The sequence below is a fragment of the Sphingomonas palmae genome (assembly GCF_900109565.1).
GTDB lineage: Bacteria > Pseudomonadota > Alphaproteobacteria > Sphingomonadales > Sphingomonadaceae > Sphingomonas > Sphingomonas palmae.
The window spans coordinates 682192-737348 of record NZ_FNZZ01000001.1 but is presented as its reverse complement, the minus strand read 5'-3'; the positions used below and the strand labels follow the sequence as shown (position 1 = coordinate 737348).

Sequence of the window (55157 nt, the reverse complement as noted above, 5' to 3'; positions counted from 1 at the left end):
CGTCGCCAACCTGGTCAGGTCCGGAAGGAAGCAGCCACAACGATTTCGCCGCGGGTCGTTCCGGCTCTCACCGCGCAGCGTGCGCGTGCGCAGCCAAGCTGCGCCACGCCCGCAAGCGCGGCCGGCGATGCGAAGGCATCGTCCGACGACGCGGCTTCGCCGCGGCGCCGCCCGTCGCATCGAACGAGCTCATCCGCCTCCACGCAGCATTCGCTTCGACAAACGCGCCCCCGCGTCCTACATCGGTCGGCAATGTCCGACTCCTTCGACCTCGGCTCTCCACCCCAGCCGGCGGCATCCGCCAAGCCCGAGACGTACCGTGTCCTCGCGCGCAAGTACCGGCCGCAGACCTTCTCCGCGCTGATCGGGCAGGACGCGATGGTGACGACGCTCGCCAACGCGATCCGCCGCGGACGGCTGGCGCACGCGTTCCTGCTGACGGGCGTGCGCGGGGTGGGAAAGACCTCCACCGCGCGACTGATCGCGAAGGCGCTCAACTGCATCGGCCCGGACGGGCAGGGCGGACCGACGATCGACCCGTGCGGGGTATGCGAGCCGTGTCGCGCGATCGCGGAAGGGCGCCACATCGACGTGATCGAGATGGACGCGGCGAGCCACACCGGCATCGACGACGTGCGCGAGATCATCGAGGCGTCGCGCTACGCCGCGGTGTCGGCGCGGTTCAAGATCTACATCGTGGACGAGGTCCATATGCTGTCGAAGGCGGCATTCAACGGCCTGCTCAAGACGCTGGAGGAGCCGCCCGCGCACGTGAAGTTCCTGTTCGCCACGACCGAGGTGAACAAGGTGCCGATCACCGTGCTGTCGCGCTGCCAGCGCTTCGACCTGAGGCGTATCCCGGCCGAGAAGCTCGCCGACCATTTCGCGCGCGTGTCCGAGGCGGAAGGGGTCGAAGCCGAAGCTGAAGCGCTGGCGCTGATCGCGCGCGCCGCGGAAGGATCGGCGCGTGACGGTCTGTCGATCCTCGACCAGGCGATCGCGCACGCCGATCTGGAAGGCGGGGGCGTGCGCGCCGACGCGGTTCGCGAGATGCTGGGGCTGTCCGATCGCGGCGCGGTGCGTGATTTGCTCGCGTTGTTGCTCGAGGGGAATGCGCCCGACGCGCTCGTGGCGCTCCGGCGGCAATATGCGCTCGGCGTCGATCCGCAGACGGTGATGCGCGGGCTATTGGAGGCGGTGCACGGCATCACGCTGATCAAGGTCGGCGCGGCGGAGGACCCGGCCCAGCCGGTGGAGGAGCGCGCCGCCTATCGCGATTGGGCGGGGGCGATGTCGTTTCCGGTGCTGCACCGGCTGTGGCAGCTGCTGCTCAAGGGATATGAGGAAGTGAGCGGCGCGTCACTGCCGATCGAGACGGCGGAGATGGCGCTGCTGCGCGTGATCCATGCCGCCAGCCTGCCCGATCCGGGCGAGCTCGCGCGCCGTGGCCCCGATACGGGGGCATCCCGTCCTGCCGCTCCCGCTACTCCTGCCGTGCCGCCGACGCCGACACCGCCGGCCGATCGAACCCCGCGCGAGTTTGCCGACGCGCTCGACACCGTCGAACAGGCCGGGCAGATCGCGTTGGTCGCGCGGTTGCGCCACGCGGCGCGACTGGTCCGCTACGCGCCGCCCGAGATCGAGTTCAGCAACACCCGCCCGCTGCCGGCCGACCTGCTGGTCGAACTCGCGACCGCGTTGAAGGACGCGACCGGGCGGGTGTGGAAGGTCGCGATGGTCGACGCGCCGGGTGAACGATCGGTGCGCGAGGCGGAACTCGACGCGGTGCAGGCGCGTCACGATGCTGTTGCGCAGAGCGCGGCCGTACTGGCGGCGCTCGACGCTTTCCCCGGGGCGGAGCTTATCGATCCGCCCGCAGCCAAACGGAGTCTCTCGTGAAGGATTTGAACGACATTCTGGCAATGGCGCAGAACGTCCAGGCCGAATTGCAGAAGGCGCAGGACGGGCTCGACACGATCGAGGTCGACGGGACCGCGGGCGGCGGACTGGTCAAGGTCAAGGCGTCGGCAAAGGGCCGGATCATCGCGGTCTCGATCGACGAATCGCTGCTCCAGCCGAGCGAGAAGCAGATGGTAGAGGATCTGGTGGCTGCCGCGCTGAACGATGCGCGCGCGAAGGCTGATGCGGCGTCGTCGACCGAAATGTCGAAGATGACCAGCGGTCTGCAGCTGCCGCCGGGTTTCAAACTGCCGTTCTGATCGACTGAAATCGTCAGCGACACGCGGCGGGGTAGCGGAGACGCAGCCCCGCCGTTCGCCTGTCCGGCGTTCGTCACGCACGCGGAACAAGTGCTGTCCGGCTCGGTTTTCGCCATCACCAATCACAGGAGGATGGCATGGACGAAGATCGCATCACGCAGACCCCGCACACCACCGTGATCGAGCGTCGCGGATCGAGCAGCGGGCTGATCATCGGGATCATCGCGCTCGTCGTCATCTGCGTCGGGGCTTATTTCCTGTTTGTCGGAAGCAACAGCGAAGTGGCGAAGAACAACGCGATCACGTCGGCGGCGAAGAGCGTCGGGTCCACTGCCGACAAGGCCGGCGCGGCGATCGACAAGAATAGCTGAACCATAAAAAACGGGCGGTGAAGTGGTGCTCATGCCGCCGCCCCGATTACGCTCGTTGCCGCGCTGATGCCTCACTCACTTGAGGCAGGCATCTAACCCGTCGCGGCGTACCACGCCGATCCGTGCGGCGAGCGTGTTGCCGTGACGGCGAACGAACCCGCGTGGGTCGACCGCCTCGCGCTTCTTGGGTAGCGGTAGCACCGCGGCGATCCGTCCCGCCTCGGTCGGCGTCAGGCGCGCGGCCGAGTGGTTGAAGTAGCGGATCGATCCCGCCTCGACGCCGTAGGTGCCGATCCCTGTCTCGGCGAGGTTGAGGTAGACCTCCATGATCCGGCGCTTGCCCCAGATCAGCTCGATCAGCATGGTGAACCATGCCTCCAGCGCCTTGCGGAAATAGCCGCCGCCCTGCCACAGGAATGCATTCTTCGCGGTCTGCTGGCTGATCGTCGATCCACCCCTGATCCTGCCGCCTTGCGCATTGCGCGCCGCGGCCCCTGCGATCGCGCGCCAGTCGAACCCGTGGTGCAGGCAGAAACGCGAATCCTCGCCCGCGATCGCCGCCCGCGGCATGTCGGGATCGATGTCGACGAGCGGGATCCAGTCTTTCGTAATCGAGCGCCCCTGCAGAAGGTCGCCCGCCATCGTGAAGGTGAACGGCGGCGGGACGAGCGCGTAGATGCCGACCCACAGGACCGACACGACGACGAACCACAGGGCCGCCTTGAAAGCGAGGAGAAGCACGCGGGTCATGGTGGGACGGAACCTACGCGGTCGGGCGGGCGGGGTGAAGGGTGATCGCGCGGATGAGCGATGGTCATTCCGGCAAGCGTGCGCCTCAGCGCGCAGTCGTCAATGCGCGTATGGCTGCCGCCGCCGCGGCGAGGCCGGTGTCGCGCGCGCCATGCGCGGTGGAAAAATCGTGCGGCGAGCAGGCCTCGCCCGCGAAGAACAGGCGATCGTCGATCGGCTGCGACAGCATCGCGCGCTGGTCCGCCTTGCCGACGCGCGCGTGCGAGTAGCTGCCCTCGATCCACGCCTCGTGCCGCCAACGCGTCGCGGTGATCGGCGTAAAGCGCGTGCGCCAGTCGCTGCCGAGCAGCGCGACGAGTTCGTCGATCGCGAAGGCTGCGGCGTCGCCGTCTTCGAGCTGGTCGGCGCAATCGCCGCCGAAGAAGCTTTCGACCACCGGCCAGCCGAACGGCGACAGGCGGTGGCTCGCCGTGCAGGTGCGATAGGGGTTGCCGATCAGGTGCGCGTCGTGCGGCCAGGTCGCGCCGTCGACGGCCAGAAACGCCTTGTCGGCGACGCCGAGTGGTAGTGCTGCCGCGGCGTGGCGCTTGTCGGGCAGCGCGGGGGTGAACGACAGCCGCTCGTCGGCGAGCACCGTGGTCGGCACCGCGATGATCGCCGCACGCGCGGTGATCGTGCCGGCGTTGGTGGTGACGCGCAGGTGCGGCCCGGCGTGATCGACACGGCTCGCCGCTACGCCCGTGCGGATCGGCACGGTGCCGGCGTGGTGCGCGACGAGCGTGCCATATCCCTCGCGCACTGCCCAATTGTCCTCAGTCGCGGTATCTTCGTAGGCGAGCCAGTCGTGCAGCGACACGTCGGACAGGTTCGCGCCGTTGGCGTAGCCCGAGATCGCGTCGAGCATCGGGCACCAGCGATCGTCGGGCGCGACGAACGCCGACAACGGCTGGTCGGGATCGCTCGCCGCTGCCCGCGCGCGTGCTTCCCACGCGTCCCATGCGCGGCCGAACGCGCCCTGTTCCTCGGGTGGGTAGCCGAGGTCGCGCCACTGCTCGCCCCAGCGCGCGGTATCGGTGGCGATGGTGAAGCCAGCCCCGCGCGCGACATCGGTCCAGCTGTTGCGCCGCGCCGAGTGGAGCCAGCCGCAACCGAGATCGAGCGCGGCGTCGCCGTGATGCACGGTACGCGCGCGGCCACCGATCCGCTCTCGCGCATCGATCAGCAGCGTATCGACGCCCGCATCGTGCAGGCGCCGCGCGGCGGCGATCCCGGCCGCGCCCGCGCCAATGACGAGGACGTCGGGGCTCACTGGAAAGACGGCACCGGCTGCGGCTCATGGTCAGGCAGCAGCGAGACCTGCTTGCGCCTCGCCGCATCGCGGGCGGCGACGTATTTGGCGGCGCTCATCGTCAGCGCGAGAAAGCCGACCGCAATGGCGTCGAGCGCGAGCATGACCCACACGAGCGCGGGTGCGCGGCCGATCGCGCCGAGCCCGAGCGCGTAGTGGAGCGCCATCAGCGGGATAACACCTGCGAGCAGGTAGACGACCGCGCGCCAGAAGCTGCCCGCCATGACGACGCACGAGCGAAGCGGGCCGAGGCTGGTGTTGCCGAGCGGCCAGGCGACGAACCAGGCGGTCAGATAGATGCCGAGCACCGATTGCGCGACCGCGAGCGCCGCGGTGACGAACGATGCCGAGCGCGCGTCCAACCCCAACAGTGCACCGAGCGAAGGGCCGAACAGCATCAGATACTGGACACTGCCCACTAGCACGAACTGGATCGCGAACAGCCCGAGTGCGCGCGCGTCGAAGGCGAGCATCCGCCGTGTGTCACCGTCGAACGCGAGAAAGCGCACGAACCAATAGCCTGGCAGCAGCAGCGCCAGCGTCTTGGCGAAACCGAACGCCATCCGCACCGGATCGTTCGCCACCGCGCGCGCCACGTCGCGGCTGACGTACATGCCGGATTGAATTTCGGCGACGTGCTGCGCGAATTCGACCAGCACCGGCACCAGAAACAATAGCGGCGCCGCCCGCGCGAACCGGACGGCGCCGCCGTACATCTGCTTGATCGATGGCCACATGGTCAACTCCCCCGTTTGCGCAGGAGAAGACCGGTCGGCCGACGATCCGTCAAGCGGTCAGCAGTCGCTTCTCGCCCGCCAGTCGCATCATCGCGCGCTGCAACTTCTCGAACGCGCGCACCTCGATCTGCCGCACGCGTTCGCGGCTGACGCCGTAAACCTGGCTCAGTTCCTCCAACGTCTTGGGATCGTCGGTCAGGCGACGCTCGGTCAGGATGTGCTTCTCGCGGTCGTTCAAATCCTCCATCGCGTTGACCAGCATGTCGTGGCGCACGTCCGCTTCCTGCTGATCGGCGACGACCTTGTCCTGCAAGGGCGCGTCGTCCTGCAGCCAGTCTTGCCACTGACCTTCACCGTCCTCGCGCATGGAGACGTTTAGCGAGGTATCGCCGCCCATCGCCATGCGACGGTTCATGCTGACGACGTCGGCCTCGGTCACGCCGAGATCAGTCGCGATCTTCTGCACATTCTCTGGGCTGAGGTCGCCGTCCTCGAACGCATCGAGCCGCGCCTTCATGCGACGCAGGTTGAAGAACAGCTTCTTCTGCGCCGCGGTGGTGCCCATCTTCACGAGGCTCCACGAGCGCAGGATGTATTCCTGGATCGAGGCGCGAATCCACCACATCGCGTAGGTGGCGAGGCGGAAGCCGCGATCGGGCTCGAACTTCTTCACGCCCTGCATCAAACCGATGTTGCCTTCGGAGATCAGCTCGGACGTGGGCAGGCCGTAGCCGCGATAGCCCATCGCAATCTTCGCAACCAAACGCAGGTGGCTGGTGACGAGCTGCGCCGCCGCGTCGGTGTCGCCGTGCTCCTGGAACCGCTTGGCGAGCATGAACTCCTGCTCGGGTGCGAGGATCGGAAATTTCTTGATCTCGGACAGGTAGCGGTTGAGGCTCTGCTCGCCGCCGAGCGCCGGGATCGTCGCCGGGACGTTGCTGCCTTTTGCCATGATCCTTTGTGTCTCCCTTTCTCGCGGAGAACGCGCCTTCGCTGTCCCATTGCGGTGCAGCACGCGTGGTCCGATCCTATACGTCAAGCCGCCTGAACAGTTCCTGCATGTCGGCGGGCATCGGGCTGTCAAACGCCATCGTGGCGGTTGAAATCGGGTGAACGAACCCCAGTCGCGTCGCGTGCAGCGCCTGCCGACGAAAGTTCAGTGTGTCCAACACGCCCTTGTGAGCCTGTTTGGTTCGGCCATACACCGGATCACCCAGCAAGGAATGGCCGAGCGACGCCATATGGACGCGGACCTGGTGCGTGCGGCCGGTTTCCAGCCGACACTCGACCATCGCCGCCTCGCGTAGATTGTGGAGCGTGCGGTAGTGGGTGACTGCGCGCTTGGCGCCCGAATAGTTGGCGGCGACGATCGCGACCTTCTTGCGGTTCTGCGGGCTGCGCGCGAGCGGGGCGTCGACGCTTCCTGCCGCCGGCATGGGTCGCCCCGCGACGATCGCATAGTAGCGCCGGTCGATCGAGTGCGCGGCGAACTGCTTTGCCAGCCCCTCGTGCGCGCGGTCGGTCTTGGCCGCGACCATCAGTCCGGACGTGTCCTTGTCGATCCGGTGGACGATCCCCGGACGCGCGACGCCGCCGATCCCCGACAGGCTGCCGCCGCAGTGATGCAGCAGCGCGTTGACGAGCGTCCCGTCGAGATTGCCCGCGGCGGGGTGGACGACCAGCCCGGCAGGCTTGTCGACGACGATCAGATGCTCGTCCTCGAACGCGACGACCAGCGGGATGTCCTGCGCCTCGTTGTGCGCCGGGGCGGGGGCGGGCACGGCAACGCTGAACCGTTCACCGCCACGCGACTTGCGCGCCGGATCGCGCACCAGCGCATCGCCTTGCGACACCTGTCCGGCGTTGATCAACACCTTCAGCCGCTCCCGCGACAGAGTGGGGACCGCGTCCGCCAGCGCACGGTCGAGCCGCCAGCCATCCGCGGCCGGCGCGATCGTCGCTTCAATTATGGAAACCCCCCGGTCCATGCTGCATCCTAGATGGCGATGAAGGTGGAAATTTCAATTACGCTTAGACAACGAATTCTCGATCACGCGCGGTCGTCGCAGACGGAGGTATGCGGGCTGTTGCTGGGCAACCGAGAGCGAATCATCGCAGTCGAACGATGCGCGAACGTCAGCAGCGAGCCGGCGACGCGGTTCGAGCTCGACCCTGCCGCGCTGATCGCGGCGTGGCGCGCGGCCCGGTCAGGCGGGCCTCAGGTGATCGGCCATTACCACTCCCACCCGACCGGCAACCCACGACCTTCGCCGACCGACGCGGCGGAGGCGGCGCCCGACGGTGCGATCTGGATCATCGTCGGGGCTGGCGAGATGGCGGCGTGGCGCGCGGTGGAGTGCGGCGCGCTGCACGGGCGCTTCGATCCGGTCGAACTGATCGTCACGGCGGAATGAAGCCGCGTTAACCCTGCTTGCGCCGCTTTCGTGCAGCGGTCACAACGCCCGCATCAGTTCTGCGCATCCCGAGGATCATTCATGGCCATCAGTCCGGTCGATTTCGCCAGCCTGCTCTGCTCGCGGCTGTGCCACGACCTGCTCTCGCCGGTGGGCGCGCTCAACAACGGGCTGGAACTGCTCGCCGACGAGACCGACCCTGCCATGCGTGCGCGCTGCATGGAATTGCTCAACGAGAGTGCGCGTGTGTCGGCCAACAAGCTCAAGTTCTTCCGCCTCGCCTTCGGTGCTGCCGGCGGGTTCGGCGAGCGGGTCGACACGCGCGAGGCGCAGGTCGCGATCGAGGGATTGCTCGGCGACAACAAGCGGTTGACGCTCAACTGGGTGGTCGAGCGCGCCGACCTGACCAAATCCGCGATCAAGGTGCTATTGAACCTGTCGATGATCGCTGGCGATGCGCTACTGCGCGGTGGCCGGTTGACGATCGGGGCGGAGGACAGCGACGGCTTGACCGAGATCGTGCTCCACGCGGAGGGGCCGCGCGTCGTGCTCGATCCCGAACTGCGCGCCACACTGGTCGACGGTGCCGCCGACGAAGCGATCACCCCGCGCGCGGCTGCCGCTTACATGGTGCACGCGATCGCCGAGGAGGCGGGCGGCTCGGTCGTGGTCAGCGACGGCGATGACGGGTCGCTGATGTTCGGCGCGACGCTGCCGTCTTCGCGCTGAAGGATCGTGAGGATAGCGCCGGCTCCTAAGCCGCTCTTAACCTAATCGTGCCATGCCGGCGGCCGGGGACATCGAGGCCGCATGGACGATCTGCTGCAGGAATTCATTGCCGAGACGCGCGAGACGCTGGAAGCGCTCTCGGGCGAGATCGTCGGCTGGGAGCGCGACCCGAGCGATCAGGCGCGGCTGGGCGCGATCTTCCGCTTCGTCCACACGATCAAGGGAAGCTGCGGCTTCCTCGACCTGCCGCGCCTTGCCCGGTTGAGCCACGCGGCCGAGGACGTGCTGTCGGCGGTCCGCGCGGGCGACCGTCACCCGGATGCGGCGACCGTGTCGGCGATCCTCGCGATCGTCGACCGGATCGGCGAGATCGTCGAGGCGATCGACGCGGGACAACCGCTCGACGACGGCGACGAGGCGGCGTTGATCGCGCTGCTGGAGCCTGGGGCGCGGGCGGAGGTCGAACCGGTGATCGATGTCGAGGCGGAAGTTTCCCCTGCCGGAGCTTCGCTTCAGCCCAGCCACTCAGCGCGCGCGCCGAAACGGACTGTTCGGCTATCGATCGACCTGCTCGACCGGATGATGAGCGGCGTGTCCGACATGGTGCTGGCGCGCAACCAGGTCGCACGACAATTACGCGACGCGGGCGACCCGCAGCTCGAGGCGACGCTCGAGCGATTGTCGATGACGGTCGCGGAACTACGCGACACGGTGACGCGCACGCGGATGCAGCGGATCGATGCCCTGTTCCAGGCGCTGCCGCGTATGGTGCGCGACACGGCGGCGGCGGTTGGCAAGACGGTGTCGCTGGTGATCGAGGGCGGCGATGTCGAACTCGACCGCGAGATGATCGAGATGCTGCGCGATCCGCTCGCGCACATGGTCCGCAACGCGATCGACCACGGGATTGAGGCGCGAGCCGACCGTGTCTTCGCCGGCAAGCCTGTGTCGGGCACCCTGCGCGTCGCAGCACGGCAGGCGGGCAATCTGATCGTCATCGAGATCGCCGACGACGGGCGCGGCATCGACACGAACCGGCTGGTCGAGAAGTTCGTCCGCAACCAGCCGGCGCGCGCGGCCGAGATCGCAGGATGGAGCGAAACGCGCCGGCTCGAACTCATTTTCGAACCCGGCCTGTCGACGCGCGAGGAAGCCGGCGACATCTCGGGTCGCGGCGTCGGGATGGACGTCGTCAAGGCGAATGTCGAGCAGATCGGCGGGCGCATCTCGCTCAGGAACGAGCCCGGCCGCGGGCTCGTCGTGACGATCGAGGTGCCGCTGACGCTCGCGATCCTGAACGCAGTCATCGTCGAAGCGGCGGAGACGCGGTTCGCGCTGTCGCGGCAGGTGGTCGAGGAAATCGTCGCGGTCGACAAAAGCGCGTTGCGGATCGAGCGCTTCGGGGCGCACGCGATGGCGGTGGTACGCGGCCGTCGCATGCCGATGGTCGATCTGCCCGCGCTGCTGGGACTTGCCAGCCCCGAGACGGTCGCGCTGATAGCGATCCTGACGCTGCGCGAGGGCGTGTTCGCGCTCGGGCTCAGCGGCGTGGTCGAGACGCAGGAACTGGTGGTTAAACCCGCCGCGCCCGCGGTCATGTCGGCGGGCATCTATGCCGGGCAGATGCTGCCCGACGACGGCGTGCCGATCCTGCTACTCGACGCGGCGGGCATTGCTGCGCGGGCCGGCCTTCGGTTCGAGCGGCAGGAGGTCACGGTCGAGAGCGAGGCGGTCGTCGAGGCCCCGCGTGCGCTGCTGTTCCGCGACGCGGACCAGCGCCGCCGCATGATCGCGGCCGATGCGGTCGGACGGATCGAGCAGGTGCCGGCGGACGCGATCGCGCCGGCGGGTGACCGCTGGTGGGTGACGCGTGAGGGTGCGGCGGTGCCGCTGTGGAGCGCGCGTGTCGCCGACCCGGCGCAGGTCAGGACGATCCTTCGGCTGCAACTGGATGGCCGCGAGATCGGCTACCCGATCGCCGAGGCAATCGAGATCGTCGATCTGCCAGCCGAGGTCGTCAGCGAGCCTGGCGGAGCGACGTTGGTGATGCTGGGTGACGAGCCGGTCGAGCTGGTCGATCCGCTCGCGCTCTTCGACCCGGAAACGACGAGCGGTGCACGGCCGTTGTGCCTGCTGCACGGCAGTGAGAGTGGCTGGATGGAGGCGTTCCTGCGCCCCACGATCGAGGCGGCCGGCTACCGCGTCGTGCGCGAGGCACGGCCGGGTACGGCCGTCGCCGTCGCACTGGCGATGGAGGAGGAGGCGAGCAGCGCACCGGGACACGTCATTCGCCTGAGCCGCCACGCCGGCACTGGTCTGTACCGCGGCGATCGTGCGGCACTGGTGGCAGCCCTGCAGGAGTATCGCGCATGAGCGAAACCAGATTGCACCTCGTCGCGCATGTCGCGGGACGGGGCGTGCTGTTCGACGCGACGCAGGTCGATTCGGTCGTCGATCTGCCCGAGATCGTGCCGACACCCGGTGCGCCCGCAACGATCCGCGGACTGGCGGCGCTGCGCAGTCGTGTCGCGACCGTGATCGAGACGCGTCGGGTGCTCGGGCTCGCCGACGACCGCGAGGCCGGCAGGCGCGGCGTGGTGACGATGGTCGACGGCCACCTCTACGCTGTTGCAGTGGACACGCTGGAGGACGTCTCCACGCTGGCGATCGCGCCGACGCCCGCGGGCATGGCGCTGGACGGTGGCTGGTCGGCGGTACGCGGCATCGCCGACGGAGACGGCGAGACGCTGATGGTGCTGGACCTCAAGCGCCTGATCGAACTGGCCGGCGAACAGACGGCGGAGCCTGCCCGTTAACGCGACACTTACGCCTGTCTGCCAAGGTGTTAGCCGAACCACGATGCGAGTCGAGTAACAGCATGAAAACCTGCCTGATCGTCGACGATTCAAAGGTCATTCGCAAGGTCGCACGCCACATCCTGGAGACGCTCGACTTCGCGGTGGTCGAGGCCGCGGACGGTCGCGAGGCGCTGGGGCAGTGCCACGCGCACCAGCCCGACGTGGTGCTGCTCGACTGGAACATGCCGGTGATGAGCGGGATGGAGTTCCTGCGCGCGCTGGGCGACGAGACGCTGGCGAAACGGCCCAAGGTCGTGTTCTGCACCACCGAGAATGGCATGGCACACATTCGCGCCGCGATCGAAGCGGGCGCGGACGAATATGTCATGAAGCCGTTCGACCGCGAAACGCTGGAAAGCAAGCTGCAGATCGTCGGCGTCGCCTGAACCCCAATCCGGCTCGCGAGATGGCGTCGTCACCCTCTCTTGTACGCCCGGCGGCGCCTGCCGTGCCGAGGCCGCGGGTCATGATCGTCGACGATTCGGCGGTGGCGCGCGCGGCGCTGTCACGGACGATCGTGGAGAGTGGACGTTATAGCATGGTCGGAGCTTGCGCGAGCGCTTCGGCGGCGCTGGTGCGCTTACGGGAAACTTCCGTCGACCTGATCCTGCTCGACATCGAAATGCCGCGCACCAGCGGGCTGGCGGCATTGCCCGATCTGCTGCACGCGTCGCGCGGGGCTAAGGTATTGATCGTCTCGGGCTCGGCAACGGCGGGTGCGGCGCACGCGATCGAGGCGCTGGCGCTGGGTGCGGCCGACACGCTGGTGAAGCCCGCTGCCGCGATGGGGTCGCGGTTCGGCGACATGCTGCTCGCGAAACTGGACGACCTCACCGCCACGGAGAATGCGCCGATCCCGGCGTCGGGCGCGCTGCCGAGGCCCGCGTTTCCGTTCGACGTGGTCGCGATCGGCGCCTCGACCGGCGGCATCCACGCACTGACGAGCGTGCTGCGCGCCATCCCGCCTGCCATGCAGCGGCCGATCGTGGTGACGCAGCACCTGCCGAGCAGCTTCTCCACCTTCTTCGCCGCGCAGATTTCGGCCGTATCCGGCCGAGCATGTGCGGTCGCGCGCGAGTGTACGCGACTGGTGCCCGGCGAGGTCGTCGTCGCACCCGGTGACGCGCACGTCGTCGCCAAGTCGCTGGGCGACGGTACCGCGGCGCTCCGCCTGTCACGCGATGCCGCCGCGACCGGAAACCTGCCCGCGGTCGATCCGATGTTTGCGACGCTTGCCGGCGTCTACCGCGAGCGATTGCTGGCCGTGGTGTTGAGCGGGATGGGTCGCGACGGATTAGAGGGCGCAAGACAGGTGCGCGAAGCCGGCGGCACCGTGGTGGTGCAGGACCGCACTTCCTCGGTCGTCTGGGGCATGCCGGGCACGGTGGCCCGCGAGGGGCTGGCGCATGCCGTTCTTTCGCCGGAACAGATCGCCGCTTTCATCGCGGCGAACGGCCGATCATGAGCAGCGCCGTTCGTACACAGCCGCCGAGTGCCGGTGCGACGACCGTCCTGTCGGCGTTGCTCGAGGCGCGCACCGGGCAGCAGCTCGCCGCCAACCGGACGTGGCGGCTTGAGGCGGCGCTTGGGCCGCTGCTCGCCGAATTGGCGCTGCCGCACGCCGACGCGCTGGTCGCGCGATTGCTCGACGGGCAGGATCATCGCATCGGCGATCGGATCGTCGACGTGCTGCTCAATCACGAAACGTCGTTCTTCCGCGATGCCGGCGTGATCGAGAGCGCGGTGGAGGCGGTGCGCGCCGCCGTGCCGCTAGGGACGCGACCACGTATCTGGTGCGCGGCGTGCGCGACGGGTCAGGAGCCGCTGTCGCTCGCGATGCTGTTCGCCGAGGACGGCGGCACCGCGCCCGACATCCTCGCCACCGACGTGTCGGCGAGCGCGATCGCGCGTGCGCGGTCGGGCAGCTATTCGCAATTCGAGATCCAGCGTGGGCTGCCAATCCGCCGCATGATGCGCTGGTTCGAGAGTGATGGCGGCGATTGGATCGCGAACAAGGCTTTGCTGTCGGCCGTCAGCTATCGCCGGCACAATCTCGCGACCGATCCGGTGCCCGGGCGATACGACCTGATCCTGTGCCGCAACGTGCTGTTCTACCTGACGCCCGTGGTGCGGCAGATAGTGCTGGAGCGACTGGCGCAGGCGCTCAAACCTGGCGCATTGCTGCTGTTGGGCGCGGGCGAGACGGTGATCGGCCAGAGCGAGCTGCTGCGGCCGAGCACGGCGCATCGCGGTTTCTACGAGCGGGTGGCGACAGGCGCGGCGGGTCTCTAGCCCACGCTTCCCTCTGTTCGACACGCGCCCTATAGGCCGGCGTCGCAGCCACGGGGACAAGCGCGATGATGCAGGTGTGCGGGTGAAGGTCGTCGAGGCGCCATCGCCCAATTTCAACGCGCGCACGCTGCCGATCACGATGCTGGTACTCCATTACACCGGCATGGAAAGCGCCGAGGCGGCGGTTACGCGATTGCAGGACCCGGCAGCCGAGGTGTCGTGCCATTATCTGGTGCACGAGGACGGCCAGATACTGCGCATGGTCGCCGACGAGCATCGCGCCTGGCACGCGGGCAAGTCGCACTGGCGCGACATCGAGGACGTCAATTCCGCCTCGATCGGGATCGAGATCGTCAATCCAGGTCATGAGTGGGGCTATCGCGCCTTTCCCGAGGCGCAGATCGACGCGGTGATCCGGCTGGTTGCGCACCTGAAGGACAAATACGAGATCACGCGCGGCAACGTCGTCGGTCACTCCGACATCGCACCGACGCGCAAGCGCGATCCGGGCGAGCTGTTCCCGTGGGGGAAGCTCGCGCGGCTGCGGCTGGCGCTGCCGCGTCCAACGAAGAACCTCGCCGATCCGTTCTGGAGCGAGGCGGGCTTCTGCCTGGCGCTCGAACGGTTCGGCTACGACGTATCCGACCGCATGGCGGCGATCATGGCGTTTCAGCGGCGCTTTCGCCCCGAACTGATCGACGGCGAGATCGATGCCGAGTGCCGGATGATCCTGCTCGCGTTGCTGCTTCCCAAACCGCAGGGCGACGACTAGAGGCACAACCCGTCAGAGGGTCGGGCGGCCGCGTCGTGGAAACGTCGAGGAAAGTCCGGGCTCCGCGGAACAACGGTGGCGGGTAACGCCCGCCGGGGGCGACCCCAGGGAAAGTGCCACAGAGAGCAGACGGCCGCGCTTCGGCGCGGTCACGGTGAAAGGGTGCGGCAAGAGCGCACCGCGCGCCTGGTAACAGGGGCGGCACGGCAAACCCCACCGGGAGCAAGATCGAATAGGGGCGGCGCGGTACGTTCGCGTGCCAGGGTGTGTTCCCACCCGCTGCCCGGGTTGATTGCTGGAGCCCGCGTGCGAGCGCGGGCCGAGAGGAATGGTCGCCTATCCTTGCCCGCGAGGGTGGGGTGGACAGAACCCGGCTTACAGACCCTCTGACATCCACCTTCGCGGTTGCCCTCCGCGCCGCGCGGCCTATCTCGGACCCTTCATGGCGCGTCACACCACACGATCGAACGACTGGGGCTTTCCACGCTGGCGCGGCTACGGCAGCGGGCGCGAGGCGCAGACGGTGCGATTGTGCGACCGGCACGGTTGCGAGGAAGCGGGCAACTGCCCCGCACCCAAGAGCCCGAACAGCCCCGAGCGCTGGTATTTCTGCCAGACGCACGCGGGCGAGTACAATCGCGGCTGGAACTATTTCGAAGGATTGTCGGCCGAGGAGGCTGCCGAGCGCGAGGCGAACGAGCGCCGCGACGCGGGCGGCTTCGCGCAGTCGAAGCACCAGGCGTGGGCGGGACCGGGCGACGGCACGCGCTCGCGCGACGAGATGCGCGCGCTCGACGTGCTCGAACTGGAGGTCGACGCGTCGATGGACGAGGTCAAGCTCGCGTGGCGGCGGCTGGCGAAGTCGAACCACCCCGACGTGCGGCCGAACGATCCTGAGGCAGCGAAACGCTTCCAGGCGATCCAGGCAGCGTACGAGGTGCTGCGCAGCGCCGAGGACGCGCGCACGTGGAAGCCGAGCGAGGCGTGAAGGACGACGGGCTGGGACCGGCATGAAGGACCACGTCCGCGCGCACTGGTCGGGCGCGATCCTGGTGTGCGGCAAATGCTCGAAGAAGCTGGACGGCGGGTTCGGCGACAAAGGACGCACGTCGCTCGCCAAGGCGCTAAAACGCGAGCCGGGCTTCGGCAAGGGACGTAAGGCCGGCATCGGCGTGGTCGAGACCAAGTGCGTCGGCATCTGTCCGAAGCGCGGTGTGGTCGTGGTCGACACGCGCACGCCGGATCGCTGGCGGATCGTGGCCGAGGGAGCGGACGTGGCGCTGCTCGGCGACGAGTTGCACAGTAGCGGGCGCTAGTAACGACCACGATCAGGTTTTCTTCGCGCGCGGCGATTGCGGACGGGGCTGCCCTCGCACATGATCACGCCCGGGTGGGGAGATCGGAAAATGCGCGGACGGTTGCGAGTTTTGAAAGGGGCGATTCTGTTCGTCGGCGCGGCGATGGTCGGGGCCGCCGACGCGCCGCGCGATTGGTCCGCGACGCTGCGCACCGACGCGCAGGCCTTCCACGATCAGGTCGTCGAGGATCACCCCGGACCCTACAACCGGCTCGATCCCGGCTTTGTGGCGGCGAACGACCGCGCACTCGCGCTGACGCTGACACGCGCGCGGCAGGTGCGCGACTATCCGGGGTATCTGTGGGCGATGCGCGGTTATGTCGCGCACTTCGACGACGGCCATGTCGCGCTCGACATCAAGAAGCCGGAACCGATCGCGCTCGAATGGCCGGGGTTCCTGACCGGGTTCGACGGCGCGGGGCGGCAGGTGGTGCGGACCGTAGCCGAAGGCGCGGGATTGCCGCCGGTTGGCGCGATGCTGGTGGCGTGCGACGGCGTTCCCGCCGATGCGCTCGCCGCGCGCAACGTCGGCGCGTTCCGGGGGCGGTGGCAGCTCTCCAGCCAGCGCGCGACGCAAGGTGGACGGCTGTTCATCGACGCGCACAATCCGTTCGTCACGCGCCCGGCGCGCTGTACTTTTCGCAGCGCTGGCCGGCGGCAGGACGTGACGCTCGCGTGGCGGCCACTATCCGATGACGAGTTCGACACGCGCTTCGCCGCGACCGCGCCACGCGCGCGGCCCGCGATCGGCGCGCGCGTGCTGGCGGACGGCACGCGCTGGTATTCGATCAGCGATTTCGACGGCGATCCCGAGGGCGCGACCGCCAAGGCGCTGCGGCCGATGATCGCGGAGATGACGCGCGACCGTGCCGGGGTCGTGGCGGCGCCGCGGATCGTGCTCGACCTGCGCGGCAATGGCGGCGGCTCGTCCGAATGGTCGCAGCAGATCGCGCGCGTGATCTGGGGGCGGGCTGGGGTCGACAAGGCCGACGTCAACTCAGACGCGGTCGACTGGCGCGCGTCGGCGGGCAATCTAGCCGTGCTGCAGGAATACAAGGCGCAGTGGCAGGCCTCGCCCAACGGCTCACCCGAGGCGATCGCCTGGGCAGGCAAGATCGCGAACGGCATGGCGCGGGCGCGCGCGGCGGGCGAGCCGCTGTGGCGCGATGACAGCGACGAGACGACGGTCGAGCCGGTCAGCGATGCGGCCGTCGAGCCGCCCGCGGCACGCGTGTTCGTGCTGACCGACTGGGGCTGCGGATCGGCATGCCTCGACGCGGTCGACCTGTGGACCGCGCTCGGCGCAGTGCAGGTGGGGCAGGATACGTCAGCCGACACGCTCTACATGGACGTGCGCGAGAAGCCGCTGCCGAGCGGGATCGGTGAGGCGGTGATCCCGATGAAGGTCTATCGCGGGCGCAAACGGGGATCGAACCAGCCGGCGATCCCGCGCTATCGCTTCACCGGCGACATGCGCGACGACGCGGCGCTGGAAGGCTGGATCGCCGGCCTGCCGCGAAGCTGATCCCAAATGCTGTAATCGACCGCACGCGCTCAGGCGTAGCGCGCGGCGGTCTCGCGGATCAGCGCGATCATGTTGGGGATGCCCTGCGTCCGGTTGGAGCTGAGCTGTGCTTTCAAATTAAAGGGTGCGAGTTCGGCGTCAATGTCGGTCGCGAGGATCGCGGTGGGCGTGCGGTCCTGCACGGTCAGCAGCACCAGCGCGATGATCCCCTTGGTGATCGCGGCGTTGCTGTCGGCGAGGAAGTGGAGCGTGCCGTCGTCCTGCACGGTCGGGTAGACCCACACCGAGGCGGAGCAGCCGCGCACCAGTGTCGCCTCGGTCTTGAGTGCTGCCGGCATTTCCTCCAGCTCACGACCCAGTTCGACCAGCAGGCGGTAGCGGTCATCACCTTCGAGGAATTCGTACTCGTCGCGAATGTCGGCGAGGGCGGCAGGAGCGGCATCGGTCATGCGTCGGGCGCTATCGTGTGCGCGCGCGTGCGGCAACCGTTGCGCGAAGCGGCGGGGAGGGCACCCGCCGCGATCGTCACAGGTCGACGCCCGCCGCGATCGCCTCGAGCTTGCGGATACGTTCCTTGAGGTCCGCGATCTCGATCCGCGCGCCGGCGCTCGGACCGGCGGGCGTGGTGGCGAGGTGGTCCTGCGCCATCTGCTGGTGCTTGAGCTGGAGCCAGCCGCGCCAGCCGTTCAGCGCGGCGAGCGTGAGCATGGCGAGCCCCGCGAGCGCGGCGGCGGCCATCAAGAGGTAGAAGTTCGGATCGGACATGGTCTTCCGGTCTCCCGATTAAGCGTCAAGTGCGTCAGCGGTCGCGCAGCCGCGCGATCTCGCGGTCGAGGTCGAGGCTGTGGTGGTTCTCGGTGATCACGCGCTCGAGCACCTGGACGCGCTCCTTGAGCTGCCGGATCTCCTCCTGCGCGTGCGTGACCTCTTGCGGCGCGGCCTGCGAACCGCTCAGCATGTGGTGGTTGCGGTGGCGGGCGGTCTTCGCGATGGCCGTGATCATCACGATCATCACCACCATGAAAGCTACGGACCAAGGCATCGTGGTTCTTTCCTGAAAAGATTGGGTTCAGTTGAGCGCGGGCGGGGCGGCCGGAGTGCGCAGCTGCTCGATCTCGCGCGACAGGTCGTTGCCGCCGTCGGTTGCGATCCGTTCGAGCACGCGGACCCGCGCCTCCAGCCGTTCGGTCTGCGCGGCGTACTGCGCCGCCTTCTCCGCAGCCTGGGCATTGAGCGCTGTTGCCATCACTTCCTTGTGCTGCAGCCAGCGCTTGAACATCTCGCTGCCGATGCCGAGCACCACGATGCCGAGCATGATGAGCGCGAGGAGAAAAACGAGTGCGGAGTTCTGAGCGACGAAATCGGACACGGTCTGGTCCTCCTTCTAGCGATCGCGCAGCGCGTCGATCTCGCGCGCGGTGCGGGTGGCGGGGTCGGTGGCGATGCGTTCCAAGACCGCGATCCGCTCTTCCAGGCGGCTGACCTGCCCGGTCAAGCGCTCGTTATCGCTGGAAAGCAGCGCGATGTTGCGGTTGGCGCCTGCGTCACCCTTGTCGATGTTGCGACCCCAATCGTCGCTGATCGAGTAACCGTGCCAAGCGCGTATCCAGTTGTTGATGACCCATGCCGCCATCGACATCGCGATGATCGACAGGACGAACCACGGACCGTGCATTGTTCTTCTCCCCTTCGTGCTCGCAGTCGATCAGCGCAGGCTGTCGATCTCGTTGGCGAGCGTGCTGTTGCGGCTGGTGTAATGCAGCTCGATGTCGGCCAGCCGCCGGTCAAGTTCGCGGAATTTCGAGCGGACCTCGGCGGTCGAACGCGTCGGGTTGCTGCGCACGCCCTGCCAGAATTTCTGGTCGGCGCGGTCCTGATACAGGTTGATCGGCTTCGCTTCCGCCATCCAGGCGATCAGCGCGTAGGCGATCAACGTCCAGGGGAAGCCGCCGGCGAGCGTCAGCAGGATCATCGCGATACGGACCCATATCACCTCGATCCCGGTATAGTCGGCGATCCCCGAACACACGCCCTTCCACTTGGCATCCTGTTTATCGAGGTAGAATTTGGTGCGGCTGTCGGACATCAGTTCCTCCGCTCAAACGAGGGACGCTGTTGGCGGCTGGTGTCGAAGCGGGCGTCGCCGCCTTCGAGCCGATAGTCGGGCTGGTTGCGATAATCGGCCAGGCCGGGGCGAAAGTCGGGATTGTCGGCAGCGACGATCCGCTCGACCGTGTTGACCCGCTCCTCAAGCCGGCGCGCGAGATTGTACATCTCGTCGAGCAGCCGCTCGTCCTCGTCGGTGATCCGCGGCGCGGTCTTCCACTTCGTCACATAGTGGAAGATCAGCCACGGCAGTCCGATGAAGAGGATTGCGCAGACGAAGACGGGTGTCAGAATGTCTTCCATATCAGCGGTCCTTGTTCATGCGCGCCTTTAGCGCGGCGAGCTCGGCGTCGATCTTGTCGCTCGAGCGCAGTTCGTTGAATTCGTCTTCCAGCGTCTTGGGCGTCAGCCCCATCGCCTCGGCGCGGCCCTCGGCCTCGTCGGCGCGGCGTTCGAGCAGTTCGAAGCGGCTGAATGCCTCGTGCGTCTTGGGACCGTTCCACAGTTCGCGCAGGCGCGCCTTGGTGTTGGCACTCTCCAGCCGGGTCGCGATCGCATTCTGCTTGGTACGTGCCTCGCGCAGCTTCGACTGGAGCTTGGCGATGTCGTCCTCGCTTGCGCGGAGCGTGTCGTCGAGGAGCTTGACCTCGTCGCGCAGCTGCTGCGCCATGTCGCCTGCCTTGCGGCGCTCGACCAGCGCCGCCTTGGCCAAATCCTCGCGCTCCTTGCTGAGCGCCAGCTCGGCCTTCTCGGTCCAGCTATGTTCCAGTTCGGACAGGCGCTCGATGTGGCGGCGCATTTCCTTGCTGTCGGCGATGGTGCGCGCGGCGGAGGCGCGAACCTCGACCAGCGTGTCCTCCATCTCCGAGATGATCATCCGGATCATCTTCGCCGGGTCGTCCGCCTTCTCGAGCAGCTCGGCCATGTTGGCGGCGACGATGTCGCGGGTTCGGGAGAAAATGCCCATGTAGTTTGGACTCCTGGTGATACGCGCTTCTTACTCGGTTCCGGCGGGGGCGGAAACGGGCCTGCCGCCGGACCGGAGCGTCAGGCGACGCGAGAGATGGGGGCGGTGTGCCCGATCGCGGTAGCGGGGCCGACCGCGCCGAAGAGCATGGTGGCGCTGACGACGATGGTGCAGGCGACCGCGGCGAGCTTGCTGGTGATGCTGGTCATTGGTGTAACTCCCTGTGTGCGTTGTTGTCCCATGCTTTGCAGAGAGCGTGCCAAATCAGAAAACTGTTTCCCGTCAGGGGCTTGACGCAATCGAAGGCTATTGTGAGGATTTGGGGATTGCCAAGACTTGGCGAACTTTGCCAAGCATTGGTTCATGCGCAGGACCACGCAGGTGATCGGGCAATCGGGTGCCTTTCTCGACGCGCTCGAACGCGCCAGTCGCGCTGCCGCGCTCGACCGCCCGGTGCTGGTGATCGGTGAGCGCGGCACGGGCAAGGAACTGGTGGCGGAACGCCTCCACCATCTGTCGCCCAGGTGGAGCCAGTCGCTCGTCACGATGAATTGCGCCGCGCTGCCCGAGACGCTGATCGAGGCGGAGCTGTTCGGGCACGAGGCGGGCGCGTTTACCGGAGCGACCAAGGCACGCACCGGCAGGTTCGAGGAGGCGGACGCCGGGACATTGTTCCTCGACGAGCTCGGTACCTTGTCGATGGGCGCGCAGGAGCGATTGCTGCGGGCGGTCGAGTACGGCGAGGTGACGCGGATCGGATCGTCGCGCGCGATGACGGTCGATGTCAGGATCGTCGCGGCGACCAACGAGCATTTGCCCGACCGGGTGGAGGAGGGCACCTTTCGCGCCGACCTGCTCGACCGGCTGTCGTTCGAGGTCGTCACGCTGCCTCCCTTGCGTGCGCGACGCAGCGACATTCCGGTGCTCGCCGACCATTTCGGGCGGCGGATGGCGTCGGAGCTGGGGCATGATGAGTTTGCGGGGTTCGGCCCCAAGGCGACCGAGGCGCTGATGGATCACCGCTGGCCCGGCAACGTGCGCGAATTGCGCAACGTGGTCGAGCGTGCAGTCTATCGGTGGGAGGATGCGGGGCCGATCGACGTGATCGAGATCGATCCGTTCCACTCGCCGTACCGGCCCGCGACAGCGCGATCGGCGCCGCGTGGGGAGGTCGCGCCGGACACGAAGCCGCGCGACTTGCCCGACGAGGACGCGCCAGTCGTCGCGTGCGAGGAGGGGCCATCCGACTTCAAGTCGCGCGTCGCGCGATTCGAGCGCGAGCTGCTGGCGCGCACGCTCGCCGAGCATCGCTTCAACCAGCGCGCGACCGCGGAGGCGCTGGGGCTGAGCTACGATCAGCTGCGCCACGCGCTGCGCCGCCATGACCTGATCGGAGCGGTTGCGTAACGACCTAGCCGGAGCCATTTGACGGCGGTCGCGTTCTCGTCGCGAGCCCCATCAGGAGGATATATTCATGGCTTTCGAACTGCCGCCGCTGCCGTACGCTTATGACGCGCTGGAGCCGGTCATCTCCAAGGAGACGATGACGTTCCACCACGACAAGCATCACGCGGCCTACACCAACAAGCTGAACGAGGGCGTCGCGGCCGATCCGAAGCTGGAGGGCAAGTCGATCGAGGAAATCCTCGGCATGATCTCGCAGCAGCCGCCGCTCATCCGCAACAACGGCGGCGGCTACTGGAACCACGATTTCTTCTGGAAGATCATGGGGCCGAAGGGTTCGACGCAGCCGTCGGGCAAGCTCAAGGAGGCGATCGACGCCTATGGCGGGCTCGACAAGCTGAAGGAGGACTTCAACACCAAGGGCGCGGGCCAGTTCGGCTCGGGCTGGGCCTGGGTAATCGCGGACAAGGACGGCGCGCTCAAGGTCACGTCGACGCCGAACCAGGACAACCCGCTGATGGACGATGCCAAGGAGCCGGGCACGCCGATCCTCGGTAACGACGTGTGGGAGCACGCTTACTACCTGACCTACATGAACGATCGGCCGGGCTATCTGAAGGCGTGGTGGGACGTGGTGAACTGGGACGAGGCCGGACGCCGCTACGAGCAGGCGGCGGGCTGAACGCCTTGTTGATGTGAGAAAGGAGGGCGCGTCGGGTGACGCGCCCTTTTTCGTGTCAGCCCGCGCTTTCAGCCTTCTGGCGGCAGCGGCGGCTCCTGCCCGAGTTGCGCACCGTGGCGCAGCAGCATCGGCACGTTCGCGATCGCGAAGATCAGGGTGAGGGGGATTACGACCCACAATTTGTAGATCGCCCACAGGTCCCAGCCACGCGATTTGCCGTATAGCGCATAGGCGCCGCGCCAGACGGCCTCGTTCGCGACCGCCATCGCAGCGAAGAACAGAATCCAGTTGATCGTCAGCCGCCGCCAGCCCGCTTCGCTCAGGCCGGGATAGGTGCTGCCGAGCAGGTCGCGCAGCAGCGGCTTGTGCGCCAGCAATCCGCCGAGCAGCACGCCCGACAGCAGCGCGTAGACGATCGTCGGTTTCATCTGGATGAAGCGCGCGTCGCGAAAATACATCGTCAGCCCGCCGAAGACGAGCACCAGCCCACCCGAGATCAGCAGCAGCGGTGGCACGCGGCCTAGCTTTACCTTGGCGAGTACCAGCGCGGCGGCACTCGCGATCACGAAGGCGGCGGTCGCCAGGATCACGCGCGCCATCAGCAGCATCTCGACCTGCGCCATGCCGTCGAGCGCGCGGGTGAAATGCGACACGATCCCGCGCGCCGCGGTCGCGGGGACGAGGAAGTTGACCAGGAAGAACACGACCAGCGGACCGTAGTCGACCAGATGCTTGATGCCGCTGCTCGCCTCGGATGCCCGCGCAGGCGCCGATGTGGTGCTCACTTGCGCGGCCCCGTGTCGACGCCGGCGATGATGCGGCTGACCTCGTTGGCGTTGAACGGGCGCAGGTCGTCCATCTGCTCGCCGACGCCGATCGCGTGTATCGGCAGGCCGTAGCGCTCCGCCGCCGCGACCAGTACGCCGCCGCGCGCGGTGCCGTCGAGCTTGGTCATCACGAGGCCGGTGACCCCCGCGACCTCCTTGAACACCTCGATCTGGTTGAGCGCATTCTGCCCCGTGGTGGCGTCCAGCACGAGCAGCACGTCGTGCGGTGCGGCCGGGTTGAGGCGACCGAGCACGCGACGGATCTTGGCAAGTTCATCCATCAGCTCGCGCTTGTTCTGCAAGCGGCCCGCGGTGTCGACGATCAGCACGTCGGTGCCGATCTCGGTCGCTTTCTTGACCGCGTCCCATACGATGCCGGCGGCGTCGCCGCCTTCGGGGCCGGTGACGATCGGCACCCCGATCCGCTCGGCCCATGTGCGCAATTGCCCGATTGCGGCGGCGCGGAAGGTGTCGCCCGCCGCCAGCATGACCGCGTAATCCTGCTCCATGAACAGGTGCGCGAGCTTCGCGATCGTGGTCGTCTTGCCCGACCCATTGACGCCGATGACCAGGATCACCTGCGGGCGCGGGAATGCCTCGATCTCGATCGGCTTGGCGACCTCAGCCAGCACCTTCTCGACTTCCTCCGCGACGACGACACGAATGCCGAGTTCCTCCATGTTGCGCTCGAACGTGCCCTCGGCCAAGCGCGCGCGGACGCGGGTGGCGGTCTCGGGCCCCAGGTCGGAGGCGATCAGCGCTTCCTCGATCTCGTCGAGCGTGTCGTCGTCTAGCCGCGCGCCGCCCAGCCCCGCGAGGTTGCCGACGAGGCGGTCGGAGGTGCGGCGAAAACCGCCGAGCAGCTTGTCGTGCCAGCTGGTGCTCATTCAGGAGTCCCGATCAGGTGAGTAGAAGTCGCCGCGGTAACGCGGGCGTTGACGATGGTGCCGACCGGCGCGGCAGTGCTCAGGTGCAGGTCGGCGAAGGCAGGGGTATGTCCACGGTCGCCCGGCTGCTCGACGAGCACTGGCTGCACCGTGCCGACCTGCGTCGCGAGCCAGTCGGCGCGGCGTGCGGCACTCGCCTGGCGAAGCGCTGCGGCACGCGTGCGCGCGATCTCTGGCGCGACCTGCGGCATCCGGGCGGCCGGCGTGCGGTCGCGCGGGGAGTAGGGGAAGACGTGCGTGTGGGTGATGTCGGCGTCATCGATCATCGCGAGCGTGTTGGCGTGCGCAGGCTCGCTCTCGGTCGGGAAGCCCGCGATCAGGTCGGCGCCAATCGTGATCTCTGGTCGCGCGATCTTGAGCCTCTGCGCCAGCGTGATCGCCTGCGCGCGGCTGTGACGGCGACGCATCCGCTTGAGGATCAGGTCGTCGCCCGCCTGTAGCGAGAGATGCACGTGCGGCATGACGCGCGGCTCCTCGGTGAGCAGAGCGAAGAGGTGGTCGTCCACCTCCGCCGGGTCGAGCGAGGAGAGCCGCAGCCGCCCGAGCGCCGGCACCGCCGCTAGCAGTCGCTCGATCAGCACGGGAAGGCGCGCACCGTGATCGTCGTAGCTAGTCAGGTCGACCCCGCTCAGCACCACCTCGCGCTGTCCACGCTCGATCAGCTCAGCAACGTGTTCAACGACCGCGCCGATCGGGTCGGAGCGGCTGCTCCCGCGGCCCTGCGGGATAGCGCAGAAGGTGCAGGCATGGTCGCAGCCGTTCTGCACCCCGACGAAGCCGCGCGTGTGGCGGCGCGGCGGCGGCATGTTGGCGCGCGGTCCCCAGGTGGCGGGCAGCAGCTTGGCCGCATTGCCGACGACGCGGTCGACCTCGGGCATCGCCTCGAAGGCGGCGCGATCCATGTCGGAGGCGCAGCCGGTGACGATCAGCTCGACGCCGGGACGGTCACGACGCAGGCGGCGGATCGCGGCGCGCGTGTCCTTCACCGCCTGGTTGGTCACGCCGCAGCTGTTCACCACCGCCACGTCGCGGCCGTGCGCGGGCAGGAGCTGGCGGATTGCCTCGCTCTCGGCGATGTTGAGGCGGCAGCCCAGCGTGATGACGGGCCGGGGGAAAGCGGACATGCCGGGCGATCTAGGGGCCGGGGCGGATCAAGTCCACGGCAGGAGCGCGCCGGACGCGAAAAGGGCGCGAATGGCAGACACCACCCGCGCCCCTGGAAACGCTGCCGTATGGCGCGCGCCGATTACTCGGCCGCGACCGCCGCGGTACGGGTGTCGCGACGCTCGGCGATACGTGCCGACTTACCCGTGCGGCCGCGCAGGTAGTACAGCTTCGCACGACGCACCGCGCCCTTGCGCACGACCGTGATCGATTCGATATTCGGCGAGTAGAGCGGGAACACGCGCTCCACACCCTCGCCGAACGAGATCTTGCGAACGGTGAAGCTCGAGCCCATGCCCTTGTTCGAGCGCGCGATGCACACGCCCTCATAGTTCTGGACGCGGGTACGCTCGCCCTCGACCACGCGAACGCCGACGCGCAGCGAGTCGCCGGCGCGGAACTCGGGGATCTCGCGCTTGGCGACGAGCTTGGCGATCTGCTCGGCCTCGAGCGTCTGGATCAGGTTCATGTGTGTTCAACCTTCGTCTTCGTGCCGCGCGCCAGAGGGCGACTGGACCCGAGCGCCGGTGTGACGCTCCCACAGGTCCGGCCGCCGTAGCCGTGTGTCGACCTCCGCCCGATGCTTTCGCCAGGCAGCGATCCTCGCATGATCCCCCGATCGCAGCACTTCGGGGATCGTGCGCCCTTCCCAATCATATGGTCGGGTATAATGCGGATATTCGAGGAGGCCGCTCTCGAAGCTTTCCTCGTCTCCGCTGGAAGCCGCGCCCATTACGCCCGGAACGAGCCGGACGCAAGCGTCGAGCAGCACCATTGCTCCCATCTCTCCGCCCGAGAGCACGTAGTCGCCGATCGAGACCTGCTCGATCTCACGCGCGTCGAACAATCGTTCGTCGAACCCCTCGAAACGGCCGCACAGGAGAATCGTGCCGGGGCCGGCGGCAAGGCTGCGGACGCGTGCCTGGGTAAGGGGTGCGCCCCGCGGCGTCATGGCGAGGATCGGTCGGTCGTCGGCAACCGCGTCGAGGGCGCTCGCGACCACGTCGGCGCGCAGCACCATGCCCGCGCCGCCGCCCGCAGGTGTGTCGTCGACGGTGCGGTGGCGATCGGTCGCGCTGTCGCGGATGTTGACCGCCTCAAGTGACCACAGTCCGTTCGCGAGCGCGCGCCCGGCGAGCGCGTGGCTGAGCGGCCCGGGGAACATGTCGGGGTAGAGCGTCAGGACGGTGGCGTTAAAGGACACGGGCGAAGGGACTTCCGATCGGTGATCTTCGGTCCCTTGAGGATGCCGCGTCGCGGGTCAACCGCGAGGTTACGAGCGGGTGAGCGGGGCCTCGGAAGTCCTCAGTGTAGCGGCGTGCCTTCCGCCTCGGTGACGAAGGACAGCTCCTCGGCCGGTCCGACCTTCTGTTCGCCCGCAAAGATACGATCAATCCGCGCTTCGACGTCGCAGCGCTGCTCGCGCGAGCAATAGCGGCGGTTCTGCCCGATCAGTAGCTCGTCGGCGATCGCCTTCTTGACGTTCGACAGGCCTTCCTCGCTCAGCGCATTGGTCTTGCGCAGTTCGATGCACAGTTGGATCAGCCCGACCGCCGTCACTTGCGCGCGGAGACCAACGTTGGTGACGTCGTGATGAAGCTGTTTCTGCTTCTCGGAAGGCTGGCCCACGCATCGTCTCCTTCGATCAACGCCACATTGGTTCAGTGGCTTAAGCGAACTAAAGCATGAAAGCCGATCGGTGTTCAATGCGGCCGTTACGTCCCTTTGCGTGTTGTTGACACGCGCGACCTTGCCGGCAGGGCGGCATTGGGCTACAGGCGCGTCCACGTTCCACCGTGAACGCTTGAGCAACGCGTCCATCTGCGGCGCACGCTGGCCGGCGAGGTTTCGCCCGCCGGCGCTTTTGCGTTTGGCGGCAGACGGATTTAGTCGGGCGCGCTGCTGCGACCGGCGGAAGGGATTTGAATGTTCGAGAGCCTCAGCGATCGTCTTGGTGGAGTGTTCGACCGGCTGCGCGGCCGCGGCGCGCTGACCGAGGCCGACGTGCGCCAGGCGATGCGCGAGGTTCGCATCGCGCTGCTCGAGGCCGACGTGGCGCTGCCGGTCGCCCGCCAGTTTGTCGACAAGGCGACCGAGGCCGCGATCGGGCAGAACGTGCTCCGCTCGGTCACGCCGGGGCAGCAGGTCGTCAAGATCGTCAACGACGCGCTGGTCGAAATGCTGGGCGGCGATGATTCCGAGGGCGCCGAACTCGACCTGAACGTCGCGCCGCCCGCGGTCGTGATGATGGTCGGCCTGCAAGGTTCGGGCAAGACGACCACCACCGCCAAGATCGCGCGGCGGCTGTCGAAGGGTTCGATCACCGGGCGCCCGACCAAGAAGGTGCTGATGGCGTCATTGGACGTCAATCGCCCGAACGCGCAGGAGCAGCTGGCGACGCTCGGCACCCAGGTCGAGGTGGCAACGCTGCCGATCGTCGCCGGGCAGCAGCCGGTCGACATTGCGCGGCGTGCGCTCCAGGCGGCGAAGCTGCAGGGCTTCGACGTGCTGATGCTCGACACCGCGGGCCGCCTCCACGTCGATCAGGCGCTGATGGACGAGATGAAGGCGGTGGCCGAGGTCGCGACGCCGAACGAGATCCTGCTCGTCGTCGACTCGCTGACCGGTCAGGACGCGGTCAACGTCGCGCAGAACTTCTCCGACCAGGTGCCGCTGACGGGCGTGGTGCTGACCCGCATGGACGGCGACGCGCGCGGTGGCGCGGCGCTGTCGATGCGTGCGGTGACGGGCAAGCCGATCAAGTTCGCGGGCGTCGGCGAGAAGATGGACGCGCTGGAAGCGTTCCAGCCGAGCCGCGTCGCCGGCCGCATCCTGGGCATGGGCGACGTCGTCAGCCTGGTCGAGCGCGCCGCCGAGGCGATCCAGCAGGAAGACGCCGAGCGGATGACCGCGCGGCTCGCCAAGGGGCAGTTCGACATGAACGACCTGCGCGCGCAGCTGGCGCAGATGCGGCGTATGGGCGGGCTCGGCGCGCTCGCCGGCATGCTGCCCGGCATGAAGGGCGCGCAGAAGGCGATGGCGTCGGGCGCGGTCGACGAGAAGATCCTGTTGCGCATGGACGCGATGATCACGTCGATGACGGTCAAGGAGCGCGCCAAGCCCGAGCTGATCAACGCCAAACGCAAGATCCGCATCGCCAAGGGGTCGGGCACCAATGTTCAGGAGGTCAACAAGCTCCTGAAGATGCACCTCGAGATGCAGACCGCCATGAAGAAGATCAAGAAGATGGGCGGGATGAAGGGGCTGCTCGGCATGCTCGGCAAGGGCGGGCTGGGCGGGCTCGGCAACGCGCTGGGCGGTGCGGAGCTAGGCGACATGATGTCCAAGGCCGGCGGGCCGGGCGGAAGCCTGGCCGGCATGCCGGGGCTGCCGGGCCCCGGAGGCATCCCGGGCGGGCTGCCGGGAATGCCCGGCGGGTTGAAGTTCAAGAAGTAAGTTTCACGTGCCCGCCTAAGGCGGGCGATCCAAATTGAAGAAGGAAGAAGACTAACATGGCACTGAGCATTCGTCTGTCGCGTGGTGGCTCGAAGAAGCGTCCCTACTACCGCATCGTCGTCGCCGATGCGCGCAGCCCGCGTGACGGCAAGTTCATCGAGAAGATCGGCAACTACAACCCGCTGCTCGGCAAGGACGACGAGAAGCGCGTGATCCTCGATGCCGAGCGTGCGAAGCACTGGATCGGCGTCGGCGCGCAGCCGACCGACCGCGTCGCCCGCTTCCTCGACAAGGCCGGCGTGAAGGAGCGCGCTGCGCGCAACAACCCGACCAAGGGCAAGCCCGGCGAGAAGGCGACCGAGCGCGCTGAGGAGCGTGCCGAGAAGCTGAAGGCCGCTGAGGAAGCCGCCAACGCCCCCGCCGAGACGACCGAAGCCGAGACGGCGGAGGCCTGAACCCGCTTCGCCGGTCGGTGATCTGTACCGGCCGGCGCCCTGCGACGCCGGTCCCGATCGGGTCGGCACTCAATCGGTTACCGCGCGTTTTCCTCACATCATGAGAGGAGAACGCCGTGACCGACCCCAACCAGCCCCCGCGCGAGCATGACGACCAAGACGCCACGAACCAGGGGGCATCGTCCACCAAGCCCGTCGAAGGGGCCAACGACACCCCCGGCACAAGCGACGGCTCACCCGAGCCCGCGTGACCGGGTTGTAGCGGCGTCGCCAGTGTCGCCGGGGCAGGTCGTGCTCGCCGCGATCGCCGGCGCGCACGGCGTGGGCGGCGAGGTCAAGCTCAAGGTTTTCGCGGAGCAGCTGGAGGCGCACCGGTCGTTCAACGACGGTGCGCTGACGCTCCAGTCGCTGCGCAACGGCAACATCGCTCGTTTCAAGCAGATTGCCGACCGCAATGCGGCCGAGGCGATGCGTGGCACGGTGCTGACCGTGCCGCGCGAGGCGCTGCCCGCGCTGGATGAGGGCGAATATTACCACGCCGATCTGATCGGACTTGCCGCGGTATCGACCGATGGTGACGCGCTCGGTTACGTCGTCGCGGTCGAGAATTTCGGCGCAGGCGACGTGGTCGAGGTCGAACGCCCCTCGATCGACGGCCGGCCCGGCAAGCGCTTCATGGTGCCGATCAGCGCGGTGCCCGAGTGGAACGACGAGCGGCTGATGATCGAAGCCGCGTTCGTCGACTGAGTTCGCCCGTTACCGCCACAGCGGCTGCTGCTCGCTCAGCATGTTGCGGATCGTCGTTGCGGCAACGCCGGCCTCTCCCATCGCGTGGCTGATCTGATCCAGCCCCTTCACTACATCACCCGCGGCGAACAGGCCGGGGATGCTGGTACGCTGGTGGTCGTCGACCTCGAGGCAGCCGACATCGGTCGCGCGCGCACCCGCCTCGATCGCCAGGTGCGATCGGATGCGCGAGCCGAGCGCGGGATAGACGCTGTCGAACGCCATGCGACCGCGTGCGGTATCGAAGGCTAGCTGCTCCCGTTCGATCGCGTAGTTGCCACAGGGGCCGTTAACGCGCGCAATCCCGGCCTCGTCCAGTTTCGCGGCGCACGCGGGGTCGAGCGCGTGCTCGACCTCGGGCGCGATCAGCGTCACGTCGCGTGTGAAGCTGCGCAGGAACAGCGCCTCGCGCGCACCATGCTCACCGGTGCCGATCACGCCGACCTTCTTATCCGTCACCTCGTACCCGTCGCACACCGGGCAGTAGCGCAGCAGCCCGCGCTCCAGTGCCGGATCGTGCACCTCGGGCAGCAGGTGCGCCGGGCGATGATTGACCACGCCGGTCGCGAGCAGCACGGCGCGTGCGCGGAAGCCGCCTTGTGCCGTCTCGATCACGAAGCCGTCGTCGTCGCGGGCCAGCTTGTCGACGCGTACCGGCTGCCGATGCACGCCGTATTTCTCCGCCTGCTGGAGCATCAGCGCGAGCAGATCCTTGCCCGCGACTCCCTCGGGATAGCCGGCGTGGTTGCGCGTGCACGGGATCATCGCCGCGCGGCTCGAGCCTGAGTCGAACAGCCGCACCCGCAGGTGGTAGCGCGCGAGGTAGATCGCGGCGGTCAGCCCGGCGGGGCCGCCGCCGATGATGATGCAGTCGTCGGTCGTCATCGCGCGGGCAACACTGTGCAACGTTTCCGGTTCCGCGCGAGCGGCAATGCAGGCGGGTGGTCTATCGACGCTGCGCCCGCTAATCGAGGGCGCGACAAGCCGCAGCGGCGCGGTGTGGAGAGTGAGATGCGGGCATGGTTGAGCGCGGGTGTGGCAGCGGTGGCGATCACGTTGGCGAGTGGAGCCGGCGCAGTGACCGCTGATCGCACGGCGGCGCCTCGGACGAGCAAGGCCGAGGCGAGTGCGCCCGCGCTGACGCTCCGCCGCGTGTTCGGCAGCCCCGACCTCGCCGGTCCGCAGCCGCAATCGCTCAGACTGTCCCCGGACGGCACGCTGCTCACCTCCGTGCGCAACCGGGCCGACGAGCGGCAGCGCTACGACCTGTGGGCGCTCGACACGAAGACGGGCGCGGAGCGGATGCTGGTCGACAGCAAGAAGCTGGGCAGCGGCGCCGAACTGTCCGAAGCCGCCAAGATGCAGCGCGAGCGCGACCGTTCGCTGACCGGCAAGACCGGCGTGCTGCAATATGACTGGTCGCCCGACGGGCAGAGCCTGCTGGTGCCGATCGACGGCGAGCTGTTCCTGGCAGGCCGCGACGGGCAGGCGCGCAGGCTGGACGGAACCAAGGGCGCGCTCAACCCGACGATCAGCCCGCGCGGGCGCTTCATTGCGTTCGTGCGCGACCAGAATTTGCAGGTCGCGTCGCTCGGGCAGGGGGTAGCAAAGGCGGTCACGACCGGTGGCGGCGGCACCGTCCATTGGGGCGAGGCGGAGTTCGTCGCGCAGGAGGAAATGGATCGCCGCACGGGTTACTGGTGGTCGCCCGACGAGCGCTACATCGCAGTCGAGCGCTTCGACGACGCGCCCGTGCACGTCGCCACGCGCGCCTCGATCGGTGCGTCGGGCACCAGCATCTACCAGCAGCGTTACCCCGCGGCGGGTACGCCCAACGCGCTGGTCGAGCTGTACGTGATGAAGCCCGATGGTACGGGCCGCGTGAAGGTCGACCTCGGCACCGATCCCGACATCTATCTGGCGCGGGTCGACTGGACGCCTGACGGCGCCGCGCTCCTCGTCCAGCGCGAGAACCGCGCGCAGACCCGCCTCGACATGCTGCGCGTCGACCCGGCGACCGGCAAGTCGAGCGTCATGTTCACCGAGCAATCGGGTGCGAAGAGCTGGATCAACCTGACCGACGCCTATCGCGTCATGCGCGACGGCAGCGTGCTGTGGCGGTCGGAGCGCGACGGCTTCGGTCACCTGTGGTTGTGGCGCGCAGGGGCGTGGCAGCAGCTGACCAGCGGGACGTGGGTCGTCACCGGGCTGGTCGCGGTCGATGAGGGCGCGGGCAAGGCGTATTTCCTCGCCAACAAGGACGACGTGCTCGAACAGCAGCTCTACGCGTTCGACCTGAAAACCCGCGCGATCACGCGGCTAACCGAGCGCGGATGGTGGAACTCGGCCACCGCCGACGGCACGGGCACGCGCTTCATCGTGACCCGCTCCAACCCGCAGCAGCCGCCGCAGACGTACCTCGCCGACGCGAGCGGCAAGCGCGTCGCGTGGATCAACGAGAACCGCATCGCGGGTGACCATCCCTATGCGCCATTCATGGCGGCGCATCGCCCGACCGAGTTCGGCACTATTCCGGCGGCGGACGGTACGCCGCTCTACTGGCAGATGATCACGCCCAAGCTGGTAAAGGGACGCCGCTACCCGGTGTTCTTCCAGCATTATGGCGGGCCGCACAGCCAGCAGGTCATGCGCAACTGGAACGGCGCGATGGCGCAATATCTGGTCAGCCAGGGCTGGATCTTCTTCCAAGTCGACAACCGCGGCTCGATCAACCGCGGCAAGGCGTTCGAGGACACGATCTACCACGCGATGGGCACGGTCGAGGTCGAGGACCAGAAGGCGGGCGCTGATTACCTGAAGACGCTGCCGTTCGTTGATGCGGGCAAGATCGCGACCTACGGCTGGTCGTACGGCGGGTACATGTCGGTCAAGATGCTGGAAAAGACGCCGGGCGTCTATGCGGCCGCGGTTGCGGGCGCGCCGGTGACCGACTGGCAGCTGTACGATACGCACTACACGGAGCGCTACATGGGCGATCCGCGACAGGTGCCCGAGGCTTATGCCGCGTCAGGTGCGGTCGGCGACGCGTCGAAGATCAGCGATCCGTTGCTGCTGATCCACGGCATGGCGGACGACAACGTCTTTCTCGACAATTCGACCAAGCTCGCCGCCGAGTTGCAGAAGACCGCCACTCCGTTCGAGATGATGATGTATCCCGGCCAGACGCACCGCGTCGGCGGACCGGGCATCAGCGAGCATCTGTGGACGACGATCCTCGGCTTCCTCAATCGCGAGGTGAAGGACAAGCCGGCGAGCAGCACGAGCGCGGCGAAGTAAAGCTTCGTTGGCGTGGGATACCGCGCGCGGCTAAGGCCGCGGCGGATCGATAAGGGGTTGTATTGATGGGTTACCGGGTGGTGGTCGCGGGCGCGACCGGGAATGTCGGGCGCGAGATGGTCAACATCCTGGCCGAGCGGCAGTTTCCCGCCGACGAGATCGCGGTGCTGGCATCGTCGCGCAGTCAGGGCGACCAGATCGAGTACGGCGATACCGGCCGAATGCTCAAGATACAGAACATCGAGCATTTCGATCCCGCCGGCTGGGACATGGCGCTGTTCGCGATCGGCAGCGAGGCGACCAAGGTCTACGCGCCCAAATTCGCCGCCGCCGGCTGCACCGTGATCGACAATTCGTCGCTCTACCGGATGGACCCCGACGTGCCGCTGATCGTGCCGGAGGTGAACGCGGACGCGATCGACGGGTATCGCGCGAAGAACATCATCGCCAACCCGAACTGCTCCACCGCGCAGATGGTAGTGGCGCTGAAGCCGCTGCACGATGCCGCGACGATCAAGCGCGTCGTGGTTGCGACCTATCAATCGGTGTCGGGCGCGGGCAAGGCAGGGATGGACGAGTTGTTCGAGCAGAGCCGCAACATCTTCGTCGGCGATCCCGCCGAGCCGAAGAAGTTCACCAAGCAGATCGCGTTCAACGTCATTCCGCACATCGACAGCTTCCTCGACGACGGGTCGACCAAGGAAGAGTGGAAGATGGTCGTCGAGACCAAGAAGATCCTCGATCCCAAGATCAAGATCACCGCGACCTGCGTGCGCGTGCCCGTCTTCGTCGGCCATTCGGAGGCGCTCAACATCGAGTTCGAGGACGAGATCTCGGCCGAGGACGCGCAGCGCATCCTGCGCGAGGCGCCGGGGATCATGCTGATCGATAAGCGCGAGGACGAGGGCTACATCACCCCGATCGAGGCGGCGGGCGACGACGCCACCTACGTCAGCCGCGTGCGCGAGGACCCGACGGTCGAGAACGGCCTGTCCTTGTGGTGCGTCAGCGACAATCTGCGCAAGGGCGCCGCGCTGAACGCAGTGCAGATCGCCGAGCTGCTCGGGCGCCGTCACCTGAAGAAGGCGGACTGATCGCGATGGCGCGCAACGTGGCGGCGCTGGTCGTGCTCCTCGCCGCGTCCGCGTGCCAGCCGAACCCGCGCAACGAGATCGCGCAAATCGCTGACGTGGCAATGGCGGAGGTGGCGCGAACCGCCAATGCGCAGGTGTTCTCAGCGCCGCTCTGTGTCGACCGCATCATCCCCCCGTGGCAGCCCGCGCAACATGCGCGGCGCATCGATCCACCGGCACCACCAGGTTTCGCTGACCTGTATGCCCCTGACACCTTCCGCGGCGGCGGTGGCGTAAGGGGCGCAATCATCGGCGGAATTCCGGTGGCGTCGCGGGTCGAGTGCTTCACACTGTACGGCCCACTGATACGTGGGGACCGAGCGATGATCGAGGTGCAGTTTCCCGGCACCGGGCTAAACGTGTGGGAGCGACGAACCGGCGGCGTGTGGCGCGTGGTGACGACGACGACTAGCGTCTATCCGGACTGACGGGCACGATCGCGTGACGGTCACGAGAGGAGATGCGAGTGGGCGAGCGGATGTCGGGCGGATGCCAATGCGGGCGCGTCCGCTACGCGGCCGAGGTCGAGGACGACGACGCCTATCTGTGTCACTGCCGCATGTGCCAGCGCGCGACCGGCGGCGTCGCGGCGGCGTTCAAGCAGGTGCTGCGCGACGCGGTGACGTGGACGTGCGAGCCCGACCGCTTCGCCTCGTCGCCGATCGCGCGGCGTGGCTTCTGTTCGGCGTGCGGCGCCCCGCTGACGTTCGAGTACGTCGATCAGCCGGCTGACGGGAAACCTGCGAAGACCGACCTGACGATGGGCAGCTTCGACGATCCGTCGCGGTTTTGCCCCACCTCGCATTTCGGGTGGGAAAGCCACCAAGAAGCCTGGCTCGACACCGCAGGCTTGCCACGGCTGCGCAGCGACAAATATCAGCCGCTCGTCGCCAAGTGGGAGAAAGCGCGTGACGCGTAACGAGATCGAACCGCACTTCTTTCACAGCTTCGACGGCGCGCGGATTGCGTGGCGTGAGCTGGGAGAGGGCCGGCCGGTGGTGCTGATCCACGGCTATTTCTCCGACGCGAAAACCAATTGGCTTCGCTACGGTCACGCCGCGGCGGTGGCGGCGAACGGCTTTCGTGTCATCATGCCCGACCTGCGCGGGCACGGCGACAGCGCGAAGCCGCACGATGCGGGCAGCTACCCGCCCGACGCGCTGATGCGCGACGGTCTGGCGCTGATCGAGCACCTCAACCTGACCGACTACGACTTGGGCGGCTACTCGCTCGGTGCGCGCACGACCGTCAGGATGCTCGCGAACGGGGCCGCGCCCGCGCGCGTCGTCCTGTCGGGCATGGGGCTTGCGGGGATCGTCGCGACGGCGGGGCGGGGCGGGTACTTCCGCAACGTGCTGACCAACCTCGGCTCGTTCGAGCGCGGCAGCCGCGAATGGCTGACCGAGGCGTTCCTGAAGACGACCAAAGGTGATCCCGAGGCGCTACTGCGCGTGCTCGACACCTTCGTCGACACGCCGCCGGGCGTGCTCGAGCAGGTCACCCAGCCGGTGCTGGTCGTCGCTGGCGCGGAGGACGACGACAATGGCTCCGCGCAGGACCTGGCCGACGCGTTGCCGGCAGGTCGCTACGCAGAGGTTCCGGGCAATCACATGAGCGCGGTGACCAAGCCCGAACTTGGCGAGGCGATCGCGACATTCTTGGCACGATAGCCGCCCGCCCGATCAGGATCGCACGGGCGGGCTCGCGGTACCGTTCAGCGCGTCGCTCAGGAGGCCTTGGGCGTTCCTGCTTCGGGAATGGTGTTCTCGTCCGCGATCCCGGCCTCGAACGACTTCGACGCGTCGGTGCCGTCGGGCTGGTGCGCGCTGACGCTGGGCGTCGCGTCACCGGGTTGCTTCTCGCCGCCGGGCAGCAGTGCTGGCTGATAGTCCTTGGTCGACTTGGCGGACGAACTGCGCAGCGACAGCAACGCCGCCGTCGCCGCAGCACCGATCGCGGCGACACCACCCGCAATCGCCGCGGCACCCCATTTGCCGCCGACCTTGTCGGTCGCCTTGCTGACGGCGGTGCTGGTCTTCTTCGCGGTTGTTCTGGTGCGGCGAGCGGCGGTCTTCGCGACCTTGGTCGCGCGCTCCTCCGCCTGGATGACGGCGTCGCTTACCTCGTGCGCCGCTGTCGCGACGCGCGAGCGCGTAGCAGGCTTGGTGGCGGAGCGAGGAGCACTACGCTTGGTCGAGCGCGGCTTGGGCGCAGCCTTGGTCGCCGTTGTGGTAGTCGGCTTGGTGTCGACCTTGTCCGCCGCTGTCTTCGGCTTGGACGGTGTCTTCGCAGCCGCCGTCTTGCGCGCCGCGCGGCGACGGGGTGTGGCGGGAGTTGAGCCGCTCGCCGGCGGGGTCGGGGTGTCGCTCTCGTCGGCCATCGTCAGCTCCCAGCAGAAATGATTCCGCTTGCGTAACGCATGGCCGGACGTTGGTTTCCTGCGCAGACCCCGCCCCGGACTTACCGGAACGGAGGCTCGTTGAACGCGCGCAGCTTGCGGCTGTGAAGTCGGTCGCCCTCGCGGCGCAGCTCCTCGCACGTCTCGATGCCGATCCGCATATGCTCGCTGATCGCGCGTTCGTAGAAGCGGTTGGCCTGACCCGGCAGCTTCAACTCGCCGTGCAGCGGCTTGTCCGACACGCACAGCAGCGTGCCGTAGGGAACGCGGAAGCGGTAGCCCTGCGCCGCGATCGTCGCCGATTCCATGTCAATCGCGACCGCGCGGCTGAGCGAGAAGCGCAGCGCCGAGCGCGCGTAGCGCAGCTCCCAGTTGCGATCGTCGGTGGTCACGATCGTCCCGGTGCGCAGCCGCCGCTTCAATTCCTCACCCGACTGGCCCGAGATCGTCTCCGCCGCGCGCGCGAGTGCCTGCTGCACCTCGGCGATCGCGGGGACCGGAATTTCTGGCGGCAGCATGTCGTCGAGCACGTGATCGTCGCGCAGATACGCGTGCGCGAGGACGTAGTCGCCGATGCGCTGCGAAGGCCGCAGGCCGCCACAATGCCCGATCATCAGCCATGCCTCGGGCCGCATCACGGCCAGATGGTCGCAGATCGTCTTGGCGTTCGAGGGACCGACACCGATGTTGACCAGCGTGATGCCGGTGCGGTCGTCCGCCATCAGGTGGTACGCCGGCATCTGCAACCGCCGCCACGCGCTGTCGTCGAGCATCGCGGGGTCGTCGCCGGCGCGGAACATGACCCCGCCCGGACCCGACAGCGCAGTGAAGCGCGAATCGCCGCCGACCTGCGCCGCTGCCCAGCGGACGAACTCGTCGACGTAGCGGTGATAGTTGGTGAACAGCACGTAGCGCTGGACGTGCTCGGGCGGGGTGCCGGTATAATGCCGCAGCCGCGCGAGGCTGAAATCGGTGCGCAACCCGTCGAACAAGGCGAGCGGGCGCGTGCCGTCGAACGAGGCCCAGAGACCGTCTGCGATCTCGTCGCCGATGTACGCGAGCTCGGTCGTCGGGAACCAGCGCGCGAGTTCCGCCGCCGATACCTGGTCGAGGCTAAGGGCGCTGCCAGCGTCGAGAACGTAGGGGAAGGGGATTTCCTGCTTGCCGGGAACAGCGTCGACCTCGACCTCGTAATCCTCGATCAGGAAGGTCAGCTGCTCGACCAGGTAATCGCGGAACAGGTCGGGCTTGGTCACGCTGATACGATACTCGCCCGGTGTGACGAGGCGACCGAACGAGCGCGGCGGCGCGGTGCGCGACGGCGCGCCGTTGAAGCGGATGCGGATCTCAGGGTAAGCGAACGACCCGTCCTTGCGCCACGCCGGATCCGGTTCGGTCCGATCGGCGATATAGGCGGCGACCGCGGTCTTCAGCCGATCGACGGAGGTGGAGTAGAGGCGATCGAGTTCGCGTACGATGTCAACAGCAGCCATCACCAGCGATTATGCCTGCCGTGTTGCGCTTTCAAGTCCGTGCGCGGATGAAAGCGGGCGGCACCGATGTGCCGCCCGGCTGCGTGTCAGAGTTGACCGAGCATGTGGTCGGCGGAGCTGACGTTGAACTCGCCCGGCCCCTCGACGTTCAACTGCTCGACCACGCCGTCGTTGACGACCATCGAGTAGCGCTGGCTGCGCTTGCCCATGCCGAACTTGCTGCCGTCCATCGTCAGCCCCAGCGCCTCGGCGAAGTCGCCGTTGCCGTCCGCCAGCATCGTCACGCCGTCCGCATTCGACGATTTGGCCCACGCGCCCATGACGAAGGCGTCGTTGACCGAGGTGCAGGCGACCTCGTCGATGCCCTTCGCCTTCAGCTCGGCATCCTTCTCGACGAACCCGGGCAGATGCTTGGCCGAGCAGGTCGGCGTGAACGCACCCGGCACCGCGAACAGCGCGACGCGGCGGCCCTTGAAGTAATCGCCCGTGTCGACCGGCTCAGGTCCCTGCGCGGTCATCTTGGTGAGTGTCACCTGCGGCAGTTGCTCGCCGACGCTAATCGTCATGTTCGTGGTGCTCCTGTGGGATGGATTGCGCGCGCTGTCGCAAGCGCGGGCGCTTAACACAAGTCTTGGCGCTTCCCCGCGCGCGTGCCTAGATGACGCGCGATGGAAGAGACGCGCTACCTGACCGGGCAGTTCCTGCTCGCCATGCCGGGGATCGGCGATCCGCGGTTCGAGCATTCGGTGATTGCGATGTGCAGCCACGACGAGGAGGGCGCGCTGGGCATCGGCGTGGGCGCGACGATCAATGGCCTCGGGCTGCATGACGTTCTCGAGCAGCTGGAGATCGCGCCGGGCGTCGCGCCAGACGCGCCGGTGCATTTCGGTGGTCCCGTCGAGGCGCGGCGCGGCTTCGTGCTTCATTCGACCGACTGGGGCGGGCAGGACACGCTGTCGGTCGCCGGGCGCTGGTCGCTGTCGAGCACGCTCGACGTGCTGCGCGCGATCGCGGGCGGTACCGGGCCGTCCAGTTGGATCGTCGCGCTCGGCTATGCCGGTTGGGGCGCCGGGCAGCTCGACGAGGAGCTGACGCGGCACGGGTGGCTCAACGTCGTCGACGAGGATGCGATGTTGTTCGAGACGCCGGCAGAGGAGCGCTGGCGGCGCGGGTTCCGGGTCGCGGGGGTCGATCCGCGCATGCTGGGGTTTGAAGCGGGGCGGGCGTAGCTTCGTGGACGCGGGGTGACGCGGGGAGTTAATCCCCGCGTCGTCGGTCGGCGCTATGGCGCCGCCGGCCGGTCGCGTAGGTGAGTCTGGCCAAAGGCCGGCTCACCTGCGCGACATATAAAGATATCTTTATATTTGCCCCGGCGTGCTCGCGCCGCTACATGGCCGCGCATGTCGTCCGGTGCGCGTGTTCACCTTGGGCGGCCTCACACGACTGGAGAAACGCCGTGGCTACCGCCCCCGTTTTGGACAACAACGATTACGTCATCGCAGACATCGGCCTCGCCGATTTCGGTCGCAAGGAGATCGAGATCGCGGAAACCGAGATGCCGGGCCTGATGGCGCTGCGCGAGGAGTTCGGTGCGTCGAAGCCATTGAAGGGCGCGCGGATCACCGGCTCGCTCCACATGACGATCCAGACCGCGGTGCTGATCGAGACGCTGACCGCGCTCGGCGCCGACGTGCGCTGGGCGACGTGCAACATCTTCTCGACGCAGGATCACGCGGCGGCGGCGATCGCGGCGGCGGGCATCCCCGTGTTCGCGATCAAGGGCGAGAGCCTGGCTGACTACTGGGACTATGTCGGCTCGATCTTCGATTGGGATGACGGCAACGGGCAGACCGCCAACATCATCCTCGACGACGGCGGTGACGCGACGATGTTCGCGCTCTGGGGTGCAAAGCTCGAGCGCGGCGAGAGCTTCGGCGAGCCTGAGAACGCGGAGGAAGTCGAGTTCCAGCGCGCGCTGAAGGCGTTCATCGCCAAGAAGCCGGGCTACCTGACCGAGACGGTCAAGAACCTGAAGGGCGTGTCGGAAGAGACGACCACCGGCGTCCACCGCCTGTACGAGATCGCGAAGAAGGGCGAGCTGCCGTTCCCCGCGATCAACGTCAACGACTCGGTCACCAAGTCGAAGTTCGACAACCTGTACGGCTGCAAGGAATCGCTGGTCGACGCGATCCGTCGTGCGACCGACGTGATGCTGGCCGGCAAGGTCGCCTGCGTCGCGGGGTTCGGTGACGTGGGCAAGGGTTCGGCGCAGTCGCTTCGCAACGGCGGCGCGCGCGTGCTCGTGACCGAAATCGATCCGATCTGTGCTCTGCAAGCGGCGATGGAAGGCTTCGAGGTCGTGACGATGGACGAGGCGGTGAAGCGCGCCGACATCTTCTGCACCGCGACCGGCAACGCCGACGTCATCACCGCCGATCACATGAAGGCGATGAAGCCGATGTCGATCGTGTGCAACATCGGCCACTTCGACAGCGAGATCCAGATCGCGGCGCTCGACAATTACGAGTGGACCGAGGTCAAGCCGGGCACCGACCTGGTCAAGTTTCCGGATGGCAAGCAGATCATCATCCTGGCGAAGGGTCGCCTGGTGAACCTGGGCTGCGCGACCGGCCACCCGTCGTTCGTGATGTCCGCGTCGTTCACCAACCAGACGCTCGCGCAGATCGAGCTGTGGACGAAGGGCGAGAACTACAAGAACGAGGTCTACGTCCTGCCCAAGCACCTGGACGAGAAGGTCGCGGCGCTCCACCTCGAAAAGCTGGGTGTCCAGCTGTCGAAGCTGACCGCGAAGCAGGCCGGCTACATCGGCGTGCCGGTCGAAGGTCCGTTCAAGCCGGATCACTATCGCTACTGATTATCAGTCGATCGGCTGATGCAGGGAAGGGCGGGGCTTCGGCTCCGCCCTTATTCTTCTACCTATGTTGCGCCGCCTCAAAAGCGTTGCAAATTTACGACAGGAAATCTGTTTAATTAAGCAAAGCTGACCCAGTCATTGCGTCTCGTTCATGTTGTTGCAAAGGAAACGACATGTGCCGCCCGCGGCACGTCGAGACGCCCGAACCAACGGGTTCAGGGACTTAGGGGATCACGCTTGACTAACAAATTCCGCTTGAAGCTGCTGTCGACCTCGTTGCTGGTCACCGCCGCGCTCGGGTCCGCACCCGCCTTCGCACAGACGACCGTCGACCCACAGACCACGCCGGACGCGGCCAGCCCGTCGCCGGAGGCTGCCACCGCCTCGCCCGACACCTCGTCGACCGCCGTAGCCGATCCGACAACGACGCCCGACCAGGCGACCACCGCCGAACAGTCGCGCAGCGACGAGATCGTCGTGACCGGCTCGCGTATCGTCAGCCCGAACGTGGTCTCGACCAGCCCGATCACCTCGGTGTCGGCGACGCAGTTGCAGGCGACTGCGCGCGTCTCGGTTGGTGACACGCTGAACCAGTTGCCGCAGCTGCAGAGCACGTTCAGCCAGGCGAACTCGACGCGCTTCCTGGGAACCGCCGGCCTCAACCTGCTCGATCTGCGCGGTCTGGGGACGCAGCGTACGCTGGTGCTCGTCAACGGCCGCCGCCACGTCGGCTCGGACATCTTGAGCAATGGCGTGTCGGTCGACGTCAACACGATCCCGACCGACCTGATCGAGAACGTCGAGGTCGTCACCGGCGGCGAGTCGGCCGTTTACGGTTCGGACGCGATCGCGGGCGTGGTCAACTTCAAGCTCAAGCAGGATTTCGAGGGCCTGCAGGTCCGCGGGCAGGGTGGCGTCAGCCAGTATGGCGACGCGGGCTCCTATTTCGTCAGCGGCCTCGCCGGCAAGAACTTCGCCGATGGTCGCGGCAACCTGGCGGTCAGCGTCGAATATGCGCGCCAGAACAGCCTCTATGCCTCGCAGCGCGATTACCTGCGCCAGAACAACACTTTCGTCACGGTCGATACCGATCCGGCCGGGGTCGCCGCCGGTCAGACGCTGCCGAACTTCGACGGCAACCCTGACAACATCTTCTTCCGCGACGTGCGCTCGGGTACGATCGGTGCGGGCGGCCTCGTGACATTCAACAGTCCGAACGGTCTGTGCGGCGCTGACGCATCGGGCCGGCGTTTCTCGTGCAACTACCTGTTCCAGCCCGACGGCACGCTGATCCAGCAGACGGGTACGCGCGTCGGTGTCGGCACCAATGGTGCGTCACCCAGCGGCTCGGCCTTCATCGGCGGCAACGGCGACACCCGTCGTGAGGGCCAGCTGGTGCAGGTGCAGCCGCAGCTCGACCGCTTCTCGGCCAACCTGCTCGGGCACTTCGAAGTGTCGAACGCCTTCGTTCCGTTCATCGAGGCGAAGTACAGCCGCACGCAAGTCGTGGGTCAGGGCACCTCAGGTCCGGCGTTCTTCACCGGCGGCACGATCGACGGCCTGTTCGAGCAGCCGAGCCTCAGCAATCCGTACCTGACCGATCAGGCGCGTGCGACGATCACCAACGCGCTGATCGCGGGTGGTGCCGACCCGGCGACGATCAACGGTGACACGCGCTTCGTGCTGCGCAAGAACCTGGTCGATCTGGGCGTGCGTACCGAGGAGTCGCGTCGCGAGACTTACCGTATCGTCGGCGGCGTCCGCGGGGACTTCAACGGCGACTGGCATTACGAGGTATCGGCCAATTACGGTGAATTCCGCGAGCGTACGCGCGTTCTGGGCAACCTAAACGTCCAGCGCGCCAGCCTCGCGCTCGACGCGGTGCGCAATGCCGCCGGCCAGATCGTCTGCGGTTCGCAGATCGATGCGACGCGCGCAGGTTCCGACCTGGCGGGTAACGCCGCCAACCTCGCCGCCGACATCGCGGCATGCCAGCCGCTCAATCCGTTCGGGCAGGGCAACATCTCGCAGGCCGCGCGCAACTACCTGCTGCAGGACACGACGTCGGTCGGCAAGATCACGCAGACCGACGTGAACGCGTTCCTGAACGGCGACACCAGCGGCTTCTTCAACCTGCCGGGTGGGCCGATCTCGTTCGTGCTCGGTGGTGAGTATCGCCGTGAAACCAACGACTTCACGCCCGATCCGCTCGTCTCGGCCGGCTACACCTTCTACAACGCGCTGTCGGCCTTCAACCCGCCCGCGTTCGAGGTGAAAGAAGGCTATGCCGAGGTGCTGGTGCCGGTCCTCGCCGACCTGCCGTTCGCAGAGAAGCTGTCGTTCACCGCTGCCGGTCGCGTATCCGACTATAACAGCTCGGCCGGCACGGTCTGGACCTACAACGTCGGTGGCAGCTACTCGCCGATCCGCGACATCACGTTCCGCGCGAACTATGCGCGCGCGGTGCGTGCGCCGAACCTGAGCGAGCTTTACTCACCGCAGGGGCAGAACTTCGCGACCGTCAACGATCCGTGCTCGGCGAACTTCATCGGTACGGGCACGCAGTACCGCGCCGCAAACTGCGCTGCGGCCGGCATCCCGGCGGGCTACAACTACCTGTACCAGTCGTCGATCGAGATCCTGAGCGGCGGTAACCCCGACCTGAACGTCGAAAAGTCGGACTCCTACACCTACGGCGTGCTGCTGACGCCGACCGCGGTGCCGGGTCTGTCGCTGTCGGTCGATTACTACAACATCAAGGTCAACAACGTCATCACGGCGCCGTCGGCGCAGCAGATTCTGAACAGCTGCTACGACGCACCGACACTCAGCCAGAACTTCTGCGGTCTGTTCCAGCGCGTCGGCGCGGGGCAAACGGGACCGAACGGCGAGCAGGCGTATCGCGTGATTGAGGGTAGCCTGCAGCAGACGCTGCTGAACTACGCCAAGCTCCAGACGCGCGGCATCGACGTCAACCTGGCGTACAGCCACAACATCGGCGACGTTCGTCTGTCGTCGACGCTGGCCTACACGCACCAGCTGCAGAACGACGCGTTCATCGATCCGGCGCAGCCCGGGTTCGCCGATACGATCCTCGGCGAGGCGCCCTCGCCGAAGGACCGGGTGACCTGGAACATCAACAGCGACTTCGGTGCGGTGAACCTGAACTACCAGATCCGGTATCTGAGCAAGCAGTCGGTCGGCGCGATCGAGGATCTGACCACGTTCCAGGGCCGTGCGCCGCAGAACGCCGACGTGTACGACATCCCCTATTATCCGGATGTCCTCTACATGGACGCGCGTCTGGGCTTCGACATCCAGGGCGGGTCGCAGTTCTACTTCGGCATCGATAACCTGACCAACCGCGTTCCGCCGCTCGGCGCGACGGGCACGGGTGCCGGCTCGGGTATCTTCGAGCCGATCGGTCGTCGTTTCTACGCCGGCATCACTGCCCGCTTCTGATCAGTGTCGCGCGGGTCCGCCCGCGCGATGTCTGACGGCCCTCGGCCCCTCACCGACCACGCGGGTGGTTCGGTGAGGGGCCTTCTTTTTGCCGCTCGCGCGCTTCCGCTCCGGCGCATCGGGCGATAGGAATCATCCATGCGGGCGAGGCGATCAGTGCAGCGATGGTGAGCGAGGGTATCCTGATCCTCGCCGGTGTGCTGCTCGCGCTCGTGCTGGCGGGGTCGTGCTGGGCGTTGTATCGCGGTCTCGCGCTCAAACAGGAGGCGGCGGACGCAGTAATCGAGCGTGACCGGCTGGCGCGCAGGCTGGCGGACTCGCCGGCGCAGGTGCTGGTGATCGCGCCCGATGGCCGCATTGAGGTGCCGCAGCGGCTGGCCGAGTGGCTGGCGCTCGACAAAGGTGTCCGGTCGCTGGCGGAGCTGTCGAGTTCCGGCTGGGGGCTGACCGCGGAGGACGCAGGCGCGTTACAGCGCGACGTCGAGGCGACGCGGCGCGCGGCACGCACCTTTACCCGCGTGGTGCGAACGCGCGACGGGTCGCGTGCGCTGCGCGTGACCGGCGAGCGCCGCGGTGACGAGACGATGCTGTGGTTCGCCGACGTAAGCGCGAGCGAGCAACAGCTGGCGGGCTTGCGCGACGATGCGGTGGAATTGAACGAGGCGTTTGCGGCGCTAAGCGCGCTGATCGAGGCGGCGCCGCTTCCGATCTGGTACCGCGACGCCGACCTGCAGCTGGCGATGGTCAATTCGGCCTACGTCTCCGCGGTCGAGGCGCGCGACGCGGCCAGCGTCATGACTCGCGGGCTGGAATTGATCGAGGGGTCGGGGCAGGGCGGCCCGCGTGCGGGCGCGATGGCGGCGCGCGACAGCGGGCAGGCGCAGGCGCGGGTGCTGCCCGCCACGATCGGCGGCGCGCGCCGCGCGCTCCGGCTGCACGACGTGCCGCTGCCGGTGGGCGGGGTCGCGGGCTTCGCGATCGACATCGAGGAGCTGGAACAGGCCAACGCGCGCGAGAAGCGCTTCGCCGAGGCGCAGCGCGCGATGCTCGACCGGCTATCCGCGGGCGTGGTGCAGTTCGGCCGCGACCGCGCGCTGATCTTCTGCAACCAGCCGTTCCGCCGCATGTTCGCGATGCGGCGCGAGTGGTTGTCCGATCGGCCCGAATTCGACCGCGTGCTGGAGCGGATGCGCGAGGCCGGGCGGGTGCCCGAGGTGCGCGATTTTCCCGGCTGGAAGGCGGAGCGCCGCGGCTGGTTCCTCGCCACCGACGGCGCGGCGGAAGAGAATTGGCACCTGCCCGGCGGCACGCACCTGCGGGTCGTCGCCCAGCCGTTGCCCGATGGCGGGCTGCTGCTGATTTTCGAGGATCGGACCGAGCAGGTTCAGCTCGCCAGCGCGCGCGACACGCTGCTGCGGGTACGCACCGCAACGTTCGACAATCTGTTCGAGGCGCTGGGCGTGTTCGCCGCCGACGGCCGGCTGCAATTGTGGAACAATCGCTTCCGCGCGCTGTGGAATTTCGAAGAGGAGTTCTTGGCCGGCCACCCGCGCGTCGACGCGATCGCCGAGCGGCTGGCGCCGCAGCTCGCCAATCAGGCGCGCTCCGCCTTGGTACCCGAGCTGGTCCGCTACGCCACGGTCGAGCGCAAGCAGCGCGGTGGGCGCGTCGCTTTGGCGGACGGGCGACATTTCGAATTTGCCGCGGTGCCGCTGCCCGATGGCAACGCGCTGGTCACCATGCTCGACATCTCCGACAGTCGCCGCATCGAGCAGGCGCTGCGCGACCGCAACGAGGCGTTGGAGGCGGCCGACCGGGTCAAGACCGCATTCGTCGCCAACATGAGCTACGAATTGCGCACCCCGCTGACCTCGATCAGCGGATTCGCCGAGATGCTGCATGGCGGCTACGCGGGCAATCTGTCGGGAGAGGCGATCGCCTATGTCGACGCGATCCTCGATTCGGTCGAGCGGCTGGGCGTGCTGATCGACGATGTGCTCGACCTGACGCAGGCGGACAGCGCGACGCTGGAGCGTGAGGATGTCGACCTGGGCGCCGTGGTTCGCGCCGCCGCCGACGCGCTTACCGCCTCGGCACGTCGCCACCGCATCGAGTTCGTGGTCGAGGTGCAGCGTACCGCCGGGCGGATTCACGCCGATCGCCGGCGCATCCGCGAGGCGGTCGAGCATCTGCTGCGTCACGCGGTCGGCGCGACGCGAGCGGGCGGTCGCGTGCTGCTGCACGTCGACGGCAATTCGAAGCGCGCGCGCATCGTGGTGTCCGACGACGGCGCGGGCATGACCGCCGACGAGGCCGCGCGTGCCTTCGACCGCTTCGCCCAACCGGGCATCACGCCGGGGCAGGAGCGCGCGCTGGGGCTCGGCCTGCCGCTCGCCAAGCAGTTCGTCGAGGCGCACGGCGGCACGATCTCGTTGGTGAGCGAGCCGGGGCAGGGCTCGCTCGTCACGGTCGAGCTGCCGCGGCGATGAGCGGCGAAATCTACCTGCCCGATGCCGCGGCGACCGAGGCGCTCGGGCGCAGCCTCGCCTCCGTGCTGCGTGCGGGTGACGTCGTTTTATTGTCGGGTAGCCTGGGCATGGGCAAGACCAGCTTCGCGCGCGGCGTGCTGTCGGCACTCGGGCTCGCGGGTGAAGCGCCGAGCCCGACCTTCGCGATCATACAGCCCTACGCGCCGCCCGAGGTGCGCCTGCCGGTGGTGCACGCCGATCTGTACCGGATCGAGGACGCCTCCGAGCTCGAGGAACTTGGGCTCGACGACGCGCTGTACGACTCCGCGTTGTTGGTCGAGTGGCCCGAGCGGGTGCCGGCAAGCTACTGGCGCGATCCCTTGCGGCTCGCCTTTGCCAACGCACCGGCGGGCGGGCGCGCCTTGACTTGGGACGCGTCGGCGGCATGGAAACGGCGATGGCGACCGACATGACACCGCCGGCCTATGCCGGAGCCTTTCTCGACGCGGCCGGGTGGATCGGCGCGCGCGTTGAACCACTTGCCGGCGATGCCTCATTCCGCCGCTATTTCCGCGTCGAGGCGGGTGATCGCCGCGCGGTCCTGATGGATGCGCCGCCGCCCCACGAGGACCCGCGCCCGTTCATCAGCGTGGCCGGGTGGCTGAACGAACGTGGTTTCGCTGCGCCGGCGATCCACGCGGTCGATCTTACGCGCGGCCTCGTCCTGCTGGAGGATTTCGGCGACGCGCGGATGCGCGAAACCGTCGACAGCGACGCCGACGCGCTGGTGCCGCTCTATTCCGCCGCGGTCGACGTGCTGGTCGACCTCCACCGCCACCCCGCGGGTGCGTGGCGCCTGTACGACCTGACCGAGTTGCAGCGCGAAGCGGGGCTGCTCGTCGACTGGTACTGCCCGGCGATCGGACTCGCTGTTGATGCGGCGGGATACCGCGCGGCGTGGGACGAGGTGCTGCACCACGCGCTGACCGAAGCGCCGGTCACGGTCCTGCGCGACTATCACGCCGAAAATCTGATGCTGGTCGGTCCCGAGCGCTCGCTTGGCCTGCTCGACTTCCAGGACGCGCTCGCCGGCCACCCCGCCTACGACCTCGTCTCACTGCTGCAGGACGCGAGGCGCGATGTGGAGCCGTCGATCGAAGAGGCGATGCTGGCGCGCTACACCGCGGCGACAGGGGCAGGTTCGACGTTTCTGGACGCGTACCACGTGCTCGGCGCGCAGCGGAACGCGAAGATCATCGGCATCTTTACGCGGCTGTGGCAGCGCGACGGCAAGCCGCGCTACCCGGCGCTGTGCCCGCGTGTCTGGGCGTATCTGGAACACGACCTGAGTCACCCGGTGCTCGGCCCGATCGCGCGCTGGTTCGACGCGAACATTCCGCCCGAATTGCGCGGCGATCCGATGCTGGTCCGCGGGCAGCCGGCGTGACGCGCCCGCGCTACATCCGCCCGGTTCCCGACGCCGGCGTGCCGAAGACCGCGATGGTGATGGCGGCGGGACTGGGCAAGCGGATGCGCCCGCTGACCGCGCTGCGTCCCAAGCCGCTGATCGCGGTGGCGGGCAAGCCGCTGATCGATCATGTGTTCGACCGGCTGCGCGATGCGGGGGTCGAGCGCGCGGTGGTCAACGTCCATTATCTGGCCGACGCGCTGGAGGCGCACGTGACGCACCGCGTCCGTGGGATAGACGTGATCGTGTCGGATGAGCGCGCGCAATTGCTTGAAACCGGTGGTGGACTGGTCAAGGCGCGTCAGGCGCTGGGGGACGCGCCGTTCCTGGTCGTCAACAGCGACAATCTGTGGCTCGACGGGCCGACCGACGCGATCCGGCTGCTCGCCGCGCAGTGGGACGACGCGGCGATGGACGCGCTGCTGCTGCTGGTACCGTACGCGCGCGCGCACAACCACCGCGGGCAGGGTGACTTTCACCTCGATGCCTCGGGCAAGGTCACCGGTCGGCGTCGCGCCGGGCGGGTGGCGCCGTTCGTCTACACCGGCGTGCAGATCCTGTCGCCGCGCGTGATTGCCGACTGGCCCGAGGGACCGTTCTCGACCAACCTGTTCTGGGATCGCGCGATCGCGGCCGGGCGCGCGTTCGGCGTGGTGCACCAGGGTTTGTGGTTCGACGTCGGCACGCCGGGCGCGATCGCGCGGACCGAGGCGATCCTGTCGGATGGCTGAGGAGCGCGGGCTCCACCTTTACACTATCCCGGCGCACCGCGCGATTGCCGACGCGGCGGTCGCGGGGCTGCTGAGGCGGTTCGGTAGCGATCGGCTGACGCTGGCGCGCGGGCTGGTGCTGGTACCAAACAATCGCGCCGGTGTGGCGATGACGCGCGCGTTCGTGCGCGCGAGCGGCGGCGCGCTGCTGCTGCCGCGGATCGTCAGTCTGGCGGGCGACGATCTGGGCGAAGCGCTGGGCGCGGCGCTCGATCCCGCCGGCGTCACGCCGTTGCTGCCGCCCGCGATCGACCCACTCCAGCGTCGCATGGTGCTCGCGCGCATGGTCGAGGAGGAGCGCGCGCGTGCCGGTCACCCGGTCGACGCGGCGGAGGCGGTGCGGCTGGCGGGCGACCTCGCGCGCACGCTCGACCAATTGATCGTCGAGGAAATAGACCCGGTGCGACTGGCCGAGATCGATCCGGGCGAGGGGCTGACCGAGCATTGGCAGCGCGCGCTGGAAATGTTCCGCATCGTGCTCGACCGCTGGCCGGCCGAGCGCGAGCGCTTGGGGCGGATCGAGGCGGGCGTGCGGCGCATCGCGCTGCTCGACGCGCAGGCGGCGCGGTGGCGCGCTGCGCCGCCCACCGGGTTCGTCTGCGCGGTCGGCATCACCGATCCCGCACCCGCGATCGCACGGCTGCTGCGCGTGGTGGCGGGCTTGCCGCAGGGGATGGTCGCGTTCGCCAACCTCGACACGCGAATGCCGCAGGAGGAGTGGGATGCGCTCGGTCCGCACGACCCCAATCCCGTGACCGGCCTGCGCCGCCGCTCGATCGAGGTGCACCCGCAATTTCACCTCAAGCTGATCCTCGACCGCATGGGCGTCGGGCGCGGCGAGGTGCGCACCTGGGTCGGCGGCAGCGACCACGACGCGAGCGCCGTGCGCGGTCGCGCGATCGCCAACGCGCTCGCCCCCGCCGATTTCACCGGCAAGTGGACCGAGCTGGACGCGTCCGAACGGCGTCTGACCGGGGTCGAGGCGGCCGAGCTCGCCACCCCGGCCGAGGAAGCGCAGGCAATCGCGCTCGCGATGCGCGAGTGGATCGAGCAGCCGGGGCAAACCGCGGCGCTCGTCACCCCCGACCGGTCGCTCGCGCGGCGCGTTGCGGCGCATTGCGCGCGCTGGGGGATACCCATCGACGACAGCGCCGGACGCGCGCTGTCGATCCTGCCGCCGGGCACGCTGCTGACCGCGATCGTCGAGGCGGCGGCGCAGGATTTCGCGCCAATGGCGCTGCTGACGCTGCTCAAGCACCCGCTGGTTCGGAGCGGCGAGCAGCGCGGACGCTGGCTGGAGGGCGTGCGCCGGCTCGACCGCGCCCTGCGCGGCCCGCGTCCTGCACCCGGACTCGCCGGGATTACCGCGCATCTGGAGGGCGGTCCCGAGCGCGAGCAGGAGCTGCGTCGCGCCGTGTTGCCGTGGTGGGCGGAGGCGCGCGCGCTTCTGGAGCCGGTCGCGGCGGTGTTCGGACGCGGCACGTCGAGCCTGCCCGAACTGGTCGCAGGCCTGCGCGAGTCGGCGCAGGCGCTCGCCGGCGACGAGGTGTGGCGCGGTCCTGCGGGGCGCTGCGCGGGCGAGTTGCTGACCAACCTTGAGCGACAGGCGCCACTCGGGCCGGCGAATGCTTCCGCCGCGGGGTTCGCGCCGCTGCTACGATTGCTGATGGACGAGGTCGCAGTCCGGCAAATTCAGGGTGAGCATCCGCGGCTCGCGATCTACGGCCTGATCGAGGCGCGATTGCAGACCGCTGACCTGATGATCCTGGGCGGGCTGAACGAGGGCGTATGGCCGGGCAACCCGCCGCCGGACCCGTGGCTCGCGCCGCGTATCCGCGCCGAACTGGGCCTGTCGGGATTGCAGCGCGCGATCGGCACCGCGGCGCACGATTTCGGACAGAGGCTGGGCGCGCCGCGCGTGCTGATCACGCGCAGTCGCCGCGATGCGCGCAGCCCAGCACTCGCGTCTCGTTTCTGGTTGCGGCTTGAGGCGATGGCGGGCGAGCGGTTCGTCCGTGCGCATCGGCTGGAGCGGTGGACGCGGCTGCTCGACGATGGCGCGACGCCGAAGCCGGCCGAGCGGCCTGCGCCGGTGCCGCGGGCGGAGCTTCGGCCGAAAAGCATCTCGGTCACCGAGGTCGACCGGTTGAAGGCAGATCCGTTCGCCTTCTACGCACGGCGCATCCTGAAGCTGATGCCGCTCGACGCGGTCGATGCCGATCCGAGCGCGGCGTGGCGCGGCACCGCGGTTCACGGCGTATTGGAGGAATGGGCGGAGCACGACGCGTGCGCGCCCGACCGGCTGGTGCCGCGCGCGCTGGCGATGCTCGATGATCCTGCCGCGCATCCGCTGCTCCGCGCGCTCTGGCAGCCGCGGCTGATCGCCGGGATTGAGTGGATCGCGGCGACGATGCAGGCGAACCGTGCCGAGGGTCGCGATATTCTCGCCGCCGAAGGGCAGGGCAACGCGATGCTGTCCGGCATCAAGCTCACCGGCCGCTTCGACCGCGTCGACCGCCAAGCCGACGGTTCGATCGTGGTGGTCGATTACAAGACCGGCAAGGCCCCGTCGGTCGCGGCGGTGCGTGGCGGGTTCAACCTGCAGCTGGGTTTGCTCGGCGCGATGGTAGAGGAGGGCGCGTTCAAGAACGTCGAAGGCCGCGCCGGCGGCTTCGAATATTGGTCGCTCGCCAAGGGTCGCGACGGCTTCGGCATGGTGACCAGCCCCGCCGACCCGGCAGGCAAGAACGGGCGCATCATGACCGACGATTTCACCCGCGCCGCACGCGACAGCTTCGCCGACGCCGCTGCGAAATGGCTGACCGGCGACGAGGCGTTCGTCGCCAAGCTGCATCCGGAGTTCGCGCCTTTCGCCGAGTACGATCAGCTGATGCGCCGCGACGAATGGTACGGCCGTGAACGCTGACGCGCTCGCACCGCTCCCCGCACTTCAGGGTGATCAGCAGCGGGCGAGCAACCCAGACGCGCACGTCTGGCTCTCGGCCTCGGCGGGGACGGGCAAGACGCAGGTGCTCGCCGCGCGCGTGTTCCGTCTTTTGCTCGGCGGGACCGATCCCTCTGCAATCCTGTGCCTGACCTTCACCAAGGCGGGTGCGGCGGAGATGACCGCGCGGATCAGCCGGCGCCTGGCCGCGTGGGTGCGGATGGACGATGTCGCGCTGTTCGCCGACCTGCGCGCACTCGGTGAGCCCGGTAACCCCGCGCAGATTGCGCGCGCACGCACCCTGTTCGCGAAGGTGCTCGATGCGCCCGGCGGCGGCCTGCGCATCCTGACCATCCACGGCTTCTGCCAGAGCCTGCTCGCATCCTTCCCGGTCGAGGCAGGATTTGTGCCCGGCTTCCGTCCGATCGAGCCGCGCGAGGAGGCATTGCTCCGGCGACAGGCGCTGTCCGACCTGCTGGTCGCGGCCGAGCGCGACGGACGCGAGGGGCCGGTCGCAACCATCGGCCAGCTGAGCGTTCGGCTGGGCGAGCAGGGCGCGGAGCAGTTCCTGCACGAATGCGCGCGTGCCGGCAGCGCGCTTGAGGCGCTGCCGAGCGGGATCGGCGCGTTCATCCGCGTTGCGCTAGGCGTTCCGCTCGGCGACGTGGACGCGCACGTACGCGAGCGGTGCGCCGGTCTGGACGAGCGCGCGATCCGTCGCATCGCCGCTGCCAATGCTGCGTGGGGCACGGCGACAGGCTTGAAACACGCCGACGCGATCGCCGCCTGGCTCGCCGCCGATGGAGCTGACCGTGTCGAACGGCTGGGCGCGTTGATGGCGGTGGTGCGCACCGGCACGGGCGAGCCGCGCAAGGCCTCGGCGAAGCTGATCGCGGCCGAGGCCGACTATGTCGCGCTGGCCGAGGAGCTCGGCAGCGCCTGCGCCGATCTGCTCGGATTGCAGGTGCGCGCCGCCTACGCCGACTTGCTGGGCGCCGCACTGGAGGTCGGGCGCGATTACGCGCGCGGCTATGCAGCGGCGAAGCGGCGCGCTGGGGCGGTCGATTTCGACGACCTGATCCGTGCGACCGTAAACCTGCTCCGGCAGGACGGCATCGGCGAGTGGATCCGCTACAAGCTCGACCAGATTACCGAGCATGTGCTGGTCGACGAGGCGCAGGACACCAACGTCGCGCAGTGGACGATCATCCGCGCACTGGTGGACGAATATTTCGTCGGTCGCGGCGTCTACGCGCCCTCGGTCCGCACGCTGTTCACGGTCGGCGACACCAAGCAGGCGATCTTCGGCTTCCAAGGCACCGATCCGGTCAACTTCATGGCGGCCGAGCGCTATTTCGAGGCGCGCGCCGCGATGGTCGCGGGCGACGACGACATGGAGGCGGGCGAGCGCGGGCTGCCGTTCGATCGGTTGTCGCTGGTCGACTCGTTCCGCTCGACCGCGCCGGTGCTCGAGTTCGTCGATGCGGCGATCGGGGAGGTCGGTGCCACGCACTTCGCGGGCGAGGACATGATCCCACCGCACGGCAGCCGCATCGCAGGGCCGGGGCAGGTCATGCTGATCCCCGCCATCGCTGCAGGTGCGAGTGAAGCGGAGGAAGGCGGCGAGGAGGGCTGGATCGACGACGCGGTGCGCGCCAATGCAACGCGGATCGCCAAGCTCGTGCGCGGCTGGCTCGATGGCGGCATGGTTCTGGAGAGCAAGGGCCGCGCGCTCCGGCCCGAGGACGTGATGATCCTGGTCAAGCGCCGCGGTGAGCTGGCGCAGTTGCTGGTCGCGCGGCTCTATGCCGAGGGAGTGCCCGTCGCCGGCGTCGACCGATTGCGGTTGAGCGCGCCGCTCGCGGTGCAGGACCTGCTCGCCGCGATCCGCTTCGTGCTGCAACCCGACGACGACCTGAGCCTCGCCAGCCTGCTCGTCTCGCCGCTGATCGGCTGGACGCAGGACGATCTGCTCGCGCGCGCGGTGCCGCGCAAGGGAACGCTGTGGCGGCACCTGTCGGAAACGGTGCCGACGCTGCTCGGCGACTTGGAAACGATGCTGGCACGCGCAGACTTCCGCACGCCGTACCAGTTCCTCGAGATGATCCTGTCGGGGCCGATGCAGGGGCGGCGCAAGCTGCTGTCGCGGCTGGGCGAGGAAGCGCGCGATCCGATCGAGGAACTGCTCAACGCCGCGCTCGACTTCGAGACCACGACGACGCCGTCGCTGCAGCGTTTCCTCGACTGGTTCGAGCGCGATGAGGTCGAGATCGTGCGCGACGCCGCCGCGCCGCTCGACGCGGTGCGCGTGATGACCGCGCACGGGGCAAAGGGATTGCAGGCGCCGCTCGTCATCCTCGCGGACGCGACCGCGGACCCGGACTCCGCCCCGCGCTCAACCGTGCTGTGGCAGTCGGACGGGCTCGACGAGCCGATCCCGGTGTTCCGCCCGCGAAAAGCGGAGCGCGCAGGCGAGATCGACGCCGCGCTCAATGAGACCGAACGGCGTGAGCGCGAGGAGCACTGGCGGCTGTTCTACGTCGCGGCAACGCGCGCGGAGGAGCGGCTGGTGGTAACCGGCTCGCTCAGCGCCAAATGGAAGGGCGAGGCGCCGCCCGCTAGCTGGTACGCGTTGACCGAGCGAACGCTCGACGCGTTGGGCGTGGCAAAGGCGGAGAGCGAG

57 protein-coding genes and 2 other RNA genes (2 of these 59 only partly in view) are annotated in these 55157 nt (G+C 68.0%); 35 read left to right on the top strand and 24 right to left on the bottom strand.

What is annotated here, in order from left to right; genetic code table 11:
- From ffs to BMW51_RS03560, 4 genes are all read left to right on the top strand, one after another.
- An RNA gene (gene ffs / locus BMW51_RS03575) (signal recognition particle sRNA small type) lies at nt 1–73 on the top strand; it begins 21 nt to the left of the window's first position.
- Nucleotides 74–252: 179 nt separating this feature from the next.
- On the top strand, nt 253–1899 hold the full coding sequence (locus BMW51_RS03570) for a DNA polymerase III subunit gamma/tau (RefSeq protein WP_093003349.1): 1647 nt from the start codon (nt 253–255) through the stop codon (nt 1897–1899).
- Entirely contained in the window at nt 1896–2219 is a 324-nt protein-coding gene (locus tag BMW51_RS03565) for a YbaB/EbfC family nucleoid-associated protein (protein WP_019516553.1), read from the top strand. The genes BMW51_RS03570 and BMW51_RS03565 overlap by 4 nt, the downstream gene beginning before the upstream one ends.
- A gap of 137 nt (nt 2220–2356) precedes the next feature.
- A complete protein-coding gene (locus tag BMW51_RS03560) occupies nt 2357–2590 on the top strand; it encodes a hypothetical protein (protein WP_093003347.1) in 234 nt (77 codons plus the stop codon).
- Between the two features lie 75 nt (nt 2591–2665).
- On the opposite strand, the gene mtgA is transcribed toward BMW51_RS03560, so the two are convergent.
- The 5 genes from mtgA to BMW51_RS03535 all read right to left on the bottom strand — a co-directional run bounded on the left by mtgA (nt 2666) and on the right by BMW51_RS03535 (nt 7413).
- Nucleotides 2666–3340 (bottom strand): monofunctional biosynthetic peptidoglycan transglycosylase, encoded by a 675-nt coding sequence (mtgA, locus tag BMW51_RS03555; RefSeq protein WP_093003345.1) that lies wholly within the window; start codon nt 3338–3340, stop codon nt 2666–2668.
- A gap of 85 nt (nt 3341–3425) precedes the next feature.
- Nucleotides 3426–4649: a flavin monoamine oxidase family protein gene (locus BMW51_RS03550; RefSeq protein WP_093003343.1), complete on the bottom strand. Its 1224-nt coding sequence runs from the start codon at nt 4647–4649 to the stop codon at nt 3426–3428.
- A complete protein-coding gene (locus BMW51_RS03545; RefSeq protein WP_143051789.1) occupies nt 4646–5425 on the bottom strand; it encodes a hypothetical protein in 780 nt (259 codons plus the stop codon). The genes BMW51_RS03550 and BMW51_RS03545 overlap by 4 nt, the downstream gene beginning before the upstream one ends.
- A gap of 49 nt (nt 5426–5474) precedes the next feature.
- Complete coding sequence (rpoH, locus tag BMW51_RS03540; RefSeq protein ID WP_019516548.1) at nt 5475–6377, bottom strand: RNA polymerase sigma factor RpoH; 903 nt, start codon at nt 6375–6377, stop codon at nt 5475–5477.
- 76 nt (nt 6378–6453) lie between these two features.
- Entirely contained in the window at nt 6454–7413 is a 960-nt protein-coding gene (locus BMW51_RS03535) for an RluA family pseudouridine synthase (RefSeq protein ID WP_093003339.1), read from the bottom strand.
- An 18-nt stretch (nt 7414–7431) separates the two neighbouring features.
- Between BMW51_RS03535 and BMW51_RS03530 the strand changes: the two genes are divergently transcribed.
- The 12 genes from BMW51_RS03530 (at nt 7432) to BMW51_RS03475 (ending at nt 17372) form a co-directional block, all read left to right on the top strand.
- Complete coding sequence (locus BMW51_RS03530) at nt 7432–7839, top strand: M67 family metallopeptidase (RefSeq protein WP_093003865.1); 408 nt, start codon at nt 7432–7434, stop codon at nt 7837–7839.
- Nucleotides 7840–7920: 81 nt separating this feature from the next.
- Nucleotides 7921–8568 carry a histidine phosphotransferase family protein gene (locus tag BMW51_RS03525; protein ID WP_093003337.1) on the top strand — a complete coding sequence of 216 codons (648 nt, stop codon included), beginning with the start codon at nt 7921–7923 and terminating at the stop codon, nt 8566–8568.
- 81 nt (nt 8569–8649) lie between these two features.
- The gene (locus BMW51_RS03520) at nt 8650–10941 is read left to right on the top strand and encodes a chemotaxis protein CheA (protein ID WP_093003335.1); all 2292 of its coding nucleotides are present in this window, start codon (nt 8650–8652) and stop codon (nt 10939–10941) included.
- Nucleotides 10938–11384, top strand: coding sequence for a chemotaxis protein CheW (locus BMW51_RS03515; protein ID WP_093003333.1), 447 nt, complete (start codon nt 10938–10940; stop codon nt 11382–11384). The genes BMW51_RS03520 and BMW51_RS03515 overlap by 4 nt, the downstream gene beginning before the upstream one ends.
- A gap of 62 nt (nt 11385–11446) precedes the next feature.
- A complete protein-coding gene (locus tag BMW51_RS03510; protein WP_093003331.1) occupies nt 11447–11812 on the top strand; it encodes a response regulator in 366 nt (121 codons plus the stop codon).
- A gap of 80 nt (nt 11813–11892) precedes the next feature.
- Nucleotides 11893–12891 carry a chemotaxis protein CheB gene (locus BMW51_RS03505; protein WP_245708256.1) on the top strand — a complete coding sequence of 333 codons (999 nt, stop codon included), beginning with the start codon at nt 11893–11895 and terminating at the stop codon, nt 12889–12891.
- Complete coding sequence (locus BMW51_RS03500; protein WP_093003327.1) at nt 12888–13718, top strand: CheR family methyltransferase; 831 nt, start codon at nt 12888–12890, stop codon at nt 13716–13718. Before BMW51_RS03505 ends, BMW51_RS03500 begins: the two co-directional genes overlap by 4 nt.
- A gap of 139 nt (nt 13719–13857) precedes the next feature.
- The gene (locus BMW51_RS03495) at nt 13858–14490 is read left to right on the top strand and encodes an N-acetylmuramoyl-L-alanine amidase (RefSeq protein ID WP_425440966.1); all 633 of its coding nucleotides are present in this window, start codon (nt 13858–13860) and stop codon (nt 14488–14490) included.
- Between the two features lie 12 nt (nt 14491–14502).
- Nucleotides 14503–14884: RNase P RNA component class A (rnpB, locus tag BMW51_RS03490), an RNA gene on the top strand.
- Nucleotides 14885–14932: 48 nt separating this feature from the next.
- A complete protein-coding gene (locus BMW51_RS03485; RefSeq protein WP_093003323.1) occupies nt 14933–15478 on the top strand; it encodes a J domain-containing protein in 546 nt (181 codons plus the stop codon).
- Between the two features lie 22 nt (nt 15479–15500).
- Nucleotides 15501–15806, top strand: a complete 306-nt coding sequence (locus BMW51_RS03480) for a hypothetical protein (protein ID WP_093003321.1) — start codon at nt 15501–15503, stop codon at nt 15804–15806.
- Nucleotides 15807–15917: 111 nt separating this feature from the next.
- Complete coding sequence (locus tag BMW51_RS03475; protein WP_245708255.1) at nt 15918–17372, top strand: S41 family peptidase; 1455 nt, start codon at nt 15918–15920, stop codon at nt 17370–17372.
- A 29-nt stretch (nt 17373–17401) separates the two neighbouring features.
- Here the strand turns inward: BMW51_RS03475 and BMW51_RS03470 are convergent, their stop codons facing one another.
- From BMW51_RS03470 to BMW51_RS16320, 9 genes are all read right to left on the bottom strand, one after another.
- Entirely contained in the window at nt 17402–17821 is a 420-nt protein-coding gene (locus BMW51_RS03470; protein WP_093003319.1) for a SufE family protein, read from the bottom strand.
- Between the two features lie 76 nt (nt 17822–17897).
- On the bottom strand, nt 17898–18137 hold the full coding sequence (locus tag BMW51_RS03465; protein WP_093003317.1) for a hypothetical protein: 240 nt from the start codon (nt 18135–18137) through the stop codon (nt 17898–17900).
- 34 nt (nt 18138–18171) lie between these two features.
- Nucleotides 18172–18393: a hypothetical protein gene (locus tag BMW51_RS03460; protein WP_093003315.1), complete on the bottom strand. Its 222-nt coding sequence runs from the start codon at nt 18391–18393 to the stop codon at nt 18172–18174.
- Nucleotides 18394–18441: 48 nt separating this feature from the next.
- Entirely contained in the window at nt 18442–18651 is a 210-nt protein-coding gene (locus BMW51_RS03455; RefSeq protein WP_425440965.1) for a hypothetical protein, read from the bottom strand.
- A 105-nt stretch (nt 18652–18756) separates the two neighbouring features.
- Complete coding sequence (locus BMW51_RS03450; RefSeq protein ID WP_093003313.1) at nt 18757–19047, bottom strand: hypothetical protein; 291 nt, start codon at nt 19045–19047, stop codon at nt 18757–18759.
- 30 nt (nt 19048–19077) lie between these two features.
- The gene (gene pspC, locus BMW51_RS03445) at nt 19078–19458 is read right to left on the bottom strand and encodes an envelope stress response membrane protein PspC (protein ID WP_093003311.1); all 381 of its coding nucleotides are present in this window, start codon (nt 19456–19458) and stop codon (nt 19078–19080) included.
- A complete protein-coding gene (pspB, locus tag BMW51_RS03440; protein WP_093003309.1) occupies nt 19458–19781 on the bottom strand; it encodes an envelope stress response membrane protein PspB in 324 nt (107 codons plus the stop codon). The genes pspC and pspB overlap by 1 nt, the downstream gene beginning before the upstream one ends.
- A 1-nt stretch (nt 19782) precedes the next feature.
- Nucleotides 19783–20445: a phage shock protein PspA gene (pspA, locus tag BMW51_RS03435; protein ID WP_093003307.1), complete on the bottom strand. Its 663-nt coding sequence runs from the start codon at nt 20443–20445 to the stop codon at nt 19783–19785.
- A gap of 80 nt (nt 20446–20525) precedes the next feature.
- Entirely contained in the window at nt 20526–20654 is a 129-nt protein-coding gene (locus BMW51_RS16320; RefSeq protein WP_281243234.1) for a hypothetical protein, read from the bottom strand.
- A 154-nt stretch (nt 20655–20808) separates the two neighbouring features.
- Between BMW51_RS16320 and pspF the strand changes: the two genes are divergently transcribed.
- Together pspF and BMW51_RS03425 are read left to right on the top strand one after the other, a co-directional pair.
- A complete protein-coding gene (pspF, locus tag BMW51_RS03430) occupies nt 20809–21852 on the top strand; it encodes a phage shock protein operon transcriptional activator (protein WP_093003859.1) in 1044 nt (347 codons plus the stop codon).
- Nucleotides 21853–21919: 67 nt separating this feature from the next.
- Nucleotides 21920–22531, top strand: a complete 612-nt coding sequence (locus BMW51_RS03425) for a superoxide dismutase (protein WP_093003305.1) — start codon at nt 21920–21922, stop codon at nt 22529–22531.
- A gap of 68 nt (nt 22532–22599) precedes the next feature.
- Here the strand turns inward: BMW51_RS03425 and BMW51_RS03420 are convergent, their stop codons facing one another.
- The 6 genes from BMW51_RS03420 to BMW51_RS03395 form a co-directional block, all read right to left on the bottom strand.
- Nucleotides 22600–23316: an inner membrane-spanning protein YciB gene (locus BMW51_RS03420; RefSeq protein WP_093003303.1), complete on the bottom strand. Its 717-nt coding sequence runs from the start codon at nt 23314–23316 to the stop codon at nt 22600–22602.
- Nucleotides 23313–24245, bottom strand: coding sequence for a signal recognition particle-docking protein FtsY (ftsY, locus tag BMW51_RS03415; protein WP_019516524.1), 933 nt, complete (start codon nt 24243–24245; stop codon nt 23313–23315). Before ftsY ends, BMW51_RS03420 begins: the two co-directional genes overlap by 4 nt.
- Entirely contained in the window at nt 24242–25429 is a 1188-nt protein-coding gene (locus BMW51_RS03410) for a MiaB/RimO family radical SAM methylthiotransferase (protein ID WP_093003301.1), read from the bottom strand. The genes ftsY and BMW51_RS03410 overlap by 4 nt, the downstream gene beginning before the upstream one ends.
- Before the next feature lie 122 nt (nt 25430–25551).
- The gene (rplS, locus tag BMW51_RS03405) at nt 25552–25938 is read right to left on the bottom strand and encodes a 50S ribosomal protein L19 (RefSeq protein ID WP_093003299.1); all 387 of its coding nucleotides are present in this window, start codon (nt 25936–25938) and stop codon (nt 25552–25554) included.
- A gap of 6 nt (nt 25939–25944) precedes the next feature.
- Entirely contained in the window at nt 25945–26673 is a 729-nt protein-coding gene (gene trmD, locus BMW51_RS03400) for a tRNA (guanosine(37)-N1)-methyltransferase TrmD (protein ID WP_093003297.1), read from the bottom strand.
- A 101-nt stretch (nt 26674–26774) separates the two neighbouring features.
- A complete protein-coding gene (locus BMW51_RS03395) occupies nt 26775–27098 on the bottom strand; it encodes a hypothetical protein (protein ID WP_093003295.1) in 324 nt (107 codons plus the stop codon).
- A 297-nt stretch (nt 27099–27395) separates the two neighbouring features.
- On the opposite strand from BMW51_RS03395, the gene ffh reads away from it, so the two are divergent.
- From ffh to rimM, 3 genes are all read left to right on the top strand, one after another.
- Nucleotides 27396–28925 carry a signal recognition particle protein gene (gene ffh / locus BMW51_RS03390; RefSeq protein ID WP_093003293.1) on the top strand — a complete coding sequence of 510 codons (1530 nt, stop codon included), beginning with the start codon at nt 27396–27398 and terminating at the stop codon, nt 28923–28925.
- A gap of 56 nt (nt 28926–28981) precedes the next feature.
- Nucleotides 28982–29380 carry a 30S ribosomal protein S16 gene (gene rpsP / locus BMW51_RS03385; protein WP_093003291.1) on the top strand — a complete coding sequence of 133 codons (399 nt, stop codon included), beginning with the start codon at nt 28982–28984 and terminating at the stop codon, nt 29378–29380.
- A 273-nt stretch (nt 29381–29653) separates the two neighbouring features.
- Complete coding sequence (rimM, locus tag BMW51_RS03380; protein WP_093003289.1) at nt 29654–30127, top strand: ribosome maturation factor RimM; 474 nt, start codon at nt 29654–29656, stop codon at nt 30125–30127.
- Between the two features lie 9 nt (nt 30128–30136).
- On the opposite strand, the gene BMW51_RS03375 is transcribed toward rimM, so the two are convergent.
- Complete coding sequence (locus BMW51_RS03375; RefSeq protein WP_093003287.1) at nt 30137–31051, bottom strand: NAD(P)/FAD-dependent oxidoreductase; 915 nt, start codon at nt 31049–31051, stop codon at nt 30137–30139.
- 126 nt (nt 31052–31177) lie between these two features.
- Here BMW51_RS03375 and BMW51_RS03370 point away from each other — a divergent pair, with 126 nt between their 5' ends.
- From BMW51_RS03370 to BMW51_RS03350, 5 genes are all read left to right on the top strand, one after another.
- Nucleotides 31178–33463: a S9 family peptidase gene (locus tag BMW51_RS03370; RefSeq protein ID WP_093003857.1), complete on the top strand. Its 2286-nt coding sequence runs from the start codon at nt 31178–31180 to the stop codon at nt 33461–33463.
- A 65-nt stretch (nt 33464–33528) separates the two neighbouring features.
- Nucleotides 33529–34557, top strand: a complete 1029-nt coding sequence (locus BMW51_RS03365) for an aspartate-semialdehyde dehydrogenase (RefSeq protein ID WP_093003285.1) — start codon at nt 33529–33531, stop codon at nt 34555–34557.
- A gap of 5 nt (nt 34558–34562) precedes the next feature.
- Nucleotides 34563–35024: a hypothetical protein gene (locus tag BMW51_RS03360; protein WP_093003283.1), complete on the top strand. Its 462-nt coding sequence runs from the start codon at nt 34563–34565 to the stop codon at nt 35022–35024.
- 38 nt (nt 35025–35062) lie between these two features.
- A complete protein-coding gene (locus BMW51_RS03355) occupies nt 35063–35515 on the top strand; it encodes a GFA family protein (RefSeq protein WP_093003281.1) in 453 nt (150 codons plus the stop codon).
- A complete protein-coding gene (locus BMW51_RS03350) occupies nt 35505–36266 on the top strand; it encodes an alpha/beta fold hydrolase (protein WP_093003279.1) in 762 nt (253 codons plus the stop codon). Before BMW51_RS03355 ends, BMW51_RS03350 begins: the two co-directional genes overlap by 11 nt.
- Before the next feature lie 56 nt (nt 36267–36322).
- Here BMW51_RS03350 and BMW51_RS03345 read toward each other — a convergent pair whose 3' ends face one another.
- The 3 genes from BMW51_RS03345 to BMW51_RS03335 all read right to left on the bottom strand — a co-directional run bounded on the left by BMW51_RS03345 (nt 36323) and on the right by BMW51_RS03335 (nt 39053).
- The gene (locus BMW51_RS03345) at nt 36323–36976 is read right to left on the bottom strand and encodes a hypothetical protein (RefSeq protein ID WP_093003277.1); all 654 of its coding nucleotides are present in this window, start codon (nt 36974–36976) and stop codon (nt 36323–36325) included.
- 80 nt (nt 36977–37056) lie between these two features.
- The gene (locus BMW51_RS03340; protein WP_177171496.1) at nt 37057–38487 is read right to left on the bottom strand and encodes an AMP nucleosidase; all 1431 of its coding nucleotides are present in this window, start codon (nt 38485–38487) and stop codon (nt 37057–37059) included.
- Between the two features lie 86 nt (nt 38488–38573).
- Complete coding sequence (locus BMW51_RS03335; RefSeq protein WP_093003273.1) at nt 38574–39053, bottom strand: peroxiredoxin; 480 nt, start codon at nt 39051–39053, stop codon at nt 38574–38576.
- Between the two features lie 102 nt (nt 39054–39155).
- Here BMW51_RS03335 and BMW51_RS03330 point away from each other — a divergent pair, with 102 nt between their 5' ends.
- The 9 genes from BMW51_RS03330 to addA all read left to right on the top strand — a co-directional run.
- The gene (locus BMW51_RS03330) at nt 39156–39716 is read left to right on the top strand and encodes a YqgE/AlgH family protein (protein ID WP_093003271.1); all 561 of its coding nucleotides are present in this window, start codon (nt 39156–39158) and stop codon (nt 39714–39716) included.
- Between the two features lie 227 nt (nt 39717–39943).
- Entirely contained in the window at nt 39944–41362 is a 1419-nt protein-coding gene (gene ahcY, locus BMW51_RS03325; protein ID WP_093003269.1) for an adenosylhomocysteinase, read from the top strand.
- Nucleotides 41363–41599: 237 nt separating this feature from the next.
- Nucleotides 41600–44824 carry a TonB-dependent receptor domain-containing protein gene (locus BMW51_RS03320; protein WP_245708254.1) on the top strand — a complete coding sequence of 1075 codons (3225 nt, stop codon included), beginning with the start codon at nt 41600–41602 and terminating at the stop codon, nt 44822–44824.
- Between the two features lie 164 nt (nt 44825–44988).
- The gene (locus BMW51_RS03315) at nt 44989–47313 is read left to right on the top strand and encodes a sensor histidine kinase (protein WP_093003267.1); all 2325 of its coding nucleotides are present in this window, start codon (nt 44989–44991) and stop codon (nt 47311–47313) included.
- The gene (gene tsaE / locus BMW51_RS03310) at nt 47310–47765 is read left to right on the top strand and encodes a tRNA (adenosine(37)-N6)-threonylcarbamoyltransferase complex ATPase subunit type 1 TsaE (protein WP_093003265.1); all 456 of its coding nucleotides are present in this window, start codon (nt 47310–47312) and stop codon (nt 47763–47765) included. Before BMW51_RS03315 ends, tsaE begins: the two co-directional genes overlap by 4 nt.
- On the top strand, nt 47750–48739 hold the full coding sequence (locus tag BMW51_RS03305) for an aminoglycoside phosphotransferase family protein (protein ID WP_245708253.1): 990 nt from the start codon (nt 47750–47752) through the stop codon (nt 48737–48739). Before tsaE ends, BMW51_RS03305 begins: the two co-directional genes overlap by 16 nt.
- A gap of 53 nt (nt 48740–48792) precedes the next feature.
- Nucleotides 48793–49491 (top strand): nucleotidyltransferase family protein, encoded by a 699-nt coding sequence (locus BMW51_RS03300; protein ID WP_425440964.1) that lies wholly within the window; start codon nt 48793–48795, stop codon nt 49489–49491.
- A complete protein-coding gene (gene addB, locus BMW51_RS03295; protein ID WP_093003259.1) occupies nt 49484–52456 on the top strand; it encodes a double-strand break repair protein AddB in 2973 nt (990 codons plus the stop codon). The genes BMW51_RS03300 and addB overlap by 8 nt, the downstream gene beginning before the upstream one ends.
- On the top strand, nt 52446–55157 hold the 5' portion of the coding sequence (gene addA, locus BMW51_RS03290; protein WP_093003257.1) for a double-strand break repair helicase AddA. Its footprint extends 732 nt past the window's final position; the window shows 2712 of its 3444 coding nt (coding positions 1–2712); it begins with the start codon at nt 52446–52448; its stop codon lies off the right edge, out of view. Before addB ends, addA begins: the two co-directional genes overlap by 11 nt.

What these genes read in the sequence shown, in the direction of transcription:
- pspC (WP_093003311.1), bottom strand. Translation starts at nt 19,458, where the DNA reads ATGTCCGACAGCCGCACCAAATTCTACCTCGATAAACAGGATGCCAAG.
- BMW51_RS03360 (WP_093003283.1), top strand. Translation starts at nt 34,563, where the DNA reads ATGGCGCGCAACGTGGCGGCGCTGGTCGTGCTCCTCGCCGCGTCCGCG.
- BMW51_RS03425 (WP_093003305.1), top strand. Translation starts at nt 21,920, where the DNA reads ATGGCTTTCGAACTGCCGCCGCTGCCGTACGCTTATGACGCGCTGGAG.
- BMW51_RS03340 (WP_177171496.1), bottom strand. Translation starts at nt 38,487, where the DNA reads ATGGCTGCTGTTGACATCGTACGCGAACTCGATCGCCTCTACTCCACC.
- tsaE (WP_093003265.1), top strand. Translation starts at nt 47,310, where the DNA reads ATGAGCGGCGAAATCTACCTGCCCGATGCCGCGGCGACCGAGGCGCTC.
- pspB (WP_093003309.1), bottom strand. Translation starts at nt 19,781, where the DNA reads ATGGAAGACATTCTGACACCCGTCTTCGTCTGCGCAATCCTCTTCATC.
- BMW51_RS03525 (WP_093003337.1), top strand. Translation starts at nt 7,921, where the DNA reads ATGGCCATCAGTCCGGTCGATTTCGCCAGCCTGCTCTGCTCGCGGCTG.
- BMW51_RS03410 (WP_093003301.1), bottom strand. Translation starts at nt 25,429, where the DNA reads ATGTCCGCTTTCCCCCGGCCCGTCATCACGCTGGGCTGCCGCCTCAAC.
- BMW51_RS03345 (WP_093003277.1), bottom strand. Translation starts at nt 36,976, where the DNA reads ATGGCCGACGAGAGCGACACCCCGACCCCGCCGGCGAGCGGCTCAACT.
- BMW51_RS03570 (WP_093003349.1), top strand. Translation starts at nt 253, where the DNA reads ATGTCCGACTCCTTCGACCTCGGCTCTCCACCCCAGCCGGCGGCATCC.
- BMW51_RS03375 (WP_093003287.1), bottom strand. Translation starts at nt 31,051, where the DNA reads ATGACGACCGACGACTGCATCATCATCGGCGGCGGCCCCGCCGGGCTG.
- BMW51_RS03465 (WP_093003317.1), bottom strand. Translation starts at nt 18,137, where the DNA reads ATGTCCGATCCGAACTTCTACCTCTTGATGGCCGCCGCCGCGCTCGCG.
- BMW51_RS03520 (WP_093003335.1), top strand. Translation starts at nt 8,650, where the DNA reads ATGGACGATCTGCTGCAGGAATTCATTGCCGAGACGCGCGAGACGCTG.
- rplS (WP_093003299.1), bottom strand. Translation starts at nt 25,938, where the DNA reads ATGAACCTGATCCAGACGCTCGAGGCCGAGCAGATCGCCAAGCTCGTC.
- BMW51_RS03510 (WP_093003331.1), top strand. Translation starts at nt 11,447, where the DNA reads ATGAAAACCTGCCTGATCGTCGACGATTCAAAGGTCATTCGCAAGGTC.
- BMW51_RS03485 (WP_093003323.1), top strand. Translation starts at nt 14,933, where the DNA reads ATGGCGCGTCACACCACACGATCGAACGACTGGGGCTTTCCACGCTGG.
- BMW51_RS03455 (WP_425440965.1), bottom strand. Translation starts at nt 18,651, where the DNA reads ATGTTCAAGCGCTGGCTGCAGCACAAGGAAGTGATGGCAACAGCGCTC.
- pspF (WP_093003859.1), top strand. Translation starts at nt 20,809, where the DNA reads ATGCGCAGGACCACGCAGGTGATCGGGCAATCGGGTGCCTTTCTCGAC.
- rpsP (WP_093003291.1), top strand. Translation starts at nt 28,982, where the DNA reads ATGGCACTGAGCATTCGTCTGTCGCGTGGTGGCTCGAAGAAGCGTCCC.
- mtgA (WP_093003345.1), bottom strand. Translation starts at nt 3,340, where the DNA reads ATGACCCGCGTGCTTCTCCTCGCTTTCAAGGCGGCCCTGTGGTTCGTC.
- BMW51_RS03330 (WP_093003271.1), top strand. Translation starts at nt 39,156, where the DNA reads ATGGAAGAGACGCGCTACCTGACCGGGCAGTTCCTGCTCGCCATGCCG.
- rpoH (WP_019516548.1), bottom strand. Translation starts at nt 6,377, where the DNA reads ATGGCAAAAGGCAGCAACGTCCCGGCGACGATCCCGGCGCTCGGCGGC.
- BMW51_RS03535 (WP_093003339.1), bottom strand. Translation starts at nt 7,413, where the DNA reads ATGGACCGGGGGGTTTCCATAATTGAAGCGACGATCGCGCCGGCCGCG.
- BMW51_RS03365 (WP_093003285.1), top strand. Translation starts at nt 33,529, where the DNA reads ATGGGTTACCGGGTGGTGGTCGCGGGCGCGACCGGGAATGTCGGGCGC.
- BMW51_RS16320 (WP_281243234.1), bottom strand. Translation starts at nt 20,654, where the DNA reads ATGACCAGCATCACCAGCAAGCTCGCCGCGGTCGCCTGCACCATCGTC.
- BMW51_RS03470 (WP_093003319.1), bottom strand. Translation starts at nt 17,821, where the DNA reads ATGACCGATGCCGCTCCTGCCGCCCTCGCCGACATTCGCGACGAGTAC.
- BMW51_RS03500 (WP_093003327.1), top strand. Translation starts at nt 12,888, where the DNA reads ATGAGCAGCGCCGTTCGTACACAGCCGCCGAGTGCCGGTGCGACGACC.
- BMW51_RS03505 (WP_245708256.1), top strand. Translation starts at nt 11,893, where the DNA reads ATGATCGTCGACGATTCGGCGGTGGCGCGCGCGGCGCTGTCACGGACG.
- BMW51_RS03450 (WP_093003313.1), bottom strand. Translation starts at nt 19,047, where the DNA reads ATGCACGGTCCGTGGTTCGTCCTGTCGATCATCGCGATGTCGATGGCG.
- BMW51_RS03460 (WP_093003315.1), bottom strand. Translation starts at nt 18,393, where the DNA reads ATGGTGGTGATGATCGTGATGATCACGGCCATCGCGAAGACCGCCCGC.
- BMW51_RS03495 (WP_425440966.1), top strand. Translation starts at nt 13,858, where the DNA reads ATGCTGGTACTCCATTACACCGGCATGGAAAGCGCCGAGGCGGCGGTT.
- BMW51_RS03515 (WP_093003333.1), top strand. Translation starts at nt 10,938, where the DNA reads ATGAGCGAAACCAGATTGCACCTCGTCGCGCATGTCGCGGGACGGGGC.
- ffh (WP_093003293.1), top strand. Translation starts at nt 27,396, where the DNA reads ATGTTCGAGAGCCTCAGCGATCGTCTTGGTGGAGTGTTCGACCGGCTG.
- ftsY (WP_019516524.1), bottom strand. Translation starts at nt 24,245, where the DNA reads ATGAGCACCAGCTGGCACGACAAGCTGCTCGGCGGTTTTCGCCGCACC.
- BMW51_RS03335 (WP_093003273.1), bottom strand. Translation starts at nt 39,053, where the DNA reads ATGACGATTAGCGTCGGCGAGCAACTGCCGCAGGTGACACTCACCAAG.
- BMW51_RS03545 (WP_143051789.1), bottom strand. Translation starts at nt 5,425, where the DNA reads ATGTGGCCATCGATCAAGCAGATGTACGGCGGCGCCGTCCGGTTCGCG.
- addB (WP_093003259.1), top strand. Translation starts at nt 49,484, where the DNA reads ATGGCTGAGGAGCGCGGGCTCCACCTTTACACTATCCCGGCGCACCGC.
- BMW51_RS03530 (WP_093003865.1), top strand. Translation starts at nt 7,432, where the DNA reads ATGAAGGTGGAAATTTCAATTACGCTTAGACAACGAATTCTCGATCAC.
- BMW51_RS03560 (WP_093003347.1), top strand. Translation starts at nt 2,357, where the DNA reads ATGGACGAAGATCGCATCACGCAGACCCCGCACACCACCGTGATCGAG.
- BMW51_RS03480 (WP_093003321.1), top strand. Translation starts at nt 15,501, where the DNA reads ATGAAGGACCACGTCCGCGCGCACTGGTCGGGCGCGATCCTGGTGTGC.
- BMW51_RS03300 (WP_425440964.1), top strand. Translation starts at nt 48,793, where the DNA reads ATGGTGATGGCGGCGGGACTGGGCAAGCGGATGCGCCCGCTGACCGCG.
- pspA (WP_093003307.1), bottom strand. Translation starts at nt 20,445, where the DNA reads ATGGGCATTTTCTCCCGAACCCGCGACATCGTCGCCGCCAACATGGCC.
- BMW51_RS03370 (WP_093003857.1), top strand. Translation starts at nt 31,178, where the DNA reads ATGCGGGCATGGTTGAGCGCGGGTGTGGCAGCGGTGGCGATCACGTTG.
- BMW51_RS03305 (WP_245708253.1), top strand. Translation starts at nt 47,750, where the DNA reads ATGGCGACCGACATGACACCGCCGGCCTATGCCGGAGCCTTTCTCGAC.
- BMW51_RS03315 (WP_093003267.1), top strand. Translation starts at nt 44,989, where the DNA reads ATGGTGAGCGAGGGTATCCTGATCCTCGCCGGTGTGCTGCTCGCGCTC.